The following is a 56,679-nucleotide window of genomic DNA, read 5'->3' on the forward strand; positions in this document are numbered from 1 at the left end:
CGCGCCGGCGAGGGCGGAAAAGCCCACTTGGTGATTGGTCAGCAGGTTCAGTGGCAGGATCACGGCGGTGTAGACGAACAACCCCAGCACAATCGACGGCGCGGACAACAGGATGTCGTTGATGAAACGCACCGTGGTCCCCAGGCGTGAGTGCCGTGCGAATTCGGCCAGCCAGATGCCAGCCATCAGCCCGATGGGCGTGCCGATCACCAGGGCGATGACCGACATCAGTGCGCTGCCGTAGAACGCGTTGGCCAGCCCGCCTTCGGTACCGGGCGGTGGGGTCATCTGGCTGAACAGGCGCAGGTTCAGTGCCTGAAAACCATTGATGATGGTGGTCAGCAGAATCCACGCCAGCCACAGCAAGCCAAAGGCTGTGGCGCCGCAACTGAGCAACATTGCCACGCCGTTTTTCAGCGCGCGTTTGCGATACAGGCGTTCGTTGGCGTTCATAGACCTTCCTTGCGCGACAGGCGCATCAGCAGCAACCGCGCGAGCGCCAGCACCACAAATGTCACGATAAACAGCAGGAAGCCCAAGGCGATCAGCGCGGAGCGGTGCAGATCGGTGTAGGCCTCGCTGAACTCGTTGGCGATGACCGAGGCGATGGAACTGCTCGGCATCAGCAGCGAAGCGGAAAACTGCTGCGCATTCCCCAGCACAAAGGTCACTGCCATGGTTTCGCCGAGGGCGCGGCCCAGGCCGAGAAAGATGCCGCCGACCACCGCCGAGCGGGTGTAGGGCAGGACGATGTCCCACACCACTTCCCAGGTCGTGCTGCCCAGCGCGTAGGCGGATTCTTTCAATTGCGTGGGCACGCTGCGAAACACCTCATGCATCACCGAGGTGATGAACGGCATGATCATCACCGCCAGCACGATGCCGGCAGTGAGCATGCCGATGCCCAGCGGCGGACCCTGAAACAGCGACCCCACAAAGGGCAGGGCGCCAAGGTAATCGTTGATGTAAGGCGACAGGTACTCGGCCATGAACGGCCCGAACACAAACAGGCCCCACATGCCGTAGATGATCGAAGGAATGCCGGCGAGCAATTCGATGGCCGACGCGACGGGCATTTTCAACCAGGGCGGCGCGACCTCCGTGAGAAAAATCGCGATGCCGAAACTGACCGGAACCGCAATCAGCAGCGCCAGAAATGAAGTCACCAAGGTGCCGTAGATCGGTACGACGGCGCCAAAGTGATTGTTGACCGCATCCCACTCGGTGCTGGTGATGAAGCCAAAGCCGAAGGTTCGGAAAGCCAGGCTCCCGCCCCAAAGCGTCGAAGCCGCGATGCTGGCGAGCAACAGCAGCACCAGCATGGCGGCCCCGAACATCGAGCGTTTGAACCACAGGTCGTGGCGTTGGTCGCGGGCAGCGCGGTTATCGCCCGCTGTGTCACTGGCGTGGGTAGTCATAACCAGGGGTTGGACGGTGTCATTCATATCAGATGTGCTCACCGCCTTCCCCGATCACGAGGAAGGCGGTCGTAGGGCGAATCAGTTAGTGAAGTCAGACTTCCAGTAACCTTCGATTCGCGACACCAGGGAGTCCGGCAGAGCGACGTAGTCCAGCGCAGCAGCCTGTTGCTGGCCTTTTTCCAGCGACCACTTGAAGAAGCTGAAAGCTGCCTGGCTTTGCTCGGCGTTCTTCGGCTGTTTGTACATGATGATCCAGGTGGTGGCGGTGATCGGCCATGCGCCTTCGCCCGGCGCGTTGGTCATGATCAGGTTGAAGTCTTTGGCGTTGGCCCAGTCAGCGGTATCGGCGGCGGCCTGGAAGGCTTTGGCGTTAGGCGTGACGAATTTGCCCGCGGCGTTCTTCAACTGCGCGTAGGTCATTTTGTTCTGCAGGGCGTAGGCGTATTCCACGAAGCCGATGGAGTTTTTGATCTGCTTCACGTAGGCCGAAACACCTTCGTTGCCTTTGCCGCCGACACCCACTGGCCACGGTACGGTGGTGCCGAAACCGATCTTGGTTTTCCAGCTGTCGTTGACCTTGGCCAGGTAGTTGGTGAAGTTGTACGAGGTGCCCGAACCGTCAGAGCGGTGCACCACCGTGATGTTCGCCACCGGCAGGTTCAAGCCCGGGTTGAGGGCGGCGATGGCCGGGTCGTTCCAGGCCTTGATGTCACCGAGGAAGATTTTTGCCAGCACGTCGCCGTCGAGTTTCAGCTGGCCTGCGGCCACGCCTTCGACGTTCATCACCGGCACGATGCCGCCGATGACGCTAGGGAACTGGCCCAGGCCGCCGGCTTTGAGTTCATCGGCTGACAGTGGGGCGTCGGAGGCCCCGAAGTCCACGGTCGCCGCCTTGATTTGGGCAATGCCGCCACCGGAACCAATCGACTGATAGTTGATGCGGTTGCTGGAGTTTTTGCTGTAGTCCTGCGACCACTTGGAGAGCACAGGGTAGACGAAGCTGGAGCCGGCACCGGTAACGTCGGTGGCGTGGGCTACGCCACTCAGGCACAGGGCGGTCAACAACACAGACAGACTTTTTTTGCTCGGCAACATCACGACAACACCTCAAGGGAAGGGGTAAGTGGAAGGGTCCACCTGTCTAAGACGTGACGATTTAATTCCTGATATATGTCTGTTTAATGACGGTTTGGCTTTATGAAGAAACATTTAGAAATGTTTATGGCAGATGGCCGGTACGGATTCACTCCGCTGGCGTTTCTTCTGTCTCAATAAAGTATTGGCAGATCAACCGGTCTTCACGCAAACACTGCTCGCTCGCCGGCATCCCCGTGGCTTCGGAAAAGAACGCAGCCATCGCTCTGCATACACATTGTTCTTCACGCACCACGCTGCCCACCGGGCAGGTGAAGTTGCGCACCATCACACCGCCTTTCTGCGGCACGGCCTCGGTGCTGGCGCCCAGGGCGTCGGCGGCATCCATGGCGGAACGCAGGCCGCTGTCGAAAGTGGCAGGGTTGGCCAGGCCGGCACGCTGGGCCAATTGGCGGCCGGTCTGTTCCAGCACTTCGCCCAGTTCGTCGGCGTCGTAGCGATCCTTGAGAGTGGCCAGCAGTTGCGTCAGCAGTACCTGGTAAGCCGTTGAGGTGACGTCTTCGCTACCCGGCGCGGCCTCGAACACCACGGGCGGCTTGCCTACCGCATTCGGCGGGCGGATTTTGCTGCGGCGCACCCACCCTTCGGCTTCCAGCTGCTTGAGCTGCACGATCACCGCATTGCGTGTGACGGCCAGGTGTTCGCACAGCTGCACGACGGTCAGGGGCTCGCGCTGGAGAAGTTGCAGGATGTCACTTTTGGTACTCACGAGCGGCAAGCTTCACTGGAATTCTGGGGGCTTGAGTATACCGCCATAAACCGCCAGGCAAAGAGGAAAAACAATAATGACAAATTATATTGTCATTATTGTTGTTAGGTGATTAGAATTCGCCGAAATCACCCACCCGCAGGACATAACCATGAAAAAAGCCCAGCGTTTGTTGATCGCGCTCCCGTTCGCCTTCACGTTGATCGGCAGTGCGATGGCGCAAGATGCGCCGCAGCCCTCCACCCCCACCCAGTTGGTCGATGCCCTCAACGGCGTGTTTGGCCATCACGCCGGCGCTCGTGCCGTGCATGCCAAGGGCATCGTACTGGAAGGACGCTTCACCCCGAGCCCGTCTGCCGCGTCCATCACCAAGGCCGCACATTTGCAGGCCACGGCGGTGCCGGTGACGGTGCGCTTTTCCAACTTCGCCGGGATTCCGGACATTGCGGATAACCACGGTCTGGCCAGCCCTCGCGGCTTGGCGGTCCGCTTCGCGCTGCCGAATGGCGGCAGCACCGACATTGTCGCCCACTCGTTCAACGGCTTCCCGTCGCCGACCGCCGATGATTTCCGCGACCTGTTGATTGCCCTCGGCACCAGCGGCCCAGACGTGGCCAAGCCCACCCCGCTGGACGGCTACCTCGGCACCCACCCGGTGGCCAAAGCCTTCCTCACCGCGCCCAAACCTGCGCCGCAGAGCTTCGCCACGCTGCCTTACTACGGCGTGAATACCTTCAAGTTCATCAACGCGGCGGGCACCGTCACCTTTGGCCGCTACCAGTTTCTGCCGGTCAGTGGCAGCCATTTCCTGAGCGAGGCGCAAACCGCCAAGGCCAAGCCGGATTACCTGAGTGAGGAGATCCAGCAACGCGTCAGCAAAGGTGCGGTGCGCTTCAAACTGGTGGTTCAGGAAGCCGCACCGGGTGACAAGCTTGACGACCCGTCGATTGCCTGGCCCGCCAGCCGCCCGGTGGTGGAACTGGGCACTTTGGAAATCACGCGCGCCGTGGCCGACAACGTCGCCGCACAAAAAAGCCTGATGTTCCTGCCCAATAACGTGCCGGCAGGCATCGAACCGCAAGATCCGATGATCAACGCGCGTTCCGCCGCCTATCCTGTTTCATTCGGCCGTCGGCAATAAGCCGTCGCCCCGCCTATAAGAAGAGGAAGCCCTGATGAGCCTGATACCAAACAATTCCCTGATCACCGCAACCCCGGAAGACGGGCGCGAGCTGGCAATCAAGATGGCGCGGCTGGTGATCAAGGCCACGCAACCTGATGAAGCCGTGCGCGGCAGGTTGCGCGATGTGTACGCCAATGATGCGGCGATGTTGATCAGTATTGGCCAGGTGGTCGCGACCGAGTTTGCAACCATCGCGGCGGCCAACAAGTACTGGAACCCTTAACGCAAAAAGGGCAACCACCGCACAGTGGTTGCCCTGGCGCTGTTTTATTCCCGGCAGATTGAAAAATATCGTGCGTGCAAGGGCGGTGACTATATGGGAAGTTGGTCACCACTTCATTTTCTGCAGGGGATTTACCGATGGGCGTCATCCAGCGTTTGCAGCAACTGGGTATTGTTTTGCCTGAACCGATCAACCCATTGGGCTCTTACAAGACGCTCAGTTTGTCGGGCAACCAATTGCACGTTTCCGGCCTGGGTCCGTTTGAAAACGGCAAGCCACTGACCGGCATCGTCGGCGACGACCTGTCGATTGAACAGGGCCAGCATGCCGCGCGCCTGACCATGCTGATGATTCTGGCGTGTATTGAACAAACATTTGGTCTCGACACTATCCAGCGCTGCGTGCGCCTGACGGTTTATGTGCGGGCCACACAGTCATTCACCCAGCACCCCAGCATTGCCAATGGCGCCAGCGACCTCTTGCTGGATGTGTTCGGTGCCGACCAACTCCCTGCCCGAAGCGCCCTTGGCGTTTACTCTTTGCCCATGGGCATTCCCGTTGAAATTGACAGTATCTTTGAAGTAAAACCATCCGGTCACAAACCGGTTAAAAAGTCATAACGAGTAACGATTTAACCGCCAAAGTCGTTGAAATACATGGGATTGTCGGACAATCCCGTGTATGAAAAACTCTTCATAATCGGCCCGCTCGAACGTTGGTAGTTTTCCCATCGCTGCCCAATAATTCGAGTCCTAATAATGAATAACAAAACTCTAAAAGGCGCTTTGGCGCTCTCCATTTCGCTTGCCTCCACACAACTGTTCGCCGGTGGTTTTGCCCTCAATGAACAAAGCATCAGTTCAATGGGCACAGGCTACGCCGGTCGTTCTTCCTCGGCCGATGACGCCAGCACGGTGTTCGGCAACCCGGCAGGCATGTCCCGCCTCAAGCAGAATGAAGTGAGTATCGGGGCGACCTACCTCGATGCCACGTCGCACATCAAAGATGCCAGTTCCTCACAAGGCGGTGTCGATAACCCAGGCACCAACAAGGGCGACATGGTCCCCGGCATTGCCGTGCCGATGGGTTACCTGGTCACGCCGATCGACGAGCACTGGGCGTTTGGCCTGGGGGTCTATGCGCCGTTTGGCCTGATCACCGACTATGAACACAGCTTCCAGGGCAACGGCTTTGGCAACAAGAGCAAGGTTCAGGTCATCACCGTGCAGCCAACGGTCAGCTATGCCTTCAACGACAAGGTCTCGGTAGGTTTCGGCCCGACGTTCAACAAGATCAGCGGTGAGCTGGATTCCAAAGTCCCGGCGTTCGGCCTGGGCACTGAAACCGCCAAGATCAAGGGTGACGACACCGCCACGGGCTTCAACGCCGGTATCCTGGTGCAGGCTCTGGATACAACGCGTATCGGCGTCACCTACCACTCGCAAGTGGTCTATCACCTGAGCGGTCATACCAACGCCTCTGGCGTGCTGACCGACCTCCTCGACGGCGGGCCGCAGAAGTACGACGCCAAACTGAACGTCACCACGCCATCTTCCGTGGACTTCTCGGTGACGCATCAGTTAAGCGATGCCCTGACCCTCTATGTCGGCAGCACGTACACCCGCTGGAGCCAGTTGAAGAAGATCACGGTCAACAACACCGGTGTATCCGACATTACCGCTGAGTTGGCCGGCCTGGATTCGATTACCGAAGAGCAGCACTGGCACGACACGTGGTCCCACGCTATCGGCCTGTCGTATCAGCTCAACAAGCAACTGGTTTTGCGTACGGGCTTCTCCGTGGACCAGACGCCGACCAACAACACCGATCGTTCCGTGCGTATTCCTACGGGCGACCGCACCGTATTCAGCCTGGGTGCAGGTTGGACGCCGGTGGATAACCTGACCTTTGACGTGGCCTATTCCTACCTCAAGGAAGAGCCAATCAAGGTTCACGACAACAACCCTCAGCTGGCGCTGAACTACGACGCCAAGTATGAAAACAGTGCCAATGGTTTTGGTGGTTCGGTGACTTACCGCTTCTGACCTGTGGATAACGGCAAAGGGCCGGTTTTTTGGCGTGGTCCTTTGCCGTAAGTTTTGACCTAAATGCTGTCAATCGCGGCGTGTCTTGGTTAGATTGAAGGCTAATCAGCTTTTAGGACACGGACTGTCATGACTACGCTAACGCCGATCATCGCGACCAATCCCCTCATTCTTCGCGCTGCCACGACCTCACCGCCGGCAGCGCTTGCGAACACCCTCGACGTCTCACCGGCCCGGCCGTCTTCCGTGGTCAGCCTCGGAAATCCTGTGGCCGACGTTATCGATCTCTATTCCAAAAACGGGCAGCTCCCCGGCCGCCAAACCGTGTGGGCCTGGGAAAACGATAATCAGGACGCAGTCACCCAGGCGATCAGCCAACGCTTCGGTTCAATCTCCACGGCCAGCCGTTACAGCGGCCTCGGTGCTGCGTTGGTGGATCAGTTCACCGGGGGCGGCGGGGCGGGGATTTCACAATCGGTGCTCAACACCACGGCAGAGCGTGCCGGTGATACCGGCGGGATCAAGGCCGACCAGGCGGTGTTGCACAGCAAGGCCGACAACCAAATCAGCCTCAGCATCAAGACCGCCAGCGGCAAGACGGTGACGTTCAGCCTGTTCAGTAAGAAAGACGGCTTGGGCGTGCAGGCCACCGTCGACGGCGGCGATTTGACCGCGGATGAACTCAAAGCCGTCGGCCAATTGGGGGTGGCGTTCCAGGCTTCGGTCGATGGGTTGAGCGCCGTACCGCCGAAACTCGACCTGAGCAAACTGACCCAGTTCGACACCCACGTGCTGAAGTCGGTGGACCTCGTCGCCAAGCTCAAAAACCAGGCGGACGAGGACCTGAGCCTGGCGTTCCACGCCGACAGCCAAACCCGCACCACACGTATGAGTGGCCCGGCCGGCGACGTCGACCTGTCTGTGGACCTGAAAAACACGGCAATCCTGGGTGACGCCAAACAGCAAGCCCAGGCGCTGAAAACCTACCTCGCCCAGTTCGACCGGGTGCAAGAGCGCGGTAGCGCCAACGCTGACTTGATAGCGATGTTCAAGGACGCGTTCAGTGCCATGAACAGCAACTATCCCCCCCAACGCCCTGGCGCAACGAATGCATTGAGCAACAACCCGACCGACAAAGGTTTGCTGACAGGGCTGGCGGACTTCAAGGCTTCGATCAAGCAGGCCGTCGTTGCGTCCAACGCAATGCGTCCTAAGGAAGTCGACAGCTTCTCCTACACCGTGTCGCAGAAGACCCAGGTCAATGGCCGCAGCAGCGCGGACCGCAGCGTGACCCAGAACCAGCAGTCGGTGCTGTCGGCAAACTTCCACAAAAGCCTCGGCGGTGGTGAGCCACCGGTGTTGGATGGCACCCGCGAATCGCAGAACTATCTGTATGTGCAAGTCCAGGACAAGGCCAGCAGCACCGCGAGCTTCTCCTATAAGGATGGCCAACTGGCGAGTGCTTCTGTGTCGCAGTCGGCGGTGCAGAACACCCGGACCCAGAAGTACGAGATGGCCCAGTTGGTGTCAGACACGGTGGTGCCCAAAGATGGCTCGTTCAAACGTGACTACCTGGCGTTGCTGGAGCACGCAGCCCAGGCAGTTAAAAAGTCCAAGGACGCGCGGGAGCAATCAACCTTGAATGACGCCCTGGCGGCCATGCAGGATTCGGTGCTGCTACATGACTATCCCGCTGTACTGATGCACTGAGGTTGCGCGCCATGAAAGCGGGAAGGCTCATCACGGGGCCTTCCCGTTTTTTTTGCCCGACAGGCGTGCGCCCGGATGCCAGATTAGGCTTTTGAATCGATTCGATATTCTGTAGCCTTGCGCAGCTTCACCCGTGCTTGATGAACACAATCACTTCGTCCGGCGGCGCCCGAAGGGCTCCAGAGCCGGTGGTACACTCGACTTTCGCGCAACTGCGCCTGCAGGTCTTGCGAACATGACGCAAATTTCCGAACGCCTTCTGGTTCAAGCCCACCTCGACGCCAAGCAGCCCAAGGCTCTCAGCGCCGACGAAGAGGCGAGCCTGCGTGCCGCCATCGCCGCCGAGCTGAAAGCTCAAGACGCGGTGCTGGTTGCCCACTTCTATTGCGACCCGGTGATTCAGGCCCTGGCCGAAGAAACCGGTGGCTGCGTGTCCGACTCCCTGGAGATGGCCCGCTTCGGTGCGGCTCACCCGGCCAAGACCGTGCTGGTGGCCGGTGTACGTTTCATGGGCGAAACCGCCAAGATCCTCACCCCGGAAAAACGCATTCTGATGCCGACCCTGGAAGCCACCTGCTCCCTGGATCTTGGCTGCCCGGTGGATGAGTTTTCGGCATTCTGCGATCAGCATCCCGAGCGTACGGTAGTGGTCTACGCCAACACGTCGGCAGCGGTCAAAGCCCGCGCCGATTGGGTGGTGACGTCCAGCTGCGCGCTGGAAATCGTCGAAAGCCTGATGGACAACGGCGAGACGATTATCTGGGGGCCCGACAAACATTTGGGCACTTACATCCAGCGTCAGACCGGTGCGGACATGCTGCTGTGGGACGGTGCGTGCATCGTGCACGAGGAGTTCAAGTCCAAGCAGCTTGAAGACATGAAGGCGCTGTACCCGGACGCGGCCATCCTGGTGCACCCGGAGTCGCCGACCTCAGTGATCGAGCTGGCCGACGCGGTGGGCTCCACCAGCCAACTGATTGCCGCAGCGCAGCGCTTGCCGAACAAAACCTTCATCGTGGCCACCGACCGCGGCATTTTCTACAAGATGCAGCAGCTGTGCCCGGACAAGGTCTTCATCGAAGCGCCTACCGCCGGTAACGGCGCCGCGTGCCGCAGTTGCGCGCACTGCCCGTGGATGGCGATGAATACGCTGGAACGCACGCTGCAATGCCTGCGTGAGGGCAGTAACGAGATCTTCGTCGAACCGTCGGTGATCCCGCATGCCGTGCGCCCGCTCAAGCGCATGCTGGATTTCACCCAGGCGGCGCGCCTCAAACTGGCGGGCAACGCATAATTCCAACCAGGCACGGTGCAAAATGTGGGAGCGGGCTTGCTCGCGAAATCGGAGTGTCAGTCGACACATTTATTGACTGATACACCGATTTCGCGAGCAAGCCCGCTCCCACATTTGAATTTCCGCCATTCTGAAATTACTTCTTTTGTTTGGGAATCCGCACCAGCTGCGTATCTGAATAGATGTCATGCCAGCTGCGCTTTCGTTTATCAAACAACGACCAGATAAACCCCAACCCCACGCACAACCACGACGCAATCGCCACCACAAACCGCAACAGCGCCTGCCACAGGCTGATGCGCGAACCGTCGGCGTTTTGCACCCGCACGCCCCACACTTGCATGCCCAGGGTCTGCCCCGAGTGGGTCCAGAACTTGGCAAAAAAACCAAACAACACAAACAACAGAATCGTCGACAGCAACGGGTCACCGTCCAGCGCGCCGGACTCGGTGAGCGTGCGCATTTTGGCTTCGCCCACAAACGCGATCCACACCAGTTTGTAGAGGAATGCGGTGACGATCAGCAGGGCGGTGCACAACAAAAAATCATAAAACATGGCTGCCAGGCGACGGCCCAGGCCAACGGCGGGAAACTCGCCCTGGGGGTTCAGCAAGGGTTTGGACATGGCAGGGTGCTCTGAATAAAAAAGCCATTCTACGAACAAACGCGCATAAAAAAGCCCCTGATGTCACCATCAGGGGCTTTTTGTCGCAGGAAGGATCAGCCTTCTGCTTGTACTTCGTCAGCCTGCATGCCTTTCTGGCCTTGCACAGCAACGAAGGTCACTTTCTGGCCTTCTTTCAGGCTCTTGAAGCCGTTGCCCTGGATAGCGCGGAAATGGACGAACAGATCCGGACCGCTTTCTGGAGTGATAAAACCAAACCCTTTCTCGTCGTTAAACCACTTGACGGTACCGCTCTGACGATCAGCCATTTTCTTCTTTCCTTTGACGCTAAAAATTAATGACAGCCCCTTTCACATGAAAGAGTACTGGGCTGGGTTGCAGGAAAGTAAGAGACGTCGAACGGGTTGTAGCGAACTTCTTTGGCTACTGCCCAGGTCCAGGTTCAAAGCGACCCATGCAAACACAGTGGCCAAACTTTACGCCAACTAATACAGAAAAAACAAGCCCTGCCAAAAGCCCAGCGTTTGCTCGGGTTGGTGATACTTTTATGCACGGTTTGGATCCCACTTATTCGATAGAGTTGATCACTTGTTATAGGTAAAGTCCTAGTGCATTGACTATCGTCAATGCACTGTTTTATGGCGGTTGCGTTACAGTTTAGTGCACGCTGATGCAGTCGCGTTACTTATAGGAACAGTCAATCAACCACGATAGTAACGTTGCGGTACAAATGGCATTTTACTTACACGTAGTGGCACCTTCTTCCCACGTACCAATGCAGACACTTCGGTATCCAGCGCGATGAATGCACTGTCCAGATAACCCATGGCCAGCGGGCCACCCAAGGTTGGGCCAAAGCCGCCGCTGCACACGCTGCCGATGACAGTCCCGTGTTCATCGACGATTTCAGCGCCTTCACGCACCGGCGTGCGCTCTTGTGGCAGCAGGCCTACCCGTTTGCGGCTGACACCGGCTTGCTGCTGCGTGAAGATGCGGTCGGCACCCGGGAAGCCTCCTGCGCGCGCGCCATCGGCACGGCGGGCCTTGGAGATGGCCCAGAGCAGGCTGGCTTCGATTGGCGTGGTGTCGGTGTTCATGTCGTGGCCGTACAGGCACAGGCCGGCTTCCAGGCGCAGGGAATCGCGCGCGCCCAGGCCAATGGCCTGCACTTCGGTCTCTGCCAGCAGGCTGCGTGCCAGGCTTTCTGCGTTGGCGGCGGGTACGGAAATTTCGAAGCCGTCTTCACCGGTGTAGCCCGAGCGGCTGACGTAGCAGTCCACGCCCAGCAGACGCAAAGTGGCGAACTGCATGAAGGTCATTTGGGTGACTTCAGGCGCCAGGCGCGCCAGCACCTTCACCGCCGCCGGGCCTTGCAGGGCCAGCAGGGCGCGCTCTTCGAAGAGCGGCTCGATGGTGCATTGTTCGCCAATGTGTTGGCGCAGGTGCGCCAGGTCCTGATCCTTGCAAGCCGCGTTGACCACCAGGAACAGTTCGTCGTTACCCAGGTTGGCCACCATCAGGTCGTCGAGAATGCCGCCCTGTTCGTTAGTGAACATGGCGTAACGCTGCATGCCCACCGGCAGGTCGATGATGTCGACGGGCACCAGGGTTTCCAAGGCTTTGGCGGCATTGGCGCCGGTCAGGCGGATCTGGCCCATGTGGGACACGTCGAACAACCCGGCCTGATCACGGGTATGCAAATGCTCCTTCATCACACCCAGCGGGTATTGCACCGGCATGTCGTAGCCGGCGAAGGGCACCATGCGCGCGCCGAGTTCAATGTGCAGCGCGTGCAATGGGGTTTTCAACAGGGTTTCGGTGGACATATTCAGCTCCTGAAAAACGTGCTGGCGCGCCTTGGGCGTCAGCACTCGATAATGTTGACCGCCAAACCGCCACGGGCGGTTTCCTTGTATTTGCTTTTCATGTCGGCGCCGGTCTGGCGCATGGTGCGGATGACCTTGTCCAGCGAGACGAAGTGCTGCCCATCACCGCGCAAAGCCATGCGCACCGCGTTGATGGCCTTGACCGAACCCATGGCATTGCGCTCGATACACGGCACTTGCACCAGCCCGCCGATGGGGTCGCAGGTCAGGCCGAGGTTGTGTTCCATGCCGATTTCGGCGGCGTTTTCCACTTGGGAAACCGTGCCGCCCAGCACTTCACACAGTGCACCCGCTGCCATCGAACAGGCCACGCCGACTTCGCCCTGGCAGCCGACTTCGGCGCCGGAGATCGAGGCGTTTTCCTTGTACAAAATACCGATGGCAGCGGCGGTAAGCAGAAAGCGCACCACGCCGTCTTCGTTCGCGCCTGGAATGAAGCGCATGTAGTAATGCAGCACCGCCGGCACAATCCCGGCGGCACCATTGGTCGGCGCGGTGACCACGCGCCCGCCGTTGGCGTTTTCTTCGTTGACAGCCAACGCGTAGAGGTTGACCCAGTCGAGTACCGACAGCGGATCGCGCAGTGCCGATTCCGGGTGCTTGCACAGCTGGCGGTGCAGCGCAGCCGCGCGGCGCTTGACCTTCAACCCGCCGGGCAAGATCCCTTCGTTGCGACAGCCCGCATCCACGCAATCCTGCATGACCTGCCAGATTTTCAGCAGCCCTGCGCGTGTTTCCGCTTCGGGGCGCCAGGCACTTTCATTGGTCAGCATCACCTGGCTGATGGACAGCCCGTAGGTGGTGCAGTGGTTCAGCAAGTCCTTGCCGTGCTTGAACGGAAAGGTCAGAGGCGTGGCGTCTTCGACAATGCGGTCAGCGCCGGCGGCGTCTTCATCCACCACAAAACCACCGCCGACCGAGTAATACTCGCGGCTGCGGATCTGGATATTCGCGGCGTCGAAGGCGCGAAAAATCATACCGTTGGGATGGTAGGCGAGGGGTTTGCGAATCATCGCCAGGTGTTCTTTCTCGTTGAACGCAATGCTGTGTTCACCGAGCAGATTCAGGCGGCCGTCCTTGCGCATCTGCGCCAGACGGGTGGCCACGGTTTCAGTGTTCACGGTGTCCGGGTGTTCGCCTTCCAGGCCGAGGAGCACGGCCTTGTCGCTGCCGTGGCCTTTGCCGGTGGCGCCGAGCGAGCCGTAGAGTTCCACCTTGACGCAGGCGGTGGCGCTCAACAGGTTGTCACGCTTGAGGCCCTCGACGAAGCGTGCGGCGGCGCGCATCGGGCCGACGGTGTGGGAACTGGAGGGGCCGATGCCAATCTTGAACAGGTCGAACACGCTAAGGGACATGGTTGTTCTCCGGTTTCTTATTATTGGGCGAGAATCTTGTGGTTGAACTCGGTCAATGTGGGAGCCGGGCTTGCCCGCGATGGCAGTGTGTCAGGCAACATTTCTGTCTCTGATACACCGCTATCGCAGGCAAGCCAGCTCCCACATTGGACTGTGTTCCGTCAGTCGGTTACGCGTAACTCTCGATCGACGGGCACGCACACACCAGGTTGCGGTCGCCAAACACGTTGTCCACACGCCCCACCGGTGGCCAGTACTTGGCCTCGATCAACGACGCCACCGGGTACACCGCTTGCTCACGGCTGTACGGATGGCTCCATTCGCCCACCAGTTCAGCGGCAGTGTGCGGCGCGTTTTTCAGCGGGTTGTCGTCCTTGTCCAGCGTGCCGTTTTCCACCGCGCGGATTTCTTCACGGATGGCGATCATCGCGTCACAGAAGCGGTCCAGTTCTTCTTTGGATTCACTTTCGGTCGGCTCGATCATCAAGGTACCGGCCACCGGGAACGACATGGTCGGTGCATGGAAGCCGAAGTCGATCAGGCGCTTGGCCACGTCGTCCACGCTGATGCCGCTGCTGTCTTTCAGCGGGCGCAGGTCCAGGATGCATTCATGCGCGACCAGGCCGTTGCTGCCGGTGTAAAGCACCGGGTAGTGCTCTTCCAGGCGACGGGAAATGTAGTTGGCATTCAAAATCGCCAACTGCGAAGCGCGCTTGAGGCCCGCGCCGCCCATCATGCTGATGTACATCCAGGTGATTGGCAAAATGCTTGCGCTGCCGAACGGCGCCGCGCACACCGCGCCTTCCTTGCGCTCCATGGCCGCGTGGCCTGGCAGGAATGGCGTGAGGTGCGACTTGACGCCAATCGGGCCAACGCCCGGGCCGCCACCGCCGTGGGGGATGCAGAAGGTTTTGTGCAGGTTCAGGTGGGACACGTCGCCGCCGAACTTGCCCGGTGCGCACAGGCCGACCATGGCGTTCATGTTGGCGCCGTCGATGTACACCTGGCCGCCGTTGTCATGAATGATGCCGCAGATTTCGCGGATGCCTTCCTCGAACACGCCGTGGGTGGACGGGTAGGTGATCATCAGCGCCGCCAGGTGGTCGCGGTGCTCGATCGCCTTGGCGCGCAGGTCTTCGATGTCGACGTTGCCACGCGCATCGCAGGCAGTGACCACTACGCGCATACCGGCCATGTTGGCGGTCGCCGGGTTGGTGCCGTGGGCGGACGACGGGATCAGGCAGATGTCGCGGCGCTCATCGCCACGGCTCTGGTGGTAGGCACGGATGGCCAACAGGCCTGCGTACTCGCCCTGGGAGCCGGCGTTCGGTTGCAGGGAGATCGCGTCGTAACCGGTGGCCGCGCAGAGCATGGCTTCCAGGTCGGAGGTCAGCTCCAGGTAGCCGGCGCTTTGCTCGGACGGGGCGAACGGGTGCAGGGCGCCGAACTCGGCCCAGGTCACCGGGATCATTTCGCTGGCGGCGTTGAGCTTCATGGTGCACGAACCCAGCGGGATCATGGTGCGGTCCAGCGCCAGGTCCTTGTCGGCCAGCTTGCGCAGGTAGCGCATCAGCTCGGTTTCGGAGTGGTAGCGGTTGAACACCGGGTGGCTGAGCACGGGCGACTGACGCAGCAGCGCGGCGGGCAGGGTGCTCTCGGTCTCGGCGAAGGCTGGCAGCGCCTTGCCGTCGGCGAAAATCGACCACAGGGTTTCGATATCGGCCTGGGTGGTGGTTTCGTCCACCGACACACCGACACGCTCGCCATCCACCACACGCAGGTTGATGCGCTGGGCGCGCGCCTTGTCGTGCAGTGCGGCAGTGTTGGCGCCGGTGTTGAGGGTGATGGTATCGAAGAAGCTCTGCTGCTCGACCTTCAGGCCCAAGGCGGTCAACCCCTTGGCCAGAATCGCGGTCAACTGGTGCACACGCCCGGCAATCCGGGTCAGGCCTTTGGGGCCGTGGTACACGGCGTACATGCTGGCGATGTTGGCCAGCAGCACCTGGGCGGTGCAGATGTTCGACGTGGCTTTCTCGCGGCGGATATGTTGCTCGCGAGTCTGCATGGCCAGACGCAGGGCCGGCTTGCCGAAACGGTCCACGGAAACGCCGACCAGACGGCCCGGCATGTCGCGCTTGAACGCATCCTTGGTGGAGAAGTAGGCCGCGTGCGGGCCACCGAAGCCCAGCGGCACGCCGAAGCGTTGCGCGCTGCCGATGGCCACGTCGGCGCCGAACTCGCCCGGCGGGGTCAGCAGGGTTAAAGCGAGCAGGTCGGCGGCCACGGCCACCAAGGCGTTGGCGGCGTGGAAGCGTTCAGTCAGTGCGCGGTAGTCGAATACGTCGCCGTTGCTCGCCGGGTATTGCAGCAGGGCGCCGAAGAACGGGCTGACGTCGGTCAGTTCGCGCTCGTCGCCCACCACCACGTCGATGCCCAGCGGCTCGGCACGGGTGCGCAGCACGTCGAGGGTTTGCGGGTGGCTGTGGACCGAGGCGAAGAACGCGTTGCTGCCCTTGTTCTTGCTCAGGCGCTTGCAGAAGGTCATGGCTTCGGCGGCAGCGGTGGCTTCGTCGAGCAGGGACGCGTTGGCGATCGGCAGGCCGGTGAGGTCGCTGATCAGGGTCTGGAAGTTCAGCAGCGCTTCCAGGCGGCCCTGGGAAATCTCTGGCTGGTACGGGGTGTAAGCGGTGTACCAGGCCGGGTTTTCCAGCAGGTTGCGCAGGATTGGCGACGGCGTGTGGCAGTTGTAGTAGCCCTGGCCGATGTAGGTTTTGAACAGCTCGTTTTTGCTGGCGATGGCCTTGATTTTGGCCAGGGCCTGGGCTTCGCTCAGGCCGTCGTCCAGGCCGAGCACGCTGGTGCCCTTGATGCTTTCCGGGATTACGCTGGCGCTCAGGGCTTCGAGGGAATCAAAGCCCAGGCTCGCGAGCATTTGCAGCTCATCTTCCTGGCGCGGGCCGATGTGGCGGGCGATGAATTCGTTGGCGGTGCTGAGATTGACGGTCATGGTGCGCTCCTCAGGCTTCAGCGTTGGCTTTGATCAGGCGGTCGTACGCATCCTGATCCAACAGCTTAGCCACTGCACCGGCATCGGCCGGTTTAAAGCGGAAGAACCAGCCTTCGCCCATCGGGTCTTCGTTGACCAGCTCCGGGCTGTCGCTGAGTGCGTCGTTCACCTCAAGCACTTCACCGGTCAGGGGCATGTATACGCCGCTGGCGGCTTTGACCGACTCCACGGTGGAGGCTTCGGCGCCTTTCTCGTATTCCTGCAACTCCGGCAGTTGCACGAAAACCACATCACCCAGCGCGTTCTGCGCGAAAGCGGTGATACCCACAGTGACGCTGCCGTCAGCTTCGGCGCGCAGCCATTCGTGGTCTTCAGTAAAACGCAACTCGCTCATGGAAACTCCTCAGGGCCAGATTCGTCTGGTGGACGGGATTGGGATAATGGGGAGTTACAAAGCAAAATTGCGGCCAATATTAATAAATCGTTATAAATCAATCGGTTGTAAATATTTGTTGTGTATTTATAGCCGTTGGCTGTAGCGATTTCGATACAGCTGTAGGGAAGAAAAAAAGCCTATGTGGATCAAAGCCTTGCATGGCGCGCAAAAAGCGGGGTTGTAGCGATATCGTTACGCTGTAGCGCTTTCAGTACAGCCGATGTCGTTCCTGGACCAAAATTGAAATGCATTCCAATGTGGGAGCGGGCTTGCTCGCGAAAGCGGTCTGTCAGTTGAAGCATCTGTGGCTGATACACCGCATTCGCGAGCAAGCCCGCTCCCACAGGGTTCTGCATTCCATATTTGGATTTTGCGGGTTCAGGGCTTGTTCGGAATGCCGTACTTGCGCAAGCGATGGGCAATGGCTGTATGAGAAGTTTGCAAGCGGCTGGCCAATTGGCGGGTCGAGGGGTAGCTGGTGTAAAGCTTTTCCAGCAGGCCGCGCTCGAAGTCTTCCACCGCCTGTTCCAGGCTGTCGACTTCGCCATCGCTCTGGCGCGCCACCGAGGTGCCGGCGATATCCAGGTCGCCAATGTCCACCAAGGTGCTTTCGCAGATCGCAGCTGCGCGGAAAATCACGTTCTGCAACTGGCGCACATTGCCCGGCCACGAGTTGCCCAGCAGCGCCGGGTATGTGCCGGGTGCCAAGCGGCACACCGGGCGCTGGATCTGCGCGCAGGCCTGCTGCATGAAGTAGCGCGCGAGCAGCAGAATGTCCTGGCCGCGCTGGCGCAACGGCGGCACTTCGACGTTAAGCACATTGAGGCGGTAGAACAGGTCTTCGCGGAAGGTACCTTCGCTGACCATCTTTTCCAGGTTGCGGTGAGTGGCGCTGAGGATGCGCACGTTGACCTTCACTTCGCGGTCGCCACCGACACGTCGAAAGCTGCCGTCATTGAGAAAACGCAGCAACTTTGCCTGCAGGTACGGCGACATCTCGCCAATCTCATCCAGAAACACCGTGCCCTGGTTGGCCAGTTCCATCAGGCCGGGTTTGCCACCGCGTTGTGCGCCGGTAAAGGCGCCGGGGGCGTAACCAAACAGCTCACTTTCGGCGAGGTTCTCCGGCAGCGCCGCGCAGTTCAAGGCCAGAAACGGCGCACTGTGGCGCGCGCTGATGGCATGGCAGGCCCGCGCCACCAGCTCTTTGCCGGTGCCGGTTTCGCCCTGGATCAACAAGGGTGCATCCAGCGCCGCCACCCGCTGTGCCCGCGCCTTGAGGGTGCGGATCACCGGGGACTCGCCGAGCAGCGCATCAAAGCCTTCGGCATGGTCGTGGTGCAATGCCGAAAGCTGTTCGCCGATGCGGTTGGGTTGGTAGAGGGTGAGCAGGGCGCCGGCGTCGGTGATCGGCGTGGCGTCGAGCAGCAGGGTTTGGCCGTTTACACTGATCTCGCGCAGAGCCAGGCGAAAGCCGTGTTCCAACAACGTATCGAGCAGCGTCGGGTCGTTGAACAGCTCGCTGATGCTTTCCCCGGCCGGTTCACGGCCGTAAAGGGCGATCAGCGCCGGGTTGGCCAAAAGAATCTTGCCTGCGCTGTCCAGCGCCAGCACCGGGTCGGTCATGGCCGCCAGCAGGGCATCGAGTTGCAGGTGGCGGCGTTGGCCGGGAAGGATGTCCACCACCGTGACGGCCTGCACGCCGTGCACGCTGAACAGGGCGTCGCGCAGTTCTTCGAGGACATCGGCGCTGAGCGTCGGTGCGTCGATGTAGACGTTGGGCGGCACCATTTCCACCGCATCCAGGTTGAGATTACGCCCACCGAGCAAAGCCAGGACTTCCTGGGTAATGCCGACGCGGTCGATGAAGCTGACGTGGATACGCATGGGGTGCTAGCAATTCTGGGGAGCTGGAGGCGGCAAGTATGCCTTGGAGCGGGTGGAGATCAAAATGTGGGAGCGGGCTTGCTCGCGAATGCGGTGGTTCAGTCATAGATGTGTTAACTGATCCACTGCATTCGCGAGCAAGCCCGCTCCCACAGGGGACTTGCGGTGTTCTTACTCAAGATGTTCAGGCTTGATCGGGTCGCCGGACTTCACATCCAGCTGATGCCGTACATCCTCAAACATCAAATCGTATTGTTTGTGCATCGCGCCATTGAGCACCGCGATCTTTGGCATGCCGTATTTCTGCGCGATGTTCATCGCATGCCGGGCAAAGTCGAACGCCTGGTCCTTGGGCAGAAAGAACGCTTCCTTGAGGTCCTTGCCCTGTACCGAGCCATGCAGCTTGAACAGCATCCCCTTGCCTTCCTTGGGGTCCTGGCTGACTTCGTAATCGATGCACAGGTTGTAGCTGTAGTCCTGGGCATTCAGCGCGTGACGTTCGACGTGCAAGTGACCCGGTTCAAAGGTGGCCATAGGCGTTTCTCCTCTACTGCTTCACTGGTAGGTGATGCCAGGTTTTGCCGTGCTGATGCGTGTGCCGGCGCTACCCTGGACGATGGCTTCGATGTCCGAGAGTGAACCGATGACTGCGGTTTTGCCAGTCTGACGGGCGAACTCACAGGCGGCCTGGACCTTGGGGCCCATGGAACCGGCGGCGAAACCGAGTTTTTCGATTTCGTCGGGGTGGGCCTGGCCGATGGCCTTCTGCGTCGGCTTGCCGTAATCGATAAAGGCCGCGTTGACGTCGGTGGCAATCACCAGTAAATCGGCGTCCAGCTGCGAGGCCAGCAGCGAGGAGCACAGGTCTTTGTCGATCACCGCTTCGATGCCGCGCAGCTTGCCGTCTTCGCCATACATCGTCGGAATGCCGCCACCGCCGGCGCAAATCACAATGGCACTTTTTTCCAGCAACCATTTGATCGGGCGTATTTCAAAGATGCGTTTCGGGCGGGGGCTGGCCACCACACGGCGGTATTTGTCGCCATCGGGCGCAATCACCCAGCCTTTTTCAGCGGCGAGTTTTTCTGCTTCAGCCTTGGCGTAGACCGGGCCGATGGGCTTGGTCGGGTTCTTGAACGCGGGGTCCTTGGCGTCCACTTCCACTTGGGTGAGCAGGGTGGCGAAGGGCACTTCGAAGTCCAGCAGGTTGCCCAGTTCCTGTTCGATGATGTAACCGATCATGCCCTCGGTTTCAGCACCGAGCACGTCCAGGGGGTAAGGCGAAACCTGGGTATAGGCTGCCGCCTGCAACGACAACAGGCCGACTTGCGGGCCATTGCCGTGGGCGATCACCAGCTCGTTGCCGGGATGGATCTTGGCGATCTGTTCGGTGGCGACCCGGATATTGGCGCGCTGGTTGTCCGCGGTCATGGGTTCACCGCGGCGAAGCAGGGCGTTACCGCCCAGTGCAACGACGATACGCATACAAAATGTCCTTCTGTAATTCTGCGTTGTGAACACGGGCAAAATGTGGGAGCGGGCTTGCTCGCGAATGCGGTGGATCAGTTGCTGCATGTGCGGCTGACACACCGCATTCGCGAGCAAGCCCGCTCCCACAGTTTTGATCGTGTTTCGTCAGTGGGAGCTGTGTGGGTTTAGATATCCGCCAGCGCCGACACCAGAATCGCCTTGATGGTGTGCATGCGGTTTTCCGCCTGCTCGAACGCGATGTTGGCCGGCGACTCAAACACGTCCTCCGTTACCTCCACGCCATTGGCCAGGTTCGGATAGCGCGCCGCAATGTCCTTGCCCACTTTGGTTTCGCTGTTATGAAACGCCGGCAGGCAGTGCATGAATTTCACGCGCGGGTTGCCCGAGGCTTTCATCATCTTCGCGTTGACCTGGTAGGGCAGCAGTTGCTCGATTCGCTCGTCCCACGCTTCCACCGGCTCGCCCATCGACACCCAAATGTCGGTGTGGATGAAGTCCACGCCTTTGACCGCCTCTTTCGGGTCTTCGGTGATGGTGATGCGTGCGCCGCTTTCCTCGGCAAAGGCCTGGCACTGCTTGATGAAATCTTCATGGGGCCACAGGGCTTTCGGTGCGCCGATGCGCACGTCCATGCCCAGCTTGGCGCCGATCATCAGCAGCGAGTTGCCCATGTTGTAGCGGGCGTCGCCCAGGTAGGCGTAGCTGATGTCATGCAGCGGCTTGTCGCTGTGTTCGCGCATGGTCAGGGTGTCGGCGATCATTTGCGTCGGGTGGAATTCGGCGGTCAGGCCGTTGAATACCGGCACGCCGGCGAACTTGGCCAGCTCTTCGACGATTTCCTGTTCGAAGCCACGGTACTCAATGGCATCGAACATGCGGCCGAGCACGCGGGCCGTGTCTTTCATGCTTTCCTTGTGGCCGATCTGCGACGACACCGGGTCGATGTAGGTGACGTGGGCGCCTTGGTCATGGGCCGCCACTTCGAACGCACAGCGGGTGCGCGTCGAGGTTTTTTCGAAGATCAGCGCGATGTTTTTGCCCTTGAGGTGCGGACGTTCGGTGCCGGTGTATTTGGCGCGTTTGAGGTCGCGGGACAGGTCCAGCAGGTAATGCAGCTCGCGGGTGGTGTGGTGCATCAGCGACAGCAGGCTGCGGTTGCGCATGTTGAAAGCCATGATGGATCTCCTTAGTAGTCGATTGGGTCGCGGATGATCGGGCAGGTCATGCAGTGGCCGCCGCCACGGCCCCGGCCCAGTTCACCGGCACTGATGGTGATGACTTCCACCCCGGCCTTGCGCAGCAGGGTGTTGGTGTAGGTGTTGCGGTCGTAGCCGATCACCACGCCCGGCTCCACGGCCACCACGTTGTTGCCGTCGTCCCATTGCTCGCGTTCGGCGGCAAAGCTGTTGCCGCCGGTTTCCACCACGCGCAGGGCCTTGAGGTTGAGCGCGGCGGCCACGGTGTCGAGGAAGTTGGTTTTCTCGCGCTGGATATCGATGCCGTGGGGCTTGCTGTCGTCAGGGCGCAGGGTGAACGCGACGATCTGGTTGACCACTTCGGGGAAGATGGTGACCAGGTCGCGGTCGCAGAAACTGAACACCGTGTCCAGGTGCATCGCCGCACGGGATTTCGGCAGGCCGGCCACGATCACGCGTTCTACCGCCTTGTTCTTGAACAGGTTGCGCGCCAATTGGCCGATGGCCTGATGGGACGAGCGCTCGCCCATGCCGATCAACACCACGCCGTTGCCGATGGGCATCACGTCGCCGCCTTCCAGCGTGGAAGCGCCGTGCTCCTGATCGGGGTCGCCGTACCAGATTTGGAAGTCGGCGTTGGTGAACTCCGGGTGGAATTTGTAGATGGCGCTGGCCAGCAAGGTTTCCTGGCGTCGTGCCGGCCAGTACATGGGGTTGAGCGTCACGCCGCCGTAGATCCAGCAGGTGGTGTCGCGAGTGAACTGGGTGTTGGGCAGCGGCGGCAGGATGAAACTCGAGTGGCCGAGGAAATCGCGGAACATCTCGATGGCCTTGCCCCCGAAGCTGCTCGGCAGGTCATCGGCCGAGACGCCCCCGATCAGGTACTCGGCGACCTTGCGCGGTTCCAGGCTGCGCAGCCACGAGCCGACTTCATCGACCAGGCCCAGACCCACCGTGTTGGCGGTGATCTTGCGTTCCAGGATCCAGTCGAGCGCTTCGGGGATGGCAACGATGTCGGTCAGCAGGTTGTGCATTTCCAGCACATCGATGTCGCGTTCGCGCATCTTGGTCACAAAATCGAAGTGGTCGCGCTTGGCCTGGGCCACCCACAGCACGTCATCGAACAGCAGTTCATCGCAGTTGTTGGGGGTCAGCCGCTGGTGGGCCAAGCCTGGGGAGCACACCATGACTTTGCGCAGTTTGCCGGCTTCGGAATGTACGCCGTACTTCACTTTTTCCGTGGTCATTGCAGATTCTCCAGTGAACAAAAGTTACAGAGTCAGGAAGCCGTCGTAGAGGCCGTAGGCAGCCACCAGGGCGCCAATGACCACTGCGGCGAAAATCAGCTTCTCGACGTTGGTGAAAACCGGTTTGCCCAGTTCACGCTTGGCCTTGGCGAACAGAATCGCGCCGGGGGCGTAGAGCAGGGCGGAGAGCAGCAGGTATTTGGTGCCACCGGCGTAGAGCAGCCAGACCGCGTAGATCAGCGCGATGGCACCGATGAACAGGTCTTTCTTGCGTTCGCGCAGGGCGTTTTCGTAGGTTTCGCCACGCACCGCCAGCAACAGGGCGTAGGCCGCCGACCACAGGTAAGGCACCAGGATCATCGAGGTGGCGAGGTAGATCAGCGACAGGTAGGTGCTGGCCGAAAACAGCGTGATCACCAGGAACAGCTGCACCATGGCGTTGGTCAGCCACAGGGCGTTGACCGGTACGTGGTTGGCGTTCTCCTTGCGCATGAACTCGGGCATGGTGTGGTCCTTGGCGGCGGCGAACATGATCTCCGCACACAGCAGCACCCATGACAGCAGCGCGCCCAGCAAGGAAATGATCAAGCCGACGCTGATCAGCACCGCGCCCCAATGGCCCACCACATGCTCCAGCACGGCGGCCATCGACGGGTTCTGCAACTTGGCCAGTTCCGGCTGGGTCATGATCCCCAGGGACAACACGTTGACCAGCATCAGGAACAGCAGCACGGTAATAAAGCCGATCACGGTGGCCTTGCCCACGTCGCTGCGTTTTTCCGCACGGGACGAGAAGATGCTCGCGCCTTCAATGCCGATGAACACCCACACGGTCACCAGCATCATGTTGCGCACCTGGTTCATTACGCTGCCCAGGTCCGGGTTTTTCACGCCCCAGATGTCAGCGGTGAAGATGTCCAGCTTGAACGCGAACAGCGCGATCAACACGAACAGCACCAGCGGCACCACTTTGGCGACAGTGGTGACCAGGTTGATGAACGCGGCTTCTTTGATCCCGCGCAGCACCAGAAAGTGCACGGCCCACAGCAGCACCGAGGCACCGATGACGGCCGCTGGCGTGTTGCCTTCACCGAAGAGGGGGAAGAAGTAGCCGAGGGTGCTGAACAAGAGCACGAAGTACCCGACGTTGCCCAGCCAGGCACTGATCCAGTAACCCCAGGCAGACGAGAAACCCATGTAATCGCCAAAACCGGCCTTGGCGTAGGCATACACCCCGCCGTCGAGGTCGGGCTTGCGGTTGGCGAGGGTCTGGAACACGAAAGCGAGGGTCAGCATACCGATGGCGGTGATGACCCAGCCAATCAGCACGGCGCCGACGTCGGCGCTGGCGGCCATGTTTTGCGGCAGAGAGAAGATCCCGCCGCCGATCATCGAACCCACGACAAGTGCAACCAGTGCGCCCAATCGAAGTTTTCCGGGAGTTTCAGACATTGCATGACTCCAATGCAGGAGAAGAGAGACCACAGAATAATTCCGTGCGCTAATCAAACAGCTGACTCAGATCACTTCATTGGCACATTCCATTGTGAATTAATGACTTAAGGTGAAAGTTCGTGGGCGATACATATCCTCGAAAAGGCGCTTTCCAGAGCGCTTTCATCGTTTTGGGTTAATCATTTAGTCAGGGGTATGGACGTTTGAAGCTAGACCGTATTTCCGAATGTGCAAACTTTTTGAACGATGTTTCACGGTGTGTCGGAGTTCTCACTATTTAAATTCTAAATAAGCCTAAACTTTACTAATTGACATGCCATTGCGTTATTAACCTGCCGTTTTTAGTGGGCGCTCTAATAAGCGCTACACTCGCTGAGCCATTGAGTGAGTGCACAGTTGTCAGCTCAAGTTGTTATTGATTCAGGAGTGTTCATGCCCCAGCCTGCCCAAAAACTTCGACTTGGCGCCCTGATTGCCTTGGTGGTCGGCTCGATGATTGGGGGCGGTATTTTTTCCCTGCCGCAAAACATGGCCGCGCGCGCCGAGGTGGGCGCGGTGTTGATCGGCTGGGCAATCACTGCGGTCGGCATGCTGACCCTGGCCTTTGTGTTCCAGACCCTCGCCAACCGTAAGCCCGAACTCGATTCCGGGGTGTATGCCTACGCCAAGGCCGGTTTCGGTGATTACATGGGGTTCTCATCGGCCTGGGGTTATTGGATCAGTGCGTGGATGGGCAATGTCGGCTACTTCGTGTTGCTGTTCAGCACCCTTGGCTACTTTTTTCCGGTGTTCGGCCAGGGCAATACACCCATCGCGATTGCCTGCGCCTCGTTGCTGTTGTGGGCCGTGCACTTTCTGGTGCTGCGCGGGATCAAGGAGGCGGCCTTTATCAACCAAGTCACTACCGTGGCGAAGGTTGTGCCGTTGCTGATGTTTATCGTGATCGCCGCCGTAGCATTCAAAGCCGACATTTTCACCCGCGACATCTGGGGCCTTGGCAACCCGAGCATGGGAAGCGTGGTGGACCAGGTGCGCCACATGATGCTGGTCACTGTGTTCGTGTTTATCGGCATCGAAGGTGCCAGCGTGTATTCGGCGCGGGCTGAAAAGCGCTCCGACGTGGGCCGTGCCACGGTGATCGGGTTTCTCGGTGTGCTGGCGTTGCTGGTGCTGGTGAACGTGCTGTCGCTGGGGATCATGAGCCAGCCGGAACTGGCGCAATTGCAGAACCCCTCCCTGGCGGGCGTGCTGGAGCACATCGTCGGGCCATGGGGCGCCCTGTTGATCAGTCTCGGGTTGGCCGTCTCGCTGCTCGGCGCCTTGCTGTCTTGGGCGCTGCTGTGTGCGGAAATCCTCTATGCCACCGCCCACGACAACACCATGCCGGCCTTCCTCAAAAAGGAAAACGCCAACCAGGTGCCGGTCAATGCGTTGTGGATGACCAATGTGATGATCCAGGTGTTCCTGGTGATCACGCTGTTTTCCCAAAGCACCTACACCACCCTGATTTACCTCGCGTCGTCGATGATTCTGGTGCCTTACCTGTGGTCGGCGGCCTACGCCGTGCTGCTCAGCGGGCGCGGTGAAACCTACGCAGGCGCGCAACGCCGGCGCGTGAAGGATTTGCTGGTGGGGCTGGTCGCCCTGATGTATGCGGTGTGGCTGCTCTACGCCGGGGGCCTGAAATACCTGCTGCTGTCGGCGCTGCTGTATGCGCCGGGCGTCATCCTGTTTGCCCTGGCCAAACGCGAGCAAGGCCTGCCATTGTTTACCTCCGTGGAAAAAGGCATTTTCTGCTGCGTGGTCGCGGGCGCCGGGCTGGCGGCGTATGGGCTGTATAGCGGGGTGTTGTCGTTGTGAGACTGGCGTATCAGCCGCCCTACGACTGGGCGGCAATGTTGGGTTTTCTGTCGATGCGCGCGATTGGCGGCCTGGAAACCGTGGCCGACGGTGTGTACCGGCGCAGCATCAGCGTTGCAGGGCAGCATGGCTGGATCAGTGTTGCGCCGGGGGCGGGGGATTGGTTGGAGGTGGGCGTCGATTTTCCTGACAAGGCGGCCTTTCCCGAGATTGAACGGCGCCTGCGCATTCAGTTTGATCTGGATGCGCAGCCTCAGGCGATCAGCGCGCAATTGTCCCGCGACCCTTTGATGGCGAAACTCGTGGCGGCCCGCCCAGGCTTGCGAGTGCCGGGAACATGGGACGGTCTGGAGCTGGCCATTCGCGCAGTGTTGGGCCAGCAGATCACCGTGGTGGCGGCGATTCGCCTGGCGGGCAAGCTGGTGGCGCACTATGGCCAGCCACTGGAGACACCGCACCCTGGCATCACCCATGTATTCCCGACGCCCGAGGTGCTGGCGATGGCGGACCTGGCAACGTTGGGCATGCCCAAGGCGCGGGGCCGTACGTTATCGGGCGTGGCCCAAGCGTTGCTGGATGACCCTGAACTGTTTGAGCCCAAAGCCAGCCTGAAGGAAGGCGTGGCACGCCTGGTGGCCTTGCAGGGAATTGGCGACTGGACGGCGCAATACATCGCCATGCGCCAGATGCGCGAGGCGGATGCGTTTGCGTCGGGGGATATCGGCTTGATCAATGCCTTGGCAGCGCTGGAGGGCGGGCCGGTTTCGGCACGGCAGTTACAAGCCCGGGCCGAGGCTTGGCGGCCGCTCCGGGCTTATGCGGCGCAGCATTTGTGGACGTCGTTGCAGCGGGGGGATTGAGGGGGCTGCACTGGCCTCATCGCAGGCAAGCCAGCTCCCACCTTTGACCGTGTTCACAAATCAAGTGTGGGAGCTGGCTTGCCTGCGATAACGATTGTCAGATCACCACTGCGCCCGGTGTGACCCCAATTCCCCCGCCGCCAAATCCCACTGCAACGGCGTGCCGCTGATGGTCACTGGCGCCAGCAACCGATGAGCCTGGCCCCACGGCGTCTGCTCCACCACCAAGCCTTGGTCGCTCGTCTCTTCTGCCCGCAACGCCGCTTGCTCCGGCACCTGGCCACCTTCCACCAGCAACTTCGCCGTGCGCGCCAACGACAACCGCGCCGACCCGCCGCGCCCGGTTTTCAAACGCTCGCTCAACGCCTGAATCGCCGCCGACGCCATCAAATACCCGGTCGCATGATCCAGCGCCTGCAAGGGTAACGGCACCGGTTTATCCGCTTTTTTCCAGGCCATGCCCGCATCGGCTATCCCGCTGCTCATCTGCACCAGGCTGTCGAAGCCGCGCCGGTTGCGCCACGGGCCGGTCCAGCCGTAGGCGTTGAGGCTCACGTCGATCAGCCCGGGGGCGAGGGCTTGCAGCCCGGCCGAGCTATAACCCAACTGCTCCAGTGCATCGGCACGGTAGCCGTGGAACAGGATGTCGGCGCCCTTGAGCAGACTTTCGAATACCTGCCGGCCCTCGGTGCTTTTCAGATCGAGGCGGGCACAGCGTTTGCCCAGCGTCATTTCGGGTACCACGCCCGGCTCGTTCCAGGTCGGCGAGTCGATGCGCAGCACGTCGGCGCCCAGCCCGGCGAGGAAACGGCTCGCCACCGGGCCTGCCAGCACGCGGGTCAAGTCGAGCACCTTGATACCGGCCAACGGGCGCGCCACCGAGCCGAGCCAGGGTTTGTCGCTCAGCGTTGCAAACGTCTCGCGCTGCACCAGTGCCTCGGCGTTTACCGCCAAGCCCTGCGGATGGGTTTGCCAGGCCTGCCACGAGCGCATCTGCGCCGCGCAACCGCCCGCATCGACGACTGCCTGCTCCAGTTCTGCGGCATTCCACGCGGCGACTTTGCTCGCCATGTGCGCGCGGTCGGTCACCTTGCCCAGCACGCGCTCGGCGGCATCACGGTGGTGGGGCGCGTTGGTGTGCAAGCGAATCCAGCCGTCCGCGCTGGCATAGTCGCCGGCCACCGGGTCCCACAGCGGCGGCACTTGCCAGCCGACAGGGCGAATCGACGAGGAAAACCAGAAGGAGGCGAGGCGCCGGTCCACGTTGACCGTCGGCAGGCGCCCGGTCTGTTGCTGGATCAACTGCGCAACCGCCTGGCCGGCGGCGCCGATGCTGGCGCTGGCCAGGTCGGTCACGGCGAAGGTCGAAGGCAGGGCGCCGGCCGAGGTTTGAGGCAGCGGGGTGTGGGGTAAAGCGAGTGCGGCTTGGATGGGTGTCAGCAGGTCAGTCATCAAAGGCCCTCCGTAAGAGAAGGGCCACTATAGAAGATCATCACACCGCTGTGACAACTCCCGGTTCCAACGGCAGGTCGATGCTGGCGATAAAACCGCCGTCCGGGTGATTGGCCAGGGTCAGGCTGCCGCCATGGCGTTCTGCCGCGCGGCGGGCGATGGCCAGGCCCAGGCCGTGACCTTGGGCGACTTGGCCGGGGGCGCGGTAAAACGGCTCGCCCAATTGGGTCAGGTGCTCGGCCTCAACACCAGGGCCGTGGTCGCGCACGCTGATCAGAATGCGTTCGCCGTGGCGTTGGGCCTGCAACTCGATGGGCTGGCCCAGCGGATTGAAGCGCTGGGCGTTGCGCAGCAAGTTATCCACCGCGCGCTCGATCATGGTCGGCCAGCCTTTGATGAGCAACTCGGGTTCGGCCGTCAACTGTACAAGCTGCTCGGGGGCGCTGAGTTGGGCGTCTTTTTGCAGAGTCTTGAGCAGAGGGTTGAGGTCCATGTCTTCGGCGCTGGCGTTGTCGGCATCGACGCGGGCGAGTACCAGGATTTCACTGATCAGTGCTTCCAGGCGGTCGCACTCGCGGGTCAGGCGTGGCCAAAGACGCTCGCGCTCTTCGGGGCTGGCGCGTTCGGCCAGCGCCAGGGCGATACGCAGGCGGGCCAGGGGTGAGCGCAGTTCGTGGGACACGTCGCGCAATAGCTGGCGCTGGCTGCCGATCAGGCTTTGCAGGCGTGCACCCATGCGGTTGAAATCGGTGGCCAGCACGCCGAATTCATCGCGGCGGTTGGCCAATTGCGCCAGGCTGTTTTGCTGATAGGTGGTCTGGCCCAGGTCATGCACCGCGCCGCGCAGGCGGCTGAGGGGGCGCGTGATGGATAGCGTGACGAGCAGGCTGAACAGGGTCAGCACCACCAGTGCAATCGCCAGCGCGCTGAGTGGCCACATCAGGCTGCTGCGGTGCCAGGCATCGAGTTCGGGGTGGGGAATGCGGTAGATCAGCAGGTAGGTGTCGCCGGTTTTTTCGCTGGTGTACTCGGCGGTCAGGCGCCGCCAGGGCAGGTGACCGTCCTGGCTGTCATTCTGGCGAGCCTCAAAGGCGGCGGCACGGCGCGGGAAGGTGCCGCGTACTACCGGGTCACCGGTTTCGTTCAGCACTTGCACATCAATGTGATACTGGCGTTTGCGCTGTTGCAGCAGTTCCTGGGCGGCGTCCTCGCCCTGGGCTTCGTAAAGCTGGGTCCACTCTTGCGCCAGGTTGTTGAGGCCGGGGTGGCGGCTGAGAATCCAGGCGTCCTGGTTGAGCATGTGCCCAAGCAGAATCGACAACCCGGCAACCAGGGCGATGGCCAGCCAGAAACTGGCCAGGATTCGCCAGAACAATGAACGCACAGGAAACCCTCAAACAGGAAAAGCCCAGTGGCGATGGCCACTGGGCTGGGGAACGCTAGATCATTATTGCGCTTTTTGCGGCTGCTGGGCTTTCCAGGCCTGGAATTCCTTCCATTCGGCGCGGCGCTCGGCTTGTTTTTTCACGATCTCGTCGAATTTCTTCTGTTGATCGGGTTTCAGCACGGCACGGATGTCGGCCTGGGTTTTCTGTTTGCCGGCAGCGATTTCATCCTGCATGGCCTTCTGGTCAGCGGCGGGCAGTTTGTCCAGGTACTTTTTGACCAGGTCTTTGCGAGCGTGCCACTGGTCACCCATCAGTTTGCCGATCTGCTGGCGCTGTTCTTTGGTCAGATCCAGCTGGCGGAAGGGGCCGCCGTGACCGCGCGGACCGTGTTCGCCACCGTGGCCCGGGCCACCCATCATGTGGCCTTCCGGGCCGCCCATCGGGCCTGGGCCGTCTGGCGCTGCAGCCATGGCAACGGTGGGCAGGGCAGCGGCGAACATCAGAGCGATAAGGGTCTTGCGCATGGTGATTCTCCTGTCTCTATTCCGGTGAGTCCGGATGTGAGTAGATTAAGGAGAACAAGGTCAGCGGCGGTCAGGTGTGGGTAAAGCTTGGGTAAAGAGGGTTTTGGTGCGAACTGACAAAACTATCAGGGCTTAGCTATTCAAATGTGGGAGCGGGCTTGCTCGCGAAGGCGGTGTGTCAGTCGCCGCAAATAGTGGCTGATCTACCGCATTCGCGAGCAAGCCCGCTCCCACACAAGCCAGCTTCCACAGGACTTGCGCAGCGTGTTCAGAGGCTGTAGTAGTAGCCGCGGCTGCGCAACGCCACGATCCGCGGCCGGCCATCCGGGTGCGGGCCGATCTTTTTGCGCAGGTTGCTCACGTGCATGTCCAGGCTGCGATCGTAAAGGGTCAGCTTGCGGCCCAGGGCGATCTGCGCCAGTTCCTGCTTGTCCAGCGGCTCACCGGGCTGGCGCAGCAAGGCTTCCAGCAGACGGCTTTCGGAGACGGTGAGGGCGAACTCCTGCTCGTCGATGCTGACCACGCCACGCACCGGGCTGAAACACAGGTCGCCCAGCTCCATCTGCGTCGACACCGCCGCCGGGTGGCTGCGGCGCAACACGGCACGCAGGCGCGCAGTGAGTTCACGCGGATCGCAGGGCTTGGCCAGGTAATCATCAGCGCCCAATTCCAGGCCGAGAATACGGTCCAGCGGCTCGCCACGCGCCGAGAGCATCAGCACCGGCAAGTCCGGGTGGTCGTTGCGCAGTTGCTTGAGCAGCTCAAGGCCGCTGCCGTCGGGCAGCATCACGTCGAGCACGACGGCCGCGGGGGCGCTGTCGGCCAAGGCTTTGCGCGCGCTCAAGCCGTCGTGGCAGGCGCGCACCTGGAAACCTTCCTGGCTCAACCAACTGGTCAGCAGCTCACAGAGCTCCTGGTCATCATCTATCAGTAACAGCTCGCTCATGACTCACTCAATTTAGCCATTGTCGACGGCGACGGTGCCCACCGCTGGCAAAAATGCCACACAGCAGGGCGATCAGTGCCACGGCACCCCCGGTGACAAACCACTGTTGTTGCTCGGTCAGCCAGTGGGTGAAGGTGCCGCCCTGTGCTTCTTTGAGTTGCTGGGCCAGGCGTTGGTTCTCCTGGCGCAAGCGATTCAGTTGGGCGCTTTCGCGGGCGGTGTCCGCACTTTGCAGTTGCTTGCTCAGTTCTTCGCGCAGCCGCTCGCTTTCTTTCAAGCGTTGCTGCAACTCGGTGATCTGGCCGCCGGCACTCAAGGACAAAGGCGTGGAGCTGCCGGTGTTCGAGGGTTCTTCAGCCTGGGCCGTGGCCCCGATCGTTAACACTGCCAACAGACACAACTGACGTAAGCGCATCGGAACTCCTGATTCCACACGAATATTCAGAACGTTGTCGGCAGGTTACCGGGAATAATGAGCCATTAGGAGTACGCCGCACGCAATAGGTTCGGCGTTCCAGGGTTCAAGGCAGGACTTGTTTGAACGGCTTGACCGAGACATCCGCGTAGACGCCTGCTGCGATATACGGATCCGCCTTGGCCCACGCCTGGGCATCGGCCAGGGAGGCAAACTCGGCGATGATCAGGCTGCCGGTAAAACCGGCATCGCCCGGGTCGTTGCTGTCGACCGCCGGGTTCGGGCCGGCCAGCACCAGCCGGCCGTCTGCTTGCAGCACTTTCAGGCGCTCAAGGTGAGCCGGCCGCACGGACAGGCGTTTTTCCAGCGAGTTGGCAACGTCGGTAGCAACAATGGCGTAGAGCATGTCAGTCCTCGGTTTTCGGCGTGGTAGGGTCGGTGTCATGCAGGTGGCGCGACAGGTAGATACCCTGGGCAACCAGGAACAACACGGTCATGCCCAGGCTGCCGAACACTTTGAAGTCGACCCAGTAGTCCTGGAAGGTGAAGGCCACGAACAGGTTGGCGGCACCGCAGAACAGGAAAAAGACGATCCAGGCCACGTTCAGGCGTACCCAGACCGGCTCCGGCAGGGTCAGGGCATGGCCCATGATCCGCTTGATCAGCAGGCGATCACCGATGAAGTGGCTGCCGATGAACGCCAGGGCGAACAGCCAGTTCACCACCGGGGCTTTCCATTTAAGGAAGGTTTCGCTGTGGAAGGCCAGGGTCAGGCTGCCGAAGACCAGGCAGGCAACCAGGGTCAGCCATTGGCTTTTTTCGAGTTTGCGCTGGGAGATGAAGATCGCGCCGTAGACCACGACAGAGCTGATGATCAGCACGGCGGTGGCGCTGTAGATGCCCCCGACGGTCAGCTCATGGCCGGCCAGGTCGATGACACGAGGGTCGAGTTTATAAACGATGAAAAACAGCAACAGCGGGATGAAGTCGATGAATTGTTTCACAGTAAGAGCCAGAAGCTGGATGTGGCGGCATAATAACAAACATCCTTGGTAGCGAAAGCGCCAGCTGACTTGAGGTTACACACTTCCGTGAATGTTGATTTGCACTGCCACAGCACGGCCTCCGACGGCGCCCTGGCGCCCGCGGTACTGGTCGCGCGTGCGTTTGAAAAAGGCGTGCGAGTCCTGGCGTTGACCGACCACGACACCCTCGAAGGCCTCGATGAAGCCCGCGAAGCCGCGCAGGCTCTGGGTATGCAACTGGTCAACGGGGTGGAATTGTCCTGCACCTGGGGCGGCGCCACCATTCATGTGCTCGGCTACGGTTTCGACCAGAAGGCTGCGCCGCTGGTGGCGGCCATCGCCAATTTGCACGATGGCCGCTGGCTGCGGTCCGAAGAAATAAGCCGCAAGCTCAGCCTTAAAGGCATGCCGGGTGGCCTGGAAGGTGCCCGTGCCGTCCAGCAGGAACTGGGTGACAGCGGCAACGCGCCGGCCCGGCCGCACTTTGCCGACTGGATGGTGCGTGAAGGTTTTGTCAAAGACCGTGCCGAGGCTTTTCGCAAGTGGCTGGGCGCCGGCAAGTTGGGGGATGTGAAACTGCATTGGCCGACCCTGGAAGACACCGTCGAGACCCTGCGGGCCTCCGGGGCCTGGGTCAGCCTGGCGCACCCCTGGCATTACGATTTCACCCGCAGCAAACGTCGCAAGCTGATCAGCGACTATATTGGAGCGGGAGGCCACGCAATCGAGGTGGTCAACGGGCATCAACCCGCCGAACAGGTCGGCAGCCTGGCGATTCTTGCCCGCGAATTTGGTCTGCTGGTCAGTGCCGGCAGTGATTTTCATGGCCCGGGCGGCTGGTCCGAGATCGGCGAGTACCGCCAGGTCCCGGAAGATCTGCCGCTCTTGTGGGGGCGATTCAAGCATGACCCCATTACTGCCACCGTCTGAACAGGTAGAACACGTGAGTCAATTCTTCCAGATTCATCCGGAAAACCCGCAAGCGCGCCTGATCAAACAGGCCGTGGAGATCATCCGCGCCGGCGGCGTGGTGATCTACCCGACTGATTCCTCCTACGCCATCGGTTGCCAGATCGGCGACAAGGGCGCGGTCGAGCGGGTCAGACGCTTGCGTGACCTGGACAAAAACCACAACTTTGCGTTGATCTGCAGCGACCTGTCGCAGCTTGGCTTGTTTGCCAAGGTCGACACCGGCACGTTCCGCCTGCTCAAGGCCCACACGCCGGGGCCCTACACCTTCATTCTCAACGCCACCCGCGAAGTGCCGCGCCTGTTGCTGCACCCCAAGAAGCGCACCATCGGCCTGCGCGTGCCTGAGCACCCGATAGCCCTGGCGTTGCTGGCCGAGCTGGGTGAGCCGCTGATGAGCGTGTCGCTGATCCTGCCCGGTGAAACCGAGCCGTTGTATGACCCGTACGAAATGCGCCAATTGCTGGAAAAACAGGTCGACCTGATCATCGACGGCGGCTACGGCGGCAACAAGGCTTCCACCGTGATCAACCTGGCCGACGGCGAGCCGGAAGTGGTGCGTGTGGGCTGTGGCGACCCGACGCCATTCATGGTCGAGGCCTGAATGTCGGTCGTGGAAACCGTCGACAGCCAGGCGGGCGCCCAGCAGGAACTGCCCTTTGCCATGGTCTACGGCCAGGCCGTCATGGAAATGCCGCTGGACTTGTACATCCCGCCGGACGCTCTGGAAGTCTTTCTTGAAGCCTTCGAAGGCCCGCTGGACTTGCTGCTGTACCTGATCCGCAAACAGAACATCAATATCCTCGACATCCCCGTGGCGGAAATCACCCGCCAGTACATGGGCTATGTCGAGCTGATGCAGTCGGTGCGCCTGGAGCTGGCCGCCGAGTACCTGGTAATGGCCGCCATGCTGGCCGAGATCAAGTCGCGCATGCTGTTGCCGCGCTCGGAGTCTATCGAGGCCGAGGAAGATGACCCGCGCGCCGAACTGATCCGCCGGCTGCAAGAGTACGAGCGCTTCAAGGCTGCCGCCGAAGGCATTGACGGTTTGAGCCGGGTCGGCCGCGACGTGGTCGTGCCCAAGCTTGACGCCCCCGAGGCCCGTGCGCGCAAGCTGCTGCCGGACGTGAGCCTGGAAGAATTGCTGATGTCCATGGCTGAGGTGTTGCGCCGTGGCGACATGTTTGAAAGCCACCAGGTCAGCCGCGAGGCGTTGTCGACCCGCGAGCGTATGAGTGATGTGCTGGAGCGCCTCAAGGGCGGCGGTTTTGTGCCGTTTGTAGAGCTGTTTACCGCCGAAGAAGGGCGGTTGGGGGTGGTGGTGACCTTTATGGCGATCCTGGAGTTGGTGAAGGAATCCTTGGTCGAGCTGGTCCAGAATGAGCCTTTTGCGGCTATCCACGTGCGGGCGCGAGCCGAATAAAGAGCTGAATCGATGAATTTGACTGAACCCCGCGAACTGGCCCCGCTGCTGGAGGCCTTTCTCCTGGCCTCGGGCAAACCGCAATCTCTGGAGCGCCTGTTCGAACTCTTTGAAGAAGCCGAACGCCCCGAGCCGCCGGTGTTCAAGAAGGCGCTGGAGATACTGCGCAAGTCCTGTGATGGCCGTGCGTTTGAATTGCGTGAAGTGGCCTCAGGTTACCGCCTGCAGATCCGTGAGAAATTTTCCCCGTGGGTGGGCCGCCTGTGGGAAGAGCGCCCACAGCGTTATTCGCGGGCGATGCTGGAGACCATGGCGCTGATTGCCTATCGCCAACCGATCACCCGGGGTGAAATCGAGGACGTGCGAGGCGTGGCGGTCAACAGCCATATCGTCAAAACCCTGCTGGAGCGCGAGTGGATCCGCATCGTCGGTTACCGTGACGTGCCCGGCAAACCGGCGATGTTCGCCACCACCAAGGTGTTTCTCGACCACTTCAACCTGAAAAACCTCGACGACCTGCCGCCGCTCGCCGAACTGCGCGAGATGGAAGCCGAGCCGGTGTTGGATTTTGACGACGCGCCCGTGCCCGCCAGCTTGCAGGAACTGGCCGACGCCACGGCCGAGCCGGAAGAGTCGAAGGACGAAACCAGTTTCCACACCTTGTTGCTGGAGCTGGACGACATGGAGCAGGGCATCAAGACCGACTTTGATGATTTGCTGCGTGATGGAGCGGTTGAGACAGAAAACCAGGTGAACGTTGAGGTTGTGGCTGAAGTCGAAGTTGAACCGGAGCCAGAGCCAGAGCCAGAGCCTGAAGAGGACGTCCTTGGTGTTGCCGAAGCCCGCGAAAAACTCCTGGCCGCCGTCGCCGCCCTCGAACAACCGCCGCTGAGCGACGAAGAGGACGAAGCCCGCGCGCTGGCCGAAGCCATCGAGGCCGAGCGCCGCCAGTTCGAAGACTGACCCAGCGCCAAGGTTCAGGCGCTGGCTTGTGTGGGAGCCGGGCTTGCCCGCGATGCAGACGACTCGGTCTTGCGGTTAAGCCGAGGTGATGCCATCGCAGCGGTGCGGCAGTCCGACAAGCCAGCGCCCACAGAAGGCCAAACGCTATACCTGTCAGTTATGCCAGTTGTTTGTCCTGTTGGGTCGGTATTTACTTTCGCAACACCATTACGCCTGCGCCGTTTCATCCGTGGTGGTCGCCTCTCCTACTCTTTCGATATGGATGACCGTCATGAAAACTACCCGTCAACGTTTCACTTTTTCCCTGAGCGTGCTGGCTGTTGTCAGTTCGGCAGCTTTCTCTTGCGCTTACGCGGTTGCGGCGACTCATAACCCACTCAGTGGTGACGTCAGCGTCAACATCATCGCGGGAGCCGCACCCTCCGGTGCCATTGGCGTGAGCGTCGGGCCAACGGGTGTGGAGCGGCCTGTCTACTATCGCCCGGGCTCCGCAGACGCGCTGTGGATCGGCGCTTCCAACGCGTTGCCTCAGGGCTGCAAACCCACGGAATTCAAGGACGATGATGGCACTACGATTCCGGTGTGGGTCAAGTTGAAGTGCAATGCAGATGATTGGCAAGGCAAACTGTCCAAAGCGGGTAAGGTATTCACGGTCAAGCGCCTTCCCTGATACAGCCTCGGGTTCTACCTTGGGCGTCTGCATTTTGGTCAGCCCCGCGCCGCGCGCGGGGCTGGCCCCAGAGGATTTCCATGAGTTCTACCAAAGACCCCTGCATCAGCATCTGCAAATTCACCGATGACATCTGTGTAGGCTGTGGCCGCAGCAAGCGCGAAATCCGTGCGTGGAAGAAGCTCGACAAGGTCGACAAACGCAGTGTCCTGGCGCAAGCCGAACTGCGCCTGCTGGCCCTGGGCGCCACCGGTCGGCGGAAAAGCAAATGAGCCGGCACTAATCGGCTAGTCTTTGATGCGCAACGCGCGCCATGCGCGTATGATTCGCGACCCTTTGCCGACCTATTCGGCCAAAGCCCCGCTTTCAACACTCTTCAGGCCACGCCTGAATCGACCCACCGGGAGGTGCTTAAGATGAACGACAAAGACCAGAACGACAGCCAGGAAATCGGCCCAGCAGGCGAAAAGCTGCAAAAGGTGCTGGCGCGTATCGGCGTGGGCTCGCGCCGCGACGTTGAAGCCTGGATCACCCAGAAGCGCATCAAGGTCAACGGCGTAGAGGCTACCCTCGGCCAGCGCGTCGACCTGCATGACGCAATCACTATCGATGGCAAGGTCATCAAGCGTGAAGAGGCCGCCGAATCGGTGCGCCGCGTGATCATGTACAACAAGCCAGACGGCGAGATCTGCACCCGTGACGACCCGGAAGGCCGTCCGACCGTGTTCGACAAGATGCCCAAGCCCAAAGAAGGCCGCTGGATCAACATCGGCCGCCTGGACATCAACACCACCGGTTTGCTGATGTTCACCACCGACGGTGAGCTGGCCAACCGCTTGATGCACCCGTCCTACGAGATGGACCGCGAATACGCCGTGCGTGTACGTGGCGAAGTCGATGACGAGATGATCGAGCGCTTGAAGGCGGGCGTGGTGCTGGAAGACGGCCCGGCCAAGTTCACCGACATCAAGCAGGCGCCAGGCGGCGAAGGTTTCAACCACTGGTACCACTGCGTGGTGATGGAAGGCCGTAACCGTGAAGTGCGTCGCCTGTGGGAATCCCAGGGCCTGGTGGTCAGCCGCCTGAAGCGCGTGCGTTTCGGCCCGGTGTTCCTGAACTCCGACCTGCCGATGGGCCGCTGGCGCGAAATGAGCCAGTACGAAGTCGACATCCTCAGCGCCGAAGTGGGTCTGACGCCCGTCGCGATGCCGCAGATGAACGCCAAGAGCAAAGACAAGCTTGAGCGTATGCAGCGTAAATCGTCGCGTCCTGTGGCCCGCACTGAGCGTGTTGCGCGCACTCTGCGCCCTGCGTTGAATGCACCGGCGACCGGCGGTCGTATCTCACGTGAGCCGCAGATCGAAGGCGAGCGTCGCCCAACCGCGCCATCGCGTCAGGAAGGCGAGCGTGCGCCACGTGCACCGCGTCCGGCCCCGGCCGGTGGTCGCAGCAACCGTGGTGAGGCTGATCGCCCGGCGGACAACGCCAGCACCAAGCGCCCGGCCAAGCCGGCCGCGAACAAGCGCCCTGGCCCGAAACTGGTGGCGGACGAGCCGTCGGGCAAGCGCCGTGGCGCACCGGCGGGTTCCGGTCAGCGTCCTGGTTTTGGTCGCAAGAAGCCGCAGTGATGTAAGTGCAGCACAAAAAAACGCCAACCCTTGGGTTGGCGTTTTTTTTTGACATGAAATACGGTCAAAAATGTGGGAGCGGGCTTGCTCGCGAATGCGGTATGTCAGTTGATGCATGTGCAAGCTGACACACCGCATTCGCGAGCAAGCCCGCTCCCACATTGGATCTCAGTCATTTCAAAGGTCAGTTTTCAGAAGGCAAAAGTGCCATCAAATACCGGCTTGTCATCCAGTGCCAACACCCCACTGGCGAAGATCAAATCCAGGTGGTGGCTGCCTTTCTGGCCGCCGCCCAAGCCCAGGTGCAAGCCGCAATGGCGCTCTTCAAAGCCCGCATTGCGCGCATACAAATCCTTGACCCCTTCATTGGTGCCAATCCCCAGTTCTTCCACGCGGCGATTCGACGGGTTGGCATTCAGGTATTTGTTGAAATCATCCGCCAGCCCCGGCACGTCACTGGCCACGCTGCAGATGGTCGAGTTTTCGATCCACAGCTCCAGCGGTGATTGCAGCACGCCGTATTTGCGCGCAAACGGGATGGTGCTCAGAAAGGTGCCGACAAACCGCACCTGGCCGTTGATGGCTTCGCTGTGGGTGGCGATTTCGCCGGGCGCCAGGTCGTGGTTGCCGACGCCGTTGATATTGGTCCACTTCTTGATGCTGCTCATCGGCGCTTCAAGGCGCGAGCCGTGCTTGTCGGTAAAGCTCAGCACAGTGGCCTGGGACATGCGCCGGATCAGCGTGGCATTGAGGTCGGCAATACGCTGCGGTTCGACGCTGAAGGTGTCGTAGAAGTAGTCGCCGTAATCCTTGAACAGCAGGGATTTTTTCCAGTGCTCGGCCATCACGCCTTGCAGGGCGCGGATGAAGTCCGGGCCTTCGGCGCGTGGGTTGGGCAGTGTCGAGGAGTCGTAGAGAAACAGGTAAAGGTCGCTGGCCTCGATGGCGTGGGCCAGGGTTTCGCTGGGTGTCAGGTCCAGGCGCTGGAGCTGAAAGTTGAAACGGGCGGCGCTGCCGTGGGTGATCTCCTGGGCGATGGCGTCGTAGCGTTCGGTATGGCCCAGCAGCACGGTGGGACGGCTCAGGCCGTTGAGGGCCGGGTGGTGAGCAAGGTAGTAGAGAAAGTGTTCGACGGCGCGGGCCTTGTCCATGACGGGTGTCCTTCTGTGCCTTGGGTAAGGGGGCAGGTGCCGTGCACAACACCTGCCGGATGCCTGCCGGGTATTAGAAAGGCCACATCGCGGTGCCAAACGGCACAACGGCGTCGGCTTGCATCATTTCAACGGCGGCCTCATGGGTCGGCGCTTCAAACCAATCGTCGAGTTGCAGTTCGGTTTCCAGGTCGTTTTCCAGTGCTTGCATGGTGTATCTCCTAGAGGACGTTGTTTGAGAACGGCTTGCCAACGGGCTTCGCTGGCAAGTGAAAGAACCTAGGAGAGTGTGTTTCGGAATGCAAAATATTTATTGACACGGTTTCATTTGGATTTTTTGTTCTGTTTTTTCGGCGTGATTTTTTATTCAGAAAAAACAACGGGATGCAGAGAGCAATCTGTCGGAAATTCCCGACTGACATTTTTCCGTTTTCTAACAAATTTACTTCGGCTGTAACGCTTATTTTCCGTGCTGTAACGATTAATTTACGAGAAAGTCGCCACATTATTGAGCAGTAGCACGCTGTAAGGAATGCCTGACAGATTGTCGCGCGCACCTTCCCGGGGCGTGCCGAAGCTGTCGAGCGGTGTACAATGCGCCGCGTTTTACTGTGACCCCCCTTGCGTACCCACGCAAAAGGCCAAGACCCGGGGTGTACCCAGCCCTGATCACTCCGCCTGGCCACGAGCCAGACGGGTTCGATTTCGTCACAGATAAAAACAAACAGGTGACGCATGACCCTTAGAAAGACGCTGTATTCCTGGTGCTTGCGCTGGGGTTTGAGCGGCGCTGCGTGAGTCGAGATTCACCGCAGCAACGTGCATTCAATATCCTCAAACCTTGCGTGAGACCCTTTTCATGAGTGGACCCCATTCCTCTTCAGGCGAACTGAAACGCGGCCTGAAAAATCGGCATATCCAGTTGATCGCCCTCGGTGGCGCCATCGGCACCGGCCTGTTCCTGGGCTCGGCCGGGGTGCTCAAATCCGCCGGCCCGTCGATGATCCTGGGCTATGCCATCTGTGGCTTTATCGCCTTCATGATCATGCGCCAGCTCGGCGAAATGATCGTTGAAGAGCCGGTGGCCGGCTCCTTCAGCCACTTTGCCCACAAGTATTGGGGCGGTTTCGCCGGCTTCCTGTCGGGTTGGAACTGCTGGATTCTGTACATTCTGGTGGGCATGTCGGAGCTGACGGCTGTCGGCAAATACGTGCACTACTGGTGGCCGGAAATCCCGACCTGGGTCTCGGCAGCGGGGTTCTTCGTGTTGATCAACCTGATCAACCTGGCCAACGTCAAAGTCTTCGGTGAGGCCGAGTTCTGGTTTGCGATCATCAAGGTCGTGGCCATCGTCGGCATGATCGCCCTGGGCAGCTATATGCTGGTCAGTGGCAGCGGCGGCCCGCAGGCGTCGGTCAGCAACCTGTGGGACCACGGCGGTTTCTTCCCCCATGGCGTCGGCGGGTTGGTGATGGCCATGGCGATCATCATGTTCTCCTTCGGCGGCCTGGAAATGCTCGGTTTCACGGCCGCCGAGGCTGACCAGCCACGCACCGTGATCCCGAAAGCCATCAACCAGGTGATCTACCGCATCCTGATTTTCTACATTGGCGCGTTGGTCGTGCTGTTGTCGCTGACGCCGTGGGACAGCCTGTTGGCGACCCTGAATGCCTCCGGCGATGCCTACAGCGGCAGCCCGTTTGTGCAGGTATTTTCGATGCTGGGCAGCAACACGGCTGCGCATATCCTCAACTTCGTGGTACTGACGGCGGCGCTGTCGGTGTACAACAGCGGCACCTATTGCAACAGCCGCATGCTGCTGGGCATGGCCGAGCAGGGCGACGCACCCAAGGCCCTGGCCAAGATCGACAAGCGCGGCGTGCCGGTGCGTTCGATCCTGGCGTCGGCGGCCGTCACGCTGGTGGCGGTGCTGATGAACTACCTGATCCCGCAACACGCGCTGGAACTGCTGATGTCGCTGGTAGTGGCCACCCTGGTGATCAACTGGGCGATGATCAGCTTCTCCCACTTCAAGTTCCGCCAGCACATGAACCGCACCGGCCAGGTGCCGCTGTTCAAGGCGCTGTGGTACCCGTACGGCAACTACATCTGCCTGGCGTTTGTGGTGTTTATCCTGGTGATCATGTTGATGATCCCGGGGATTCAGGTCTCGGTGTACGCGATTCCGGTGTGGGTGGCGTTCATGTGGGTGTGCTACTGGATCAAGAACAAGCGCAAGGCACAAGCGGCTTTGCTCACACCCGGGACGGTTTTGGAGTAGGACCCTTCCGGTAAACAGAGAACCCGGCGTTTGGCCGGGTTTTTTGTGAGCTCTGACGGGTTAGACTCGCGCCTCGTTTTAATCTGTTACCTGGCGGGAGGCCTCATGCAGCACACGGATATCGACGGCGGCACCTTGCAGCGCGATGAGCTGGAAGACCTGATCGCCGAGCACAATGGGCCATTGCGCCTGATGGGCGTTGACCTGAGTGGGGCCGATTTGTCGCGAATGGTGCTGGACCACTGGGTGTTCGAGCGCTGCATCCTGGTCCAGACCTCCTTCCTCGGTTCGCGCCTTGAAGGCACGCAGTGGAAAAGTTGCCGAGCTGGCCACGCAATTTTCGAAGCTGCCAACCTGCTGGAGGCGCAGTTCCACAGTTGTGACTTGAACAACACACGCTGGCAGCGCAGCAAATTGCCCCAGGCCAGCTTTGAGCACTGCAAGTTGACAGGGGCGAACTTCACCCATTGCGCTTCCCTGGGCCTGAGCTTCAGCGAAACCCGGCTCAATAGCGCGTTTTTGTCCGGTTTGTCGTTTGCGCGAACCGTGCTGAATAACCTGGATTTTTCCGACAGCGATTTGTCGGACGCCGACTTTCGCAAGGCAGAACTGGTCGATTGCAGCCTGGCCCACGCGCGTATCAATGGTGCCAACTTTGCCGGCGCCGACCTGCGCGGAGCAGATTTGAGCGGGTTTCGCCTCAATGATGCCAAACTGTTCAAAGGCGCCGTGATTTCCAAAGCCCAGGCGTCGATGTTGTTGTCCGAGCTGGGCTTGTCCGTTGCCTAAGGTTTCTGAGTAATGCTGGTTATTTCCAACAACGTGCACCTGCCCGATGCCGAGATCGAGCTGACCGCCATTCGCGCCCAGGGCGCCGGTGGGCAGAACGTCAACAAGGTGTCGAGCGCGGTGCACCTGCGGTTTGATATTCCGGCGTCGTCGCTGCCGGACTTTTACAAGGAGCGGCTGCTGGCGCTGCGCGACAGCCGGATCACCAGCGAAGGCGTGCTGGTACTCAAGGCTCAGCAATACCGGACGCAGGAGCAGAACCGCGCGGATGCGCTGGAGCGTTTGGTGGAGTTGATCCTCAGCGCCACCAAGGTCGAAAAGAAGCGCCGCCCGACCAAGCCCACCCTGGGTTCAAAAAAGCGCCGCCTGGAATCCAAGACCAAGCGCGGCAGCATCAAGGCCGGGCGCGGCAAGGTCGACTTTTAGGCGCCGCGTGCTTCGCGGGCCTTGGGGGCCTGACGGTACAGGTACACGCTCAGCAACAAGCCACCGAAAGCGGCGAGGGCGGCGAACAGGAAGATTGAAGCAAAGCCGAAGCCTGCCGCCACGGCGCCCGCGAGCGGGCCGGTGATGCCGAGCGACAGGTCAATGAACAGCGAGTAAGCCCCCACCGCCGAACCACGGCTGGACGCGGGCACCAGGTTGACCGCCTCCACCCCGAGTGCCGGAAACACCAGCGAGAAGCCAAAACCGCTCAAGGCCGCGCCGGCCAGCGCCAAGTGCGCATCCGGCGCCAGCCACAGCAGCAACAGGCCCAGAATTTCTACCGACAAGCAGGCAATGGCCACACGGAAACCGCCAATCCGGTTGATCAGATTACCGAACAGCAGCCGCGCGCCGATAAAGCTGGCACCGAACAGGCTCAGGGCCCATACCGCGTTATCCCAATGCTGGGTGGTGTAATACAAGGTGATGAAGGTGGCGATGGTGCCAAAGCCAATCGAGCCCAACGCCAGCGCGCAGCCGTGAGGCAACACCCGGCCCAGCACGTTCATGAAAGGCAGGCGCACACCGGCCACGATGGGCGCGGCTTCCTTGCGCCAGGCCAGGGCGAAGCCCAGAACGGCGAGCAAGATGATGCTGAACCCCATGCTCCACAACCCGAATTGACCGACCAGCACCACGCCCAGTGGTGCGCCGACGGCCAGTGCGCCGTAACTGGCGATGCCGTTCCAGGAGATCACTTTCGCGGTATTCGCTGCGCCCACCCGGCCGATGCCCCAGCCGATGGCGCCTGAACCGACCAGGCTTTCGGCGCTGCCCAGCACCAGCCGGCCGATAAACAGGCTGGCCAGGCTCAGGGCCGGCAAGCTTGAAAGCAATGCCGCGAGCAGCATGAACACGCCACTCAGGCCGCAGCCCACCAAGCCGATCAGGACTGCACGCTTGCTGCCCAGTGTGTCGATCATACGGCCGGCGTAAGGGCGGCTCAGCAGCGTGGCCAGGTACTGCACGCTGATCACCAACCCGGCGATGACGGCGCCATAGCCCAGCTGGCTATGGACATAGCCTGGCAGCACGGCCAGCGGAATGCCGATATTCAGGTAGCCGATAAAGGTGAACAGCACGATGGAAACGACTTGCAGCGTGACCGCCATGGGGCGCTGGGTATCTGGCATGGGAGAGGTCCACTGTCGCAGCAGGTAAAGATAGGCTGCTAATGATACCGGTGCTTTGGCTTTTATAGGGCGGGAAAACGCAAAAACGTCGAATCAGAATGACGTCAGGGTTGGGTGGGCGCCAGCAGTTGGGTCGTGACCAAGGCGGCCAAGGCGTTTTCCTGGGTGCCAAAACGCTTGAGCAGCAGGGCTTGTTTCTCGGGGCTGAGGCGGTTCCAGACTTCGACCATCTGCAAGGCAGCGTCGAGTACGGCGGCGTCCGGGGAATCGGGGAGGGTATCGGTCATCGGCAATCTCGGGTGGTTCAGGCAGTGTGGAAAGCGCTCTAAAGCGGCGCTTTCCACACGGTCTGGTACGGCGTCAGTCCTGGCTTTTGCCGTCGACTGGTTTTGCTTCTTTGGCCTCAGGCTGCTGTGGGCTGGCCTGCTGCGGTGTTGGCTGCTCAGCTTCGTGCAGGCTTGGGAAGGGGAGATTAGGTATCTCGTGCATCGTCGTCGCTCCTCGCAAGGTCTGTTTTCAATCGCAGGTGATTCCGCGCTCTTAAAAAGCCTTGTGAGGATACAGCACTGCAAATGACAAAAAGATTTTAATGTCGGCTGATGTACGAACTTTCATCGATTAAACGCAAGTGACATGACGCCACACCTTAAAACGGCACCTTGCCCAGAATCATGTCGCGGTACATCACGAAGTCGCCCAAAAGGCTGTAAAACGGGTGCTGAAAGGTGGCCGGGCGGTTCTTTTCGAAGAAGAAGTGGCCGACCCACGCAAAGCTGTAACCGGCAATCGGCAAGGCAATCAGCAGGCCCAATGAGCCCCGACCGATGGCATAGGCCAGGATGCCGATCACAAGCGTGGTGCCAATAAAGTGCAGGCGCCGGCAGGTGCTGTTGGCGTGCTCGCTGAGGTAATACGGGTAGAACTCTGCGAAGGTATTGAATTGTTTGACGTTTTCCACGGTGGCCGGCCCTTTGTTTGTTGTGCCGCCCAACAGTTGTTCGGCGGGGAGCTTATTTGAGTCTAGAGTGATCAGTGGTAACAGCCAGTGACAATAGATGCCACTTTAGTATCCTTGGCTTCCTGGCTGCCGTTTGAGCCTGCTTTTTTAAGAAGACGCCATGAGCGAACGAACAACTTCTGCAAGCTGGGCAATGGGCATCGTCAAGGCATTGGAAATGGACGGGCTGGACTGCCGCGCCCTGTTCAAGCAACTAGGGCTGGACTACGCGGCCCTCAGTGATCCCGACGCGCGCTTTCCCCAGGACTCCATGACCCGGCTGTGGCAGCGGGCAGTCGAGCTGTCGGGCAACCCGGCGATTGGCCTGAACATGGGCAAGGTGGTGCGCCCGGCGTCGTTCCATGTGGCCGGTTACGCGTTGATGTCCAGCAACACGCTGGCCGAAGGCTTTATGCGGCTGGTGCGCTACCAGCGGATCATCGCCGAAAGCGCCGACCTGAGTTTCCGCCTGTTACCCGAAGGCTATGCGCTGATTCTGACGGTGCACGGCGACCATCTGCCGCCCACCCGGCAAAGCGCCGAAGCCTCGCTGGCCAGTGCGTTGGCACTGTGCGGCTGGCTGACCGGGCGCACGTTGCAACCGCGCAAGGTGCTGTTGCAGGGCGACCAACCTGCGGACCTTGCGCCGTATAAACAGGCCTTTCATGCACCGCTGGAGTTCAATGCACCCTATGACGCGTTGATTTTCGAGCAAGCCGATATGGATGCGCCGCTGCCCACCGCCAACGAGGCCATGGCGCTGCTGCATGACCGGTTTGCGGGTGAATACCTGGCGCGCTTTTCTGAAAGCCGCGTGACCCACAAGGCCCGCCAAGTGTTGTGCCGGCTGTTGCCTCAGGGCGAGCCCAAGCGCGAAGTGGTGGCCCAGACCCTGCACCTCTCACAGCGCACCTTGCAGCGGCGTTTGCAGGAGGAGGGCACAAGCTTTCAGACCCTGCTCGACGACACCCGCCGCGAATTGGCCGAGCAGTACCTGGCGCAGCCCGCCATGACCCTGCTGGAAATTGCCTACCTGTTGGGTTTTGCCGACCCGAGCAACTTCTTTCGTGCGTTCCGCCGCTGGTTCGATGCCACACCGGGCGAATACCGGGCGCGGCTGCTGCAAGCGCCGACGGTCAGTGGCGCCAAAACGCCGGAATGCACAGAACAAAGACTGTAATGATTTCCAGCCGGCCCAGCAGCATGCCGAACGACAAGATCCACTTGGCTGCATCCGGCAGGCTGGCGAAGTTGCCGGCCGGGCCGATGGTCTCGCCCAGGCCCGGGCCGACGCCGGACACCGTGCTGGCGGCGCCGGTCAGTGCGGTCATCCAGTCCAGACCCAGCAGCGACAAGGCCAGGGCGATGGCGCAGATGGTGATGGCGAAGAAAAACGAGAAGGTCAGAATCGAGCGCACGATTTCTTCGTCGAGGCGGTGGCCGTTGTACTTCTGCTTGATCACGGCGCGCGGGTGAATCAGCTGATTCAAGTTGGCCTTGAGCAGGATGTAGGCGACCTGGAAACGGAAGATCTTGATTCCGCCTGCCGTAGAGCCCGAGCAACCGCCGATAAAGCCCAGGTAAAAGAACAGCATCAGTGAGAAATTGCCCCACAGGCTGTAATCCCCCAGTGCAAAACCGGTTGTCGTCACCACCGACGTGACGTTCAGCGCCACATGGCGCAGGGCATCGAGCCAATGCAGGTTGGTGGTCCACCAGTACCAGGTACCGAGCACCAGCCAGGTCACGATCAACAAACCGAGCAAGCCTTGCACCTGCTGATCCTTGATCAACGCCCGACGGTTGCCGCGCAACGTGGCCACATACAGGGTGAAGGGCAGGCTGCCGAGGATCATCACCACCACCGCCACCCAGTGCACGGCGGGCTGTTTCCAGTGGGCCAGGGATTCATCGGAGGTGGAAAAACCGCCGGTGGAAATCGCTGACATCGCGTGGTTGATCGCGTCGAATAAGCCCATTCCGGCCCACCAGAACGCCAGGCTGCCGAGAATGGTGATACCCACATACGCCGCCACGATCAGCCGCGCCACCATGTGCGAGCGAGGCATGACCTTTTCCGAGCGGTCTGAGGATTCGGTCTGGAACAGACGCATGCCGCCGATGCGCAGCAACGGCAGGATCGCCACCGCCATGCCGATAAAGCCGATGCCGCCGAGCCAGTGCAGCAGTGAACGCCACATCAGAATGCCCGGTGACATGCTGTCCAGGCCGCTTAATACGGTGGAACCGGTGGCGGTGATGCCGGACATGCTTTCAAAGAACGAGTCGGTGTAGCTGATGTGCTGGGTCAGCAAAAACGGCAGGGCAGCGAAGATGCACACGACGACCCAGCTCGTGACGGTCAGCAGGTACATGTCCCGGGGGCGCAGGTGCACGTGTTCGGGGCGGCCAGGGATGACCAGGGCCAGGCCCGCAAGAAAGGTGATCATGCTGGCCCACAGAAACGATGGCAGGTCGCTGGTGCGTTCGAAAATCACCAGCGTGGCCATGGGCACGACCATGGCAATGGCCAGGGTAATCAGGAAGATGCCGATGATGAAACCGATGATGCGCAGGGTCGGCAACGCCATGAAATGTGCTCGGGTGATTGGGCAGAGGCGCCATTCTACCTGTGGTGCAGGGCATGTAAACCGAGGGCTTGAGGTTGAAGGAGATCAACTGTGGGAGCTGGCTTGCCTGCGATACAGACAACTCGGTCTACCAGCCATTGCGAGGTGATGCTATCGCGGGCAAGCCCGGCTCCCACACAGACCCCACACAGGGATGTGGGTGTCTGGCCGGGTGGCATAAAAAAGGCGACCCGAAGGTCGCCTCATTCAATGCGGCACTGATCAGAACTCGTGATCAGCATTGTCCGGGTTCAGGTCGCTGATGCCCAGCTTGCCGGCGGCGGCTTCGATCGAGCCGGTCTGCTTGACCAGTGCGGCGATGGCATCGCGCACGATCTGGTTGCCCTGGTCGTTACCGGCTGCGATCAACTGGTCGTAGTGCTCACCCTTGTTGGCGTGATCAACCATCACCTGGATCTTCGCTTCGGTCGACGCCAGGTCAGCCTTCAGCGCAGTGTCGGCAGCCGGGTCGGCCTTGGCCACCAACGACGACAAGCTCGCGCCGGTCATTTTGGTGCCGTCGACGCGGGTGTACTCGCCCAGGTAAACGTTACGAATACCCTTGGCATCGTAGAAGTGCGAGTTGTGGGTGTTGTCGCTGAAACAGTCCTGCTCGTCTTCCGGCGAGTTGGCTTCCAGGGAAACCTTCATGCGCTCACCAGCCAGTTCGCCGAGGGACAGGCTGCCCATGCCGAACAGCATTTTGCGCAGGCCGTCGGTGGCAGGTTCTGCCTCCAGGGTGGCGCGGTAGTTGTCGTCGACGTTGGGTTTCCAGTTGCCGACCATTTCTTCCAGGTCGCTGACCAGCAGTTGGGTCACGGCGCGCAGGTAAGTGCGGCGACGTTCGTTATTGCCGCCGGTAGCGCCATCACCCGTCATGTAATCCGAAGCCGGGCGGTTGCCCGCGCCCGGGCCGGTGCCGTTGAGGTCCTGGCCCCAGAGCAGAAATTCGATGGCGTGGTAACCGGTGGCGACGTTGGCTTCGGAGCCGCCCAGCTCATTGAGGCTGGCGAGTTTTTCCGGGGTGATTTCCTTGACGTCGACCTTGTCTTCGCCCACCTGGATCTCGGTATTGGCGATGATGTTGGCGTTGGCGCCCGGGTTGCCCAGCGCGTGTTCGTAGGATTTGTCGACGTAGTCGATCAGGCCTTCGTCCAGGGGCCAGGCGTTCACCTGGCCTTCCCAGTCGTCGATGATCGTGTTGCCGAAGCGGAATACTTCGCTCTGCAGGTAAGGTACGCGCGCGGCGACCCAGGCGGTGCGGGCCGCTTTCAGGGTGTCGTCGTTCGGGTTGGCGAGGAAGGTGTCGATCGCGGTTTGCAGGGTTTTGGCAGTGGATTCGGCATCGCTGTACACCGCGAACACCATGTCTGCGTAATGCGCGACCACGGCCTTGGCGGCGGCTTCGTCAACCTGGCCTGCCGGGGTGGCAGCCGCTGGAGCGGTAGTGCTGGCAGCCGGGGTCGGCGCCTGAGGCGCGGCGGCCTTGTCTTTACCTTCGCCGCAGCCGGCGAGAGAAATGGCAATGGCCAGCAGACTGGCGGTGGCCAGGGGCATACGAATCATGGCGAACATCCTGCTTCGGTTGTTGATAGGGCGCGCGGGGGAGCGCAAAAACTGCGACATAATGCGAAAGATTTGCATTTTGTGTAAAGGTTTATACGAGGGAAATATTTAGTATCGATTTGTCGTTTCAGAGAATCGCTGCGTTGTTGCGCTCGGCCTGTTTCAAATAAGCCGCCAACTCCCGGGCTTGCAGCGGTTTGCTGTAGTGATAGCCCTGGCCTTCATGGCAGCCCTCGGAAATGATGTAGGCCTCTTGTTCGGCGGTTTCCACGCCTTCGGCGATCACCTGCATGCCGAGGCTTTTACCCAACTGGATGATGGCGCGCACGATGGTCGCGTCGTCATCGTCATCCAGCAGGTCTTGCACGAAGCTCTTGTCGATTTTGATTTTGTCCAGTGGCAGGCTTTTCAGGTAGCTCAACGACGAATAGCCGGTGCCGAAGTCGTCAATCGCGATCAGCGCGCCGGAACGCCGCAGGCTCAGCAAGTGCTGGGCGGCGGTGCTGATGTCTTCCATCAGGCCGGTCTCGGTGACTTCCAGTTCCAGGCTGCGCGGCGGCAGGCGGTAAATCTGCATCAGGTTGTTGACCACCCGCGGCAACTCGGTGTGATGCAACTGCACGGTGGACAGGTTGACCGCCATACGCAGGGTGGTGAAGCCCAGGTCATGCCATTCGCGCAATTGCTTGCACGCCTGGTCGAGAACCCATTCGCCAATCGGAATAATGGTGCCGTTCTGTTCTGCCAGTGGGATGAACAGGTCCGGGGGGACCAGGCCGTGTTCCGGGTGTTGCCAGCGGATCAACGCTTCGACGCCGACCACACGGTGGTCGCGGTAGCTGATCTGCGGTTGATAGACCAGGTGAAATTGCTCACGGCTGAGCGCATCGCGCAGGTCTTTTTCCAGTTCGCGTCGGCGGCGCATTTCGCTGTCGACGCTGGCGATATAGAACTGGTAGCGGTTACGCGAGCGGCTCTTGGCCAGGGTCATGGTCTGTTCGGCTTTTTGCAGCAGCTTCTCGGTGCTGTCGCCGTCTTCCGGGAACAGGGTGATGCCGATGGTGGCGCGCAGGCGGATCTGCTCATGTTCGAGGGCGAACTCGCCTTCCAGGTCATCCAGAATGCTTTGTGCCAATTCGGCCGCTTCGTAAGGCTGGTCGATGTCGGCTTGCACCAGGGCAAACTGGTCGCCGCCCAGGCGGGCCAGCGCGCCGAGGCGGCCACTGTGGGCGCGCAGGCGGTCGGCCAGGGCCAGCAACAGTTTGTCGCCGGCCTGGTAGGTAAATTGTTCGTTCACACTCTTGAAGTCATCCAGCCCTACGCACAACACAGCCACGCGGCGCTGCCGGCGGCCGGCGTCGACGAGGATTTTGTCCAGTTGCTCCTGTAGTTTCTGGCGGTTGGGCAGGCCGGTGAGAAAGTCGTACTGGGCCATGCGCAGCAGGCTGCTTTCGGCCTCGTGGCGCAGGTGGGTATTGCGCTCGATGGACTCGAGCAGTTGGTTGGCGGTGTTGATCCACAGCCCCAGTTCATTGCGTTCGTGGCCCTTGAGCTGAGGGATTTTGTGCTCGCTGGGACGGTCCGGGTTGATCGAGGTCAGGTGTTCGATGATCCGCGATAACGGCTTGGTCAGCAGCCAGTGGTAAACCAGGTAGAGCACCAGGCCCATGGCCAGCGCGCGCAACACGCCGGAGATGAAGATGATCACCGAACTGACCAGAAAACCCTTGCCGTAATTGGCCGTGTCCAGGGTGATGCTCAGGTCGCCGTAATACTCGCTGTAGGGGCCTTTGCCAACCAACGAGGTGGTAAAGGTGCGCTCCTGCCCGAGAATCAGGTCGGTCAGCCAGCGCGAGGGGGATTGCTGCAAGGCGCGGCTTTTTTCCGCGAGCATGGTTTCGTTGGGGTGGCCGATGGACGCCATGCGCACGGCGTCGTCCTGAAACAGGCCTTCGATCACCTGCATACCCATCTCGCGGTCCAGGCTGTAGACGGCCTGGGTCGAGGGGTCGCGAAACATGTCGAGAATACGCTGGGCATCGCCCGCCACGGCCTGGCGCGTCTTGTAGGCATCGAAAACGATCTGCGCCACGCTCAGCGCCACGCCCACGATCAATGCCGACAGCAGCACAACCCGTAGCAACTTCACCGACAAGCTGTTTTTGAGTTCCAGCTTCAAAGAGTCATTCCTTGTTCCATGCGGGTAGCCTCAATATGCCATGAGTATTGGCAATCTCGTGATGGCAGTCAAAGGAACATTAGGGCGTTGGCGGGTTGGGCGAGGAACCAGAGGGTACAAGAGGTGGCGAGGCGGATGGAGATCCGCCTGCCGGAGACAAACCCTCGTGCGCTGCGGGTGCGCCGGGGGCAGGACTGTCTTTACGACGAAATGTTGATGTTCATGTTGTTATTGGTCGAATCTTTGCTGGCGAAGTCCACGCGATTCTTGTTGTGCATGTCTTCGCTGGCGATCTTGTCTTTATCGCCTTCGCCATTTTTGTTATCCATTTGCTTGCTGGCCATTTTAACGAGCTCGGTGGCGAGTTGCATCGCCCCCTGGATCATCGGGGCTAGTGCGCCAATTGTCATAGTGGTTTCTCCGACAAGTACGAGAGGTAAATTCCTCACGCTCACTACGTGGCAACCTCGGCGCATTGAGTTCCAATGACATAATTACAATTAGACACCCACAAAAAAGCCCGGCAATCGCCGGGCTCTTTGTTACTGCAAGGTGCGCTTAGGCAGTGAAGATCTTGCCTTCGAACTGCTCAGCCACGAACTTCCAGTTGACCAGGTTCCAGAACGCTTCCACATACTTTGGACGCACGTTGCGGTAGTCGATGTAGTAGGCGTGTTCCCAGACATCGCAGGTCAGCAGCGGGGTGTCGCCGCTGGTCAGCGGGTTGCCGGCGCCGATGGTGCTGGCCAGGGCCAGGGAACCGTCAGCCTTTTTCACCAGCCAGCCCCAGCCGGAACCGAAGGTGCCGACGGACGTCTTGGTGAACTCTTCCTTGAACTTGTCGAACGAACCGAACGCGGCGTTGATGGCTTCAGCCAGCGCGCCGGTAGGTTGGCCACCGGCGTTTGGCGCCAGGCAGTTCCAGTAGAAGGTGTGGTTCCAGACCTGAGCGGCGTTGTTGAAGATGCCGCCCGAAGAGGACTTGACGATCTCTTCCAGGGTCTTGCCTTCGAACTCGGTGCCAGGCACCAGGTTGTTCAGGTTCACGACGTAGGTGTTGTGGTGCTTGTCGTGGTGGAATTCCAAGGTTTCCTTGGAAATGTGCGGCTGCAGGGCATCGTGTGCGTAGGGCAGCGGCGGCAATTCGAAAGCCATGATGATTCTCCTAATCAGGTCAGTTGCGGTGAGCGCAAGGCCGATCACGGGCGGCCAAACAAGCGCCGGGGAGTTTGTACTCTTTGCGGCGCAGGGGCTGGATCATAGCACCGGGGTTGCGGCATAACCACGCAACAACTGTGTGGGATAGAGGTTCCAGAGCGTTTTGGAATATTCCTCAGACACTGATCAATTGATAGGCAACGCTGAACATCATCACCGCCACCAATAGATCCAGCAGGCGCCAGGTCGCCGGGCGCGCCAGCCAGGGGGCCAGCCAGGCCGCGCCGAGGGCCAGGGTGGCAAACCACAGGAATGACGCGCTGGCGGCGCCAGCCACGTAGGCGCCGGGCTCGGTTTGTTGTGCACCCAGTGAGCCAATCAGCAGCACGGTGTCCAGGTACACATGGGGGTTGAGCAATGTCACCGCCAGGGCACTGAGCAATACCGCGCGCAGTGAACGCACCTTGAAGTTGTCGCCTTGCGCCAGGCTTTGTCTGGAAAACGCGCGGCGCAACGCCAGCGTGCCGTACCACAACAAAAAGGCAGCGCCGCCCCAGCGGGCAATCGCCAGTAGCAACGGGTTTTGTGCGAGCACCGTGGCCAGGCCGAACACCCCGGCCGCCACCAGCAATGCATCGCAGACCACGCACAGTGCCGCCACGGGCAAGTGATGTTCCCGGCGCAGGCTCTGCGCCAGCACGAATGCGTTCTGGGTGCCGATTGCCATGATCAGGCCGAGGGCTACCAACAGCCCGTTCACGTAGCTCTGCCACATAAGCTTTACTCCGCGTCTTTTGCCAGTTGGCGCAAAACGTCCATGGCCCGCGCGGCATCGGTGCGGCCGACAAACAGGTGGTCGTGGTAATAGCCGGCGATTACGTTGCAGCTGATGCCTGCTTTGCCCAGCGCGCTGGCGAACGCGGCGGTGAGGCCCACGGCCTCCAGGGCCGAATGCACGTTCAAGGTGATCCAGGCCGCCACGTAGTCGAAGGCCAAGCCCGCCTGTTCGGCTTGCTGGCGCTCGACAATCAAGGTCAGGCCTTCCTGCTCGCGAAAGCTGCCGATGACGTCGCAGCCCTGTGGGATGCGGTGATCGGGCAGGGTGCAAAACACATAGTCGCCATCGTTCAACTGCGGGCTCATGCTGCGCAGCAGGGTTGCCAGGGCGGTTTCGCCAGCCATGTGGGGTTTCCTTATAAAGAGAGAAGCAATGCTGGCCATTCTCGCGGGCTACGCTGTATAAGAAAAACCAATATTGCTGATCGCTCATTAGAGAAACTGATGTTCGACTATAAATTGCTCTCCGCTTTAGCGGCGGTGGTGGAACAAGCCGGGTTCGAACGCGGCGCCCAAGTGCTGGGGCTCTCGCAGTCGGCAATCTCCCAGCGCATCAAGTTGCTGGAAGCGCGCATCGGCCAGCCGGTATTGGTGCGCGCCACGCCGCCGACGCCCACTGACATTGGCCGTCGCCTGCTCAACCACGTGCAACAAGTGCGGTTGCTGGAGCGTGACCTGCAAAGCCAGGTGCCGGCGCTGGACGAAGAGGGCATGCCCGAACGCCTGCGCATCGCCCTGAATGCAGACAGCCTGGCCACGTGGTGGGCCGAAGCCGTCAGCGGCTTTTGCGCTGACCAGCACTTGTTGCTGGATCTGGTGGTGGAAGACCAGACCGTGGGCCTCAAACGCATGCGTGCCGGTGAAGTGGCCGCGTGCATCTGCGCCAGCGAACGCCCGGTGGCCGGCGCGCGCAGCCTGTTGCTCGGTGCCATGCGTTATCGGGCATTGGCCAGCCCGGCCTTTATTGCGCGGCATTTCCCGGAGGGTGTGCGCGCTGATCAACTGGCGAAAACGCCGGCACTGGTGTTTGGCCCGGACGATTTCCTGCAACACCGTTATCTGGCGTCTCTGGGTGTGGACGGCGGTTTCGAGCACCATTTATGCCCCTCGTCCGAAGGTTTTATCCGCCTGACGGAAGCCGGGCTGGGCTGGGGTTTGGTGCCGGAGTTGCAGGTGCGCGACCAGTTGGAAAAGGGCGTATTGGTCGAGTTATTGCCAGATAAGCCCATCGATGTGCCGTTGTACTGGCATCATTGGCGCAGTGGCGGGCAACTGCTGGGGCTGCTGACCGACCATTTGGCCCAGGCCTGTGGCCAATGGTTGGTGCCGTTGGAGTGATAGCGGGCGTCAAGGCAACAGCGATGAAAAACGAAAGAACATGGGGTAACAAATGAAAATTCTGGTCACCGGCGCAAGCGGCTTCATCGGCGGGCGTTTTGCACGTTTCGCTCTGGAGCAGGGCCTGGACGTGCGGGTCAACGGGCGGCGCGCCGAAGGTGTTGAGCACCTGATACGGCGCGGCGCCGAGTTTATCCAGGGTGACTTGAATGACGCCGACCTGGTGCGCGAGCTGTGCCGTGACGTTGAGGCTGTGGTGCATTGCGCCGGCTCCGTCGGGCTATGGGGCAAGTACCAGGACTTCCATCAAGGCAATGTGCTGGTGACGGAAAATGTCGTTGAAGCCTGCCTCAAACAACGCGTTGGGCGCCTGGTGCACCTGTCGTCGCCATCGATCTATTTCGACGGGCGCGATCATCTGGGCCTGACGGAAGAGCAAGTGCCCAAGCGCTTCAAACATCCTTACGCTGCGACCAAGTACCTCTCGGAACAGAAGGTGTTCGGCGCCCAGGAATTCGGCCTTGAAGTGTTGGCCCTGCGCCCGCGTTTCGTGACCGGCGCCGGCGACATGAGCATCTTCCCGCGCCTGCTGAAAATGCAGCGCAAGAACCGCCTGGCCATTGTCGGCGACGGCCTGAACAAGGTCGACTTCACCAGTGTGCACAACCTCAACGAGGCGTTGCTCAGCAGCTTGCTGGCCACCGGCTCCGCGCTGGGCAAAGCCTACAACATCAGCAACGGCACGCCGGTGCCGGTGTGGGATGTGGTGAACTACGTGATGCGCCAGATGGGCATGCCGCAGGTGACGCGGTATCGGTCTTACGGTTTGTCCTACAGCGTCGCGGCTTTGAACGAGGCATTCTGCGCGATGTGGCCAGGGCGGCCGGAGCCGGCGCTGTCGCGTCTGGGCATGCAGGTAATGAACAAAGATTTCACCCTCGACATCAGCCGGGCGAGGCATTATCTCGACTACGAGCCCAAGGTCAGTCTGTGGACGGCCCTGGACGAGTTCTGCAGTTGGTGGAAAGCCCAGGATCCGGCGTTCCAGTAAGTTCACAACAAGCAACACATCGGGAACCGAATCCACGGTTCCAGGTCGATCTGTGCGGCACGAACGCGGTTTATACTCCGTTCGCTCGGCGTTCCAGGTAGCCATCTCATTGATTCAGGGTAGATTCATGCGTAACGATGCTAAAGACGATTTCGACAACGTTCCCGGCCTGCGCGCCGACGTTGGGGACGATGATGATTTCGAGCCGACTCCTGCCACCTCCGTACGTTCGCGCAGCACACCCGCGGTGAGGGTCAAAAGTGCCAGTACCGGCCCGCTGTGGGCCTTGGTCGGCGCGCTGCTGATCGCCTTTGCGGGCCTGGCCTGGTGGAGCTTTCAGCAGATTTCCCTGATGGGCCAGCAATTGGTTGCCACCCAGGAAAGCTTCGCACGCATCAGCGAAGAAGCGGCCGGGCGCCTGCAGGATATTTCGGGCAAGGTAGTGGCCAGCGAGGCCAATGTGAACAACGGCAGCGAGGCGCTGAAACTGCAGATCAAGGCGCTGGAAACCCAGCTGCTGGAGCAGGGCAAGCAACAAGTCGGCGTGGCCGGCCAGGCCACCGAGCTTGACCAGCGCTTGGCCCAAATGAGCGCCAGTACCACCGACCTGTCGAATGCCAACGCCAAACTGCAGG

At 60.7% G+C, this 56,679-nt stretch carries 57 protein-coding genes (2 of these 57 cut by a window edge); 22 read left to right on the plus strand and 35 right to left on the minus strand.

Going from position 1 to position 56,679, the window contains the following annotated elements:
* The 4 genes from pstA to AB4P94_RS12655 all read right to left on the minus strand — a co-directional run.
* On the minus strand, positions 1–453 hold the 5' portion of the coding sequence (gene pstA / locus AB4P94_RS12640; RefSeq protein ID WP_395610785.1) for a phosphate ABC transporter permease PstA. The gene continues 420 nt to the left of window position 1, outside the view; only the first 453 of its 873 coding nucleotides appear in the window; it begins with the start codon at positions 451–453; the stop codon falls past the left edge of the window.
* Positions 450–1,445 carry a phosphate ABC transporter permease subunit PstC gene (gene pstC / locus AB4P94_RS12645; protein ID WP_395610786.1) on the minus strand — a complete coding sequence of 332 codons (996 nt, stop codon included), beginning with the start codon at positions 1,443–1,445 and terminating at the stop codon, positions 450–452. Before pstC ends, pstA begins: the two co-directional genes overlap by 4 nt.
* A 54-nt stretch (positions 1,446–1,499) precedes the next feature.
* Complete coding sequence (gene pstS, locus AB4P94_RS12650) at positions 1,500–2,516, minus strand: phosphate ABC transporter substrate-binding protein PstS (protein WP_395610787.1); 1,017 nt, start codon at positions 2,514–2,516, stop codon at positions 1,500–1,502.
* A 148-nt stretch (positions 2,517–2,664) separates the two neighbouring features.
* The gene (locus tag AB4P94_RS12655; protein ID WP_395610788.1) at positions 2,665–3,285 is read right to left on the minus strand and encodes a helix-turn-helix transcriptional regulator; all 621 of its coding nucleotides are present in this window, start codon (positions 3,283–3,285) and stop codon (positions 2,665–2,667) included.
* A gap of 151 nt (positions 3,286–3,436) precedes the next feature.
* Here AB4P94_RS12655 and AB4P94_RS12660 point away from each other — a divergent pair, with 151 nt between their 5' ends.
* The 6 genes from AB4P94_RS12660 (at position 3,437) to nadA (ending at position 9,740) form a co-directional block, all read left to right on the plus strand.
* The gene (locus tag AB4P94_RS12660) at positions 3,437–4,426 is read left to right on the plus strand and encodes a catalase family peroxidase (protein WP_395610789.1); all 990 of its coding nucleotides are present in this window, start codon (positions 3,437–3,439) and stop codon (positions 4,424–4,426) included.
* Between the two features lie 34 nt (positions 4,427–4,460).
* On the plus strand, positions 4,461–4,691 hold the full coding sequence (locus AB4P94_RS12665; protein ID WP_395610790.1) for a hexameric tyrosine-coordinated heme protein: 231 nt from the start codon (positions 4,461–4,463) through the stop codon (positions 4,689–4,691).
* A gap of 137 nt (positions 4,692–4,828) precedes the next feature.
* Complete coding sequence (locus tag AB4P94_RS12670) at positions 4,829–5,311, plus strand: RidA family protein (RefSeq protein WP_395610791.1); 483 nt, start codon at positions 4,829–4,831, stop codon at positions 5,309–5,311.
* A 138-nt stretch (positions 5,312–5,449) separates the two neighbouring features.
* On the plus strand, positions 5,450–6,736 hold the full coding sequence (locus AB4P94_RS12675) for an OmpP1/FadL family transporter (RefSeq protein WP_395610792.1): 1,287 nt from the start codon (positions 5,450–5,452) through the stop codon (positions 6,734–6,736).
* 267 nt (positions 6,737–7,003) lie between these two features.
* Positions 7,004–8,446, plus strand: a complete 1,443-nt coding sequence (locus AB4P94_RS12680; RefSeq protein ID WP_395611328.1) for a lactate dehydrogenase — start codon at positions 7,004–7,006, stop codon at positions 8,444–8,446.
* A 235-nt stretch (positions 8,447–8,681) separates the two neighbouring features.
* The gene (gene nadA / locus AB4P94_RS12685) at positions 8,682–9,740 is read left to right on the plus strand and encodes a quinolinate synthase NadA (RefSeq protein WP_395610793.1); all 1,059 of its coding nucleotides are present in this window, start codon (positions 8,682–8,684) and stop codon (positions 9,738–9,740) included.
* Between the two features lie 136 nt (positions 9,741–9,876).
* Here the strand turns inward: nadA and AB4P94_RS12690 are convergent, their stop codons facing one another.
* From AB4P94_RS12690 to arcD (AB4P94_RS12745), 12 genes are all read right to left on the minus strand, one after another.
* Complete coding sequence (locus AB4P94_RS12690) at positions 9,877–10,365, minus strand: RDD family protein (RefSeq protein WP_395610794.1); 489 nt, start codon at positions 10,363–10,365, stop codon at positions 9,877–9,879.
* 95 nt (positions 10,366–10,460) lie between these two features.
* Positions 10,461–10,673, minus strand: coding sequence for a cold-shock protein (locus AB4P94_RS12695; protein WP_014339904.1), 213 nt, complete (start codon positions 10,671–10,673; stop codon positions 10,461–10,463).
* 393 nt (positions 10,674–11,066) lie between these two features.
* Complete coding sequence (gene gcvT / locus AB4P94_RS12700; protein WP_395610795.1) at positions 11,067–12,191, minus strand: glycine cleavage system aminomethyltransferase GcvT; 1,125 nt, start codon at positions 12,189–12,191, stop codon at positions 11,067–11,069.
* Between the two features lie 38 nt (positions 12,192–12,229).
* A complete protein-coding gene (locus AB4P94_RS12705) occupies positions 12,230–13,606 on the minus strand; it encodes an L-serine ammonia-lyase (protein ID WP_395610796.1) in 1,377 nt (458 codons plus the stop codon).
* 169 nt (positions 13,607–13,775) lie between these two features.
* Positions 13,776–16,613 (minus strand): aminomethyl-transferring glycine dehydrogenase, encoded by a 2,838-nt coding sequence (gcvP, locus tag AB4P94_RS12710; protein WP_395610797.1) that lies wholly within the window; start codon positions 16,611–16,613, stop codon positions 13,776–13,778.
* A 10-nt stretch (positions 16,614–16,623) separates the two neighbouring features.
* Complete coding sequence (gene gcvH, locus AB4P94_RS12715) at positions 16,624–17,007, minus strand: glycine cleavage system protein GcvH (protein WP_395610798.1); 384 nt, start codon at positions 17,005–17,007, stop codon at positions 16,624–16,626.
* Positions 17,008–17,427: 420 nt separating this feature from the next.
* Complete coding sequence (locus tag AB4P94_RS12720; protein ID WP_395610799.1) at positions 17,428–18,936, minus strand: sigma-54-dependent transcriptional regulator; 1,509 nt, start codon at positions 18,934–18,936, stop codon at positions 17,428–17,430.
* A gap of 171 nt (positions 18,937–19,107) precedes the next feature.
* Positions 19,108–19,470: a DUF5064 family protein gene (locus tag AB4P94_RS12725; RefSeq protein ID WP_395610800.1), complete on the minus strand. Its 363-nt coding sequence runs from the start codon at positions 19,468–19,470 to the stop codon at positions 19,108–19,110.
* Between the two features lie 21 nt (positions 19,471–19,491).
* Positions 19,492–20,421 (minus strand): carbamate kinase, encoded by a 930-nt coding sequence (arcC, locus tag AB4P94_RS12730; protein ID WP_395610801.1) that lies wholly within the window; start codon positions 20,419–20,421, stop codon positions 19,492–19,494.
* A 170-nt stretch (positions 20,422–20,591) separates the two neighbouring features.
* Positions 20,592–21,602, minus strand: a complete 1,011-nt coding sequence (locus AB4P94_RS12735) for an ornithine carbamoyltransferase (RefSeq protein ID WP_016973242.1) — start codon at positions 21,600–21,602, stop codon at positions 20,592–20,594.
* A gap of 11 nt (positions 21,603–21,613) precedes the next feature.
* A complete protein-coding gene (gene arcA, locus AB4P94_RS12740) occupies positions 21,614–22,870 on the minus strand; it encodes an arginine deiminase (RefSeq protein ID WP_395610802.1) in 1,257 nt (418 codons plus the stop codon).
* Positions 22,871–22,894: 24 nt separating this feature from the next.
* Positions 22,895–24,322, minus strand: coding sequence for an arginine-ornithine antiporter (gene arcD / locus AB4P94_RS12745; protein WP_395610803.1), 1,428 nt, complete (start codon positions 24,320–24,322; stop codon positions 22,895–22,897).
* 435 nt (positions 24,323–24,757) lie between these two features.
* Between arcD (AB4P94_RS12745) and arcD (AB4P94_RS12750) the strand changes: the two genes are divergently transcribed.
* Positions 24,758–26,185 carry an arginine-ornithine antiporter gene (arcD, locus tag AB4P94_RS12750; RefSeq protein ID WP_395610804.1) on the plus strand — a complete coding sequence of 476 codons (1,428 nt, stop codon included), beginning with the start codon at positions 24,758–24,760 and terminating at the stop codon, positions 26,183–26,185.
* On the plus strand, positions 26,182–27,045 hold the full coding sequence (locus AB4P94_RS12755; protein ID WP_395610805.1) for a DNA-3-methyladenine glycosylase family protein: 864 nt from the start codon (positions 26,182–26,184) through the stop codon (positions 27,043–27,045). Before arcD (AB4P94_RS12750) ends, AB4P94_RS12755 begins: the two co-directional genes overlap by 4 nt.
* A gap of 102 nt (positions 27,046–27,147) precedes the next feature.
* Here AB4P94_RS12755 and AB4P94_RS12760 read toward each other — a convergent pair whose 3' ends face one another.
* From AB4P94_RS12760 to AB4P94_RS12790, 7 genes are all read right to left on the minus strand, one after another.
* Positions 27,148–28,497, minus strand: coding sequence for a CoA transferase (locus AB4P94_RS12760; protein WP_395610806.1), 1,350 nt, complete (start codon positions 28,495–28,497; stop codon positions 27,148–27,150).
* A gap of 40 nt (positions 28,498–28,537) precedes the next feature.
* Entirely contained in the window at positions 28,538–29,881 is a 1,344-nt protein-coding gene (locus AB4P94_RS12765) for a sensor histidine kinase (protein ID WP_395610807.1), read from the minus strand.
* Between the two features lie 63 nt (positions 29,882–29,944).
* Entirely contained in the window at positions 29,945–30,409 is a 465-nt protein-coding gene (locus AB4P94_RS12770) for an LTXXQ domain protein (RefSeq protein ID WP_395610808.1), read from the minus strand.
* Between the two features lie 268 nt (positions 30,410–30,677).
* A complete protein-coding gene (locus AB4P94_RS12775; protein ID WP_395610809.1) occupies positions 30,678–31,355 on the minus strand; it encodes a response regulator transcription factor in 678 nt (225 codons plus the stop codon).
* Between the two features lie 7 nt (positions 31,356–31,362).
* Complete coding sequence (locus AB4P94_RS12780; RefSeq protein WP_395610810.1) at positions 31,363–31,770, minus strand: translation initiation factor 2; 408 nt, start codon at positions 31,768–31,770, stop codon at positions 31,363–31,365.
* A gap of 106 nt (positions 31,771–31,876) precedes the next feature.
* Positions 31,877–32,176, minus strand: a complete 300-nt coding sequence (locus tag AB4P94_RS12785; RefSeq protein ID WP_395610811.1) for a YciI family protein — start codon at positions 32,174–32,176, stop codon at positions 31,877–31,879.
* Between the two features lies 1 nt (position 32,177).
* On the minus strand, positions 32,178–32,774 hold the full coding sequence (locus AB4P94_RS12790; protein WP_395610812.1) for a septation protein A: 597 nt from the start codon (positions 32,772–32,774) through the stop codon (positions 32,178–32,180).
* An 87-nt stretch (positions 32,775–32,861) separates the two neighbouring features.
* Here AB4P94_RS12790 and AB4P94_RS12795 point away from each other — a divergent pair, with 87 nt between their 5' ends.
* The 7 genes from AB4P94_RS12795 (at position 32,862) to rluB (ending at position 38,448) form a co-directional block, all read left to right on the plus strand.
* Complete coding sequence (locus tag AB4P94_RS12795) at positions 32,862–33,725, plus strand: PHP domain-containing protein (RefSeq protein ID WP_395610813.1); 864 nt, start codon at positions 32,862–32,864, stop codon at positions 33,723–33,725.
* 13 nt (positions 33,726–33,738) lie between these two features.
* A complete protein-coding gene (locus AB4P94_RS12800; protein ID WP_395610814.1) occupies positions 33,739–34,368 on the plus strand; it encodes an L-threonylcarbamoyladenylate synthase in 630 nt (209 codons plus the stop codon).
* 120 nt (positions 34,369–34,488) lie between these two features.
* The gene (locus AB4P94_RS12805; protein WP_395611329.1) at positions 34,489–35,187 is read left to right on the plus strand and encodes a segregation and condensation protein A; all 699 of its coding nucleotides are present in this window, start codon (positions 34,489–34,491) and stop codon (positions 35,185–35,187) included.
* 12 nt (positions 35,188–35,199) lie between these two features.
* Positions 35,200–36,150 carry an SMC-Scp complex subunit ScpB gene (scpB, locus tag AB4P94_RS12810; protein WP_395610815.1) on the plus strand — a complete coding sequence of 317 codons (951 nt, stop codon included), beginning with the start codon at positions 35,200–35,202 and terminating at the stop codon, positions 36,148–36,150.
* A 271-nt stretch (positions 36,151–36,421) separates the two neighbouring features.
* The gene (locus AB4P94_RS12815) at positions 36,422–36,820 is read left to right on the plus strand and encodes a hypothetical protein (RefSeq protein WP_395610816.1); all 399 of its coding nucleotides are present in this window, start codon (positions 36,422–36,424) and stop codon (positions 36,818–36,820) included.
* Between the two features lie 80 nt (positions 36,821–36,900).
* The gene (locus tag AB4P94_RS12820; RefSeq protein WP_395610817.1) at positions 36,901–37,092 is read left to right on the plus strand and encodes a DUF1289 domain-containing protein; all 192 of its coding nucleotides are present in this window, start codon (positions 36,901–36,903) and stop codon (positions 37,090–37,092) included.
* Positions 37,093–37,236: 144 nt separating this feature from the next.
* A complete protein-coding gene (rluB, locus tag AB4P94_RS12825; protein WP_010208149.1) occupies positions 37,237–38,448 on the plus strand; it encodes a 23S rRNA pseudouridine(2605) synthase RluB in 1,212 nt (403 codons plus the stop codon).
* Positions 38,449–38,639: 191 nt separating this feature from the next.
* On the opposite strand, the gene AB4P94_RS12830 is transcribed toward rluB, so the two are convergent.
* Both AB4P94_RS12830 and AB4P94_RS12835 read right to left on the minus strand, forming a co-directional pair.
* A complete protein-coding gene (locus AB4P94_RS12830) occupies positions 38,640–39,599 on the minus strand; it encodes a leucyl aminopeptidase (protein ID WP_395610818.1) in 960 nt (319 codons plus the stop codon).
* 73 nt (positions 39,600–39,672) lie between these two features.
* Positions 39,673–39,810 (minus strand): hypothetical protein, encoded by a 138-nt coding sequence (locus AB4P94_RS12835; RefSeq protein WP_003175756.1) that lies wholly within the window; start codon positions 39,808–39,810, stop codon positions 39,673–39,675.
* Between the two features lie 648 nt (positions 39,811–40,458).
* On the opposite strand from AB4P94_RS12835, the gene AB4P94_RS12840 reads away from it, so the two are divergent.
* From AB4P94_RS12840 to arfB, 3 genes are all read left to right on the plus strand, one after another.
* Positions 40,459–41,880 (plus strand): amino acid permease, encoded by a 1,422-nt coding sequence (locus AB4P94_RS12840; RefSeq protein ID WP_395610819.1) that lies wholly within the window; start codon positions 40,459–40,461, stop codon positions 41,878–41,880.
* Between the two features lie 105 nt (positions 41,881–41,985).
* Positions 41,986–42,669: a pentapeptide repeat-containing protein gene (locus AB4P94_RS12845; RefSeq protein ID WP_395610820.1), complete on the plus strand. Its 684-nt coding sequence runs from the start codon at positions 41,986–41,988 to the stop codon at positions 42,667–42,669.
* A gap of 12 nt (positions 42,670–42,681) precedes the next feature.
* Complete coding sequence (arfB, locus tag AB4P94_RS12850; protein WP_034109044.1) at positions 42,682–43,095, plus strand: alternative ribosome rescue aminoacyl-tRNA hydrolase ArfB; 414 nt, start codon at positions 42,682–42,684, stop codon at positions 43,093–43,095.
* On the opposite strand, the gene AB4P94_RS12855 is transcribed toward arfB, so the two are convergent.
* From AB4P94_RS12855 to AB4P94_RS12865, 3 genes are all read right to left on the minus strand, one after another.
* On the minus strand, positions 43,092–44,288 hold the full coding sequence (locus AB4P94_RS12855; RefSeq protein ID WP_395610821.1) for an MFS transporter: 1,197 nt from the start codon (positions 44,286–44,288) through the stop codon (positions 43,092–43,094). The two genes, arfB and AB4P94_RS12855, sit on opposite strands and share 4 nt — an antisense overlap.
* 104 nt (positions 44,289–44,392) lie before the next feature.
* Positions 44,393–44,575 carry a hypothetical protein gene (locus tag AB4P94_RS12860; RefSeq protein ID WP_395610822.1) on the minus strand — a complete coding sequence of 61 codons (183 nt, stop codon included), beginning with the start codon at positions 44,573–44,575 and terminating at the stop codon, positions 44,393–44,395.
* Between the two features lie 359 nt (positions 44,576–44,934).
* Complete coding sequence (locus AB4P94_RS12865) at positions 44,935–45,246, minus strand: Mpo1-like protein (protein WP_395610823.1); 312 nt, start codon at positions 45,244–45,246, stop codon at positions 44,935–44,937.
* A 160-nt stretch (positions 45,247–45,406) separates the two neighbouring features.
* Here AB4P94_RS12865 and AB4P94_RS12870 point away from each other — a divergent pair, with 160 nt between their 5' ends.
* Complete coding sequence (locus tag AB4P94_RS12870; RefSeq protein ID WP_395610824.1) at positions 45,407–46,465, plus strand: AraC family transcriptional regulator; 1,059 nt, start codon at positions 45,407–45,409, stop codon at positions 46,463–46,465.
* On the opposite strand, the gene AB4P94_RS12875 is transcribed toward AB4P94_RS12870, so the two are convergent.
* From AB4P94_RS12875 to AB4P94_RS12905, 7 genes are all read right to left on the minus strand, one after another.
* A complete protein-coding gene (locus AB4P94_RS12875; protein WP_395610825.1) occupies positions 46,422–47,876 on the minus strand; it encodes a TrkH family potassium uptake protein in 1,455 nt (484 codons plus the stop codon). The genes AB4P94_RS12870 and AB4P94_RS12875 overlap by 44 nt on opposite strands.
* Before the next feature lie 261 nt (positions 47,877–48,137).
* Entirely contained in the window at positions 48,138–49,481 is a 1,344-nt protein-coding gene (locus AB4P94_RS12880; protein ID WP_395610826.1) for an imelysin family protein, read from the minus strand.
* A gap of 127 nt (positions 49,482–49,608) precedes the next feature.
* A complete protein-coding gene (locus AB4P94_RS12885) occupies positions 49,609–51,660 on the minus strand; it encodes a putative bifunctional diguanylate cyclase/phosphodiesterase (protein ID WP_395610827.1) in 2,052 nt (683 codons plus the stop codon).
* A gap of 200 nt (positions 51,661–51,860) precedes the next feature.
* Complete coding sequence (locus tag AB4P94_RS12890) at positions 51,861–52,070, minus strand: hypothetical protein (RefSeq protein WP_395610828.1); 210 nt, start codon at positions 52,068–52,070, stop codon at positions 51,861–51,863.
* A 148-nt stretch (positions 52,071–52,218) separates the two neighbouring features.
* Positions 52,219–52,815, minus strand: coding sequence for a superoxide dismutase (locus AB4P94_RS12895; RefSeq protein WP_395610829.1), 597 nt, complete (start codon positions 52,813–52,815; stop codon positions 52,219–52,221).
* Positions 52,816–52,993: 178 nt separating this feature from the next.
* On the minus strand, positions 52,994–53,593 hold the full coding sequence (locus AB4P94_RS12900; protein WP_395610830.1) for a LysE/ArgO family amino acid transporter: 600 nt from the start codon (positions 53,591–53,593) through the stop codon (positions 52,994–52,996).
* Positions 53,594–53,598: 5 nt separating this feature from the next.
* Positions 53,599–54,000 (minus strand): ACT domain-containing protein, encoded by a 402-nt coding sequence (locus tag AB4P94_RS12905; RefSeq protein ID WP_395610831.1) that lies wholly within the window; start codon positions 53,998–54,000, stop codon positions 53,599–53,601.
* 99 nt (positions 54,001–54,099) lie between these two features.
* Here AB4P94_RS12905 and AB4P94_RS12910 point away from each other — a divergent pair, with 99 nt between their 5' ends.
* The 3 genes from AB4P94_RS12910 to AB4P94_RS12920 form a co-directional block, all read left to right on the plus strand.
* A complete protein-coding gene (locus AB4P94_RS12910; RefSeq protein WP_395610832.1) occupies positions 54,100–54,993 on the plus strand; it encodes a LysR family transcriptional regulator ArgP in 894 nt (297 codons plus the stop codon).
* Positions 54,994–55,045: 52 nt separating this feature from the next.
* On the plus strand, positions 55,046–56,044 hold the full coding sequence (locus tag AB4P94_RS12915; RefSeq protein ID WP_395610833.1) for an NAD-dependent epimerase/dehydratase family protein: 999 nt from the start codon (positions 55,046–55,048) through the stop codon (positions 56,042–56,044).
* 127 nt (positions 56,045–56,171) lie between these two features.
* Positions 56,172–56,679, plus strand: partial view of an ATPase gene (locus AB4P94_RS12920; protein WP_395610834.1) — the 5' portion only. Its footprint extends 317 nt past the window's final position; 508 of the gene's 825 nt are visible here — the first part of the coding sequence; the start codon lies at positions 56,172–56,174; its stop codon lies off the right edge, out of view.

It is taken from the genome of Pseudomonas sp. B22129, from assembly GCF_044218875.1.
In the GTDB taxonomy this organism is placed as follows: Bacteria; Pseudomonadota; Gammaproteobacteria; order Pseudomonadales; family Pseudomonadaceae; genus Aquipseudomonas.

Bases quoted from the DNA above. Each gene is read 5' to 3' on its own strand.
- AB4P94_RS12900 (WP_395610830.1), bottom strand. From the start codon at position 53,593: ATGTGGCAGAGCTACGTGAACGGGCTGTTGGTAGCCCTCGGCCTGATC.
- AB4P94_RS12775 (WP_395610809.1), bottom strand. From the start codon at position 31,355: ATGAGCGAGCTGTTACTGATAGATGATGACCAGGAGCTCTGTGAGCTG.
- AB4P94_RS12905 (WP_395610831.1), bottom strand. From the start codon at position 54,000: ATGGCTGGCGAAACCGCCCTGGCAACCCTGCTGCGCAGCATGAGCCCG.
- AB4P94_RS12860 (WP_395610822.1), bottom strand. From the start codon at position 44,575: ATGACCGATACCCTCCCCGATTCCCCGGACGCCGCCGTACTCGACGCT.
- pstC (WP_395610786.1), bottom strand. From the start codon at position 1,445: ATGAATGACACCGTCCAACCCCTGGTTATGACTACCCACGCCAGTGAC.
- arcD (WP_395610803.1), bottom strand. From the start codon at position 24,322: ATGTCTGAAACTCCCGGAAAACTTCGATTGGGCGCACTGGTTGCACTT.
- AB4P94_RS12830 (WP_395610818.1), bottom strand. From the start codon at position 39,599: ATGGACAAGGCCCGCGCCGTCGAACACTTTCTCTACTACCTTGCTCAC.
- AB4P94_RS12840 (WP_395610819.1), top strand. From the start codon at position 40,459: ATGAGTGGACCCCATTCCTCTTCAGGCGAACTGAAACGCGGCCTGAAA.
- gcvH (WP_395610798.1), bottom strand. From the start codon at position 17,007: ATGAGCGAGTTGCGTTTTACTGAAGACCACGAATGGCTGCGCGCCGAA.
- arfB (WP_034109044.1), top strand. From the start codon at position 42,682: ATGCTGGTTATTTCCAACAACGTGCACCTGCCCGATGCCGAGATCGAG.
- AB4P94_RS12725 (WP_395610800.1), bottom strand. From the start codon at position 19,470: ATGGCCACCTTTGAACCGGGTCACTTGCACGTCGAACGTCACGCGCTG.
- AB4P94_RS12915 (WP_395610833.1), top strand. From the start codon at position 55,046: ATGAAAATTCTGGTCACCGGCGCAAGCGGCTTCATCGGCGGGCGTTTT.
- AB4P94_RS12705 (WP_395610796.1), bottom strand. From the start codon at position 13,606: ATGTCCCTTAGCGTGTTCGACCTGTTCAAGATTGGCATCGGCCCCTCC.
- AB4P94_RS12895 (WP_395610829.1), bottom strand. From the start codon at position 52,815: ATGGCTTTCGAATTGCCGCCGCTGCCCTACGCACACGATGCCCTGCAG.
- nadA (WP_395610793.1), top strand. From the start codon at position 8,682: ATGACGCAAATTTCCGAACGCCTTCTGGTTCAAGCCCACCTCGACGCC.
- AB4P94_RS12720 (WP_395610799.1), bottom strand. From the start codon at position 18,936: ATGCGTATCCACGTCAGCTTCATCGACCGCGTCGGCATTACCCAGGAA.
- AB4P94_RS12855 (WP_395610821.1), bottom strand. From the start codon at position 44,288: ATGCCAGATACCCAGCGCCCCATGGCGGTCACGCTGCAAGTCGTTTCC.
- AB4P94_RS12670 (WP_395610791.1), top strand. From the start codon at position 4,829: ATGGGCGTCATCCAGCGTTTGCAGCAACTGGGTATTGTTTTGCCTGAA.
- AB4P94_RS12880 (WP_395610826.1), bottom strand. From the start codon at position 49,481: ATGATTCGTATGCCCCTGGCCACCGCCAGTCTGCTGGCCATTGCCATT.
- rluB (WP_010208149.1), top strand. From the start codon at position 37,237: ATGAACGACAAAGACCAGAACGACAGCCAGGAAATCGGCCCAGCAGGC.
- AB4P94_RS12735 (WP_016973242.1), bottom strand. From the start codon at position 21,602: ATGGCTTTCAACATGCGCAACCGCAGCCTGCTGTCGCTGATGCACCAC.
- AB4P94_RS12875 (WP_395610825.1), bottom strand. From the start codon at position 47,876: ATGGCGTTGCCGACCCTGCGCATCATCGGTTTCATCATCGGCATCTTC.
- gcvT (WP_395610795.1), bottom strand. From the start codon at position 12,191: ATGTCCACCGAAACCCTGTTGAAAACCCCATTGCACGCGCTGCACATT.
- AB4P94_RS12815 (WP_395610816.1), top strand. From the start codon at position 36,422: ATGAAAACTACCCGTCAACGTTTCACTTTTTCCCTGAGCGTGCTGGCT.
- AB4P94_RS12665 (WP_395610790.1), top strand. From the start codon at position 4,461: ATGAGCCTGATACCAAACAATTCCCTGATCACCGCAACCCCGGAAGAC.
- scpB (WP_395610815.1), top strand. From the start codon at position 35,200: ATGAATTTGACTGAACCCCGCGAACTGGCCCCGCTGCTGGAGGCCTTT.
- AB4P94_RS12820 (WP_395610817.1), top strand. From the start codon at position 36,901: ATGAGTTCTACCAAAGACCCCTGCATCAGCATCTGCAAATTCACCGAT.
- AB4P94_RS12785 (WP_395610811.1), bottom strand. From the start codon at position 32,176: ATGCTCTACGCCATTGTTGCTACCGACGTTGCCAACTCGCTGGAAAAA.
- AB4P94_RS12845 (WP_395610820.1), top strand. From the start codon at position 41,986: ATGCAGCACACGGATATCGACGGCGGCACCTTGCAGCGCGATGAGCTG.
- AB4P94_RS12780 (WP_395610810.1), bottom strand. From the start codon at position 31,770: ATGCGCTTACGTCAGTTGTGTCTGTTGGCAGTGTTAACGATCGGGGCC.
- gcvP (WP_395610797.1), bottom strand. From the start codon at position 16,613: ATGACCGTCAATCTCAGCACCGCCAACGAATTCATCGCCCGCCACATC.
- AB4P94_RS12910 (WP_395610832.1), top strand. From the start codon at position 54,100: ATGTTCGACTATAAATTGCTCTCCGCTTTAGCGGCGGTGGTGGAACAA.
- AB4P94_RS12770 (WP_395610808.1), bottom strand. From the start codon at position 30,409: ATGCGCAAGACCCTTATCGCTCTGATGTTCGCCGCTGCCCTGCCCACC.
- AB4P94_RS12835 (WP_003175756.1), bottom strand. From the start codon at position 39,810: ATGCAAGCACTGGAAAACGACCTGGAAACCGAACTGCAACTCGACGAT.
- AB4P94_RS12660 (WP_395610789.1), top strand. From the start codon at position 3,437: ATGAAAAAAGCCCAGCGTTTGTTGATCGCGCTCCCGTTCGCCTTCACG.
- AB4P94_RS12760 (WP_395610806.1), bottom strand. From the start codon at position 28,497: ATGACTGACCTGCTGACACCCATCCAAGCCGCACTCGCTTTACCCCAC.
- arcD (WP_395610804.1), top strand. From the start codon at position 24,758: ATGCCCCAGCCTGCCCAAAAACTTCGACTTGGCGCCCTGATTGCCTTG.
- AB4P94_RS12870 (WP_395610824.1), top strand. From the start codon at position 45,407: ATGAGCGAACGAACAACTTCTGCAAGCTGGGCAATGGGCATCGTCAAG.
- AB4P94_RS12675 (WP_395610792.1), top strand. From the start codon at position 5,450: ATGAATAACAAAACTCTAAAAGGCGCTTTGGCGCTCTCCATTTCGCTT.
- arcC (WP_395610801.1), bottom strand. From the start codon at position 20,421: ATGCGTATCGTCGTTGCACTGGGCGGTAACGCCCTGCTTCGCCGCGGT.
- AB4P94_RS12690 (WP_395610794.1), bottom strand. From the start codon at position 10,365: ATGTCCAAACCCTTGCTGAACCCCCAGGGCGAGTTTCCCGCCGTTGGC.
- arcA (WP_395610802.1), bottom strand. From the start codon at position 22,870: ATGACCACGGAAAAAGTGAAGTACGGCGTACATTCCGAAGCCGGCAAA.
- AB4P94_RS12695 (WP_014339904.1), bottom strand. From the start codon at position 10,673: ATGGCTGATCGTCAGAGCGGTACCGTCAAGTGGTTTAACGACGAGAAA.
- AB4P94_RS12890 (WP_395610828.1), bottom strand. From the start codon at position 52,070: ATGACAATTGGCGCACTAGCCCCGATGATCCAGGGGGCGATGCAACTC.
- pstS (WP_395610787.1), bottom strand. From the start codon at position 2,516: ATGTTGCCGAGCAAAAAAAGTCTGTCTGTGTTGTTGACCGCCCTGTGC.